We start from the raw sequence: 57,493 nt of genomic DNA, 5'->3' as shown, positions 1-57,493 counted from the left end.
GACGAGCCCTGTGCCCCGGTGGCCTTGAAGGTCACTTCCTGCGCTTTCGTGACCAGCTTGCGGCCCTCGCCCGGCAGGCGGATGAGGTCACTCATGCGATCGACTCCTTGCGTGAGCTGAGCAGTGCGGATGTAGCGATCGCAGACAGGCTATGACCCTTACCTTGAGGCTTGCTCGGGGCGGGGGCGGACGGCCGCAGGCGGGTGCTACTCGATCACCAGGTCCACCTGGAGGTTGCCGCGCGTCGCCTTCGAGTAGGGGCAGAACGCGTGCGTCTTCTTCAGGAGCTCCTCGCCCGCCGCGCCCTGGAGGTGGTCGGGGAGCTCCGCCCGCATGACCACGGACAGGGCGAAGCCGCCGTCCGTCTCGTCCTTGCCGATGCTGACCTCCGCCGTCACCGACACATCGGACACGTCGATCTTCTCCTGGCGCGCGATGTTGCCCATCGCACTGGCGAAGCACGCGGCGTACCCGGCGGCGAAGAGCTGCTCGGGGTTCGTGCCCTGGTCGTCGCCGCCCAGCGCCTTCGGGAAGCCGAGCGGCAGGTCGAGCTTGCCGTCGGAGCTGACGGCGCGGCCCTCGCGGCCGTTGGCGGTGGCTACTGCGGTGTACAGCGCGTCCATGGTGATCATCCCGTCCTTGTTGCGAGCGGCTGGCTCGGCTCGGCTGGCGTACGACAGTAAGAGTTGCATGCCATTTAGTTGTGCGCAACTTAATTGGGTTCATGGGGGTGCGCTGTAGCCTTGAACCATGGACGACGAGGATCTTCTCCGGCTCGATCAGCAGATCTGCTTCTCGCTGCACGCGGCCGCCCGCGCCTTCAACGGGGTCTACCGGACCCTGCTCAAGGACCTCGGCCTGACCTACCCGCAGTACCTCGTCATGCTCGTCCTCTGGGAGCACGACGAGCTGCCCGTCAAGAGGATCGGCGAGCGGCTGCGGCTCGACTCGGGCACCCTTTCGCCGCTGCTCAAGCGGCTCGAAGCGGCCGGGCACGTCGAGCGGCGGCGCAGCTCCGAGGACGAGCGCTCCGTCACCGTGCGGCTCACCGAGCAAGGGCGCGCCCTGCGCGAGAAGGCCCTCGCCGTGCCCCGCGCCCTCGCCGACTCCACCGAGCTGTCCCTCGACGACGTACGGGATCTGCGCGCCCGGCTCGATCAGCTCACGGCCGCCCTCGACCGGGGTCCGGGGAAGGGTGAAGGCAAGGGTGAGGGCGGCCGTGTAGGGGTGGGCTAGGCGGTGTCGCCGGGGAACACCTTCTCCGTCGTCGTCACCACCGCACACTTCCCCGCCGCCCACCGCAGCGCCATCGCGTGGTCGTCCGCCGAGAAGTCCGCCACCGCGTCGGCCACCACGAACGCCTGGATGTCCTGCATCCACGCGTCGCACGCCGTCATCAGGACACCGATGTGGGCGTAGACGCCGGTGATGACCAGCTGGTCTCGGCCCTGTTCGCGCAGGCGCTCCAGGAGGTCCGTGCGGACGAAACCGCTGTACTTCCACTTGGTCAGGACCGTCTCCGCGGGCGCCGGACCGATCTCCGGGGTGATCGCCGCCGCCTCCGTGTCGTCGGGCAGGCCCGGGCCCCAGAAGTCCTGCTGGAGGCCGCGTTCGGCGGGGGACTGGCCGCCGGGCTGTGCGGTGTGCACCACCGGGATGTCGAGGCGCCCGGCTCTTCTCTTCAACTCTGCTACGTGGGCCAGGAGTTCCGGTACGGGGGGCGCCGTGCGGTCGTACGCCGAGAGGAAGTAGTTCTGCAGGTCGTGCACGAGCAGCACGGCGCGGGACGGGTCGACCTTCCAGTCGACGCGGTTCGCGGGCAGCTCGTCGGGCGACGGCATCGGGTAGGGGGTGATGGCGGGGAGGGCCATGGTGCGGCGGTTCCGTTCAGGGTGCGGGGCGGGGCGGGTGGTCACAGGGCTGGTCAGGACGACGTCGACGCCGCCGCCCTCAGCGCCTTCTTCGAGATCTTTCCTACGCCCGTCTGCGGGAAGACCTCCACGAACTCGACGCGGTCGGGCACCTTGTACGAGGCGAGTCCCCGCTCCCGTACGAACTTCCTGATCGCGGCCGGCCGCATCGGCTCCGCGTCCGCGCGCAGGATCACGTACGCGCAGGTCCGCTCGCCCAGATACGCGTCGGGCTCGGCGATCACGTTGGCGTCGTGCACGGACGGGTGGGCGAGGATGTGGTTCTCGACCTCCTCGGCCGCGACCTTCTCGCCGCCCCGGTTGATCTGGTCCTTCGCCCTGCCCTCCACGACGAGGTGTCCGGTCCCGGTCAGGCGCACCACGTCGCCTGTGCGGTAGAAGCCGTCGGCCGTGAAGGAGCGGGCGTTGTGCTCGGGGGCCCGCCAGTAGCCGCGGATCGTGTACGGGCCGCGCGTCAGCAGGTGGCCCGTCTCGCCGGCCGGCAGGTCGTTGTCCTCGTCGTCCACGACGCGGATCTCGTCGTCCGGCGAGATCGGGCGGCCCTGCGTGGTGACGATCGTCTCCGGGTCGTCGTCCAGGCGCGTGTAGTTGACCAGGCCCTCCGCCATGCCGAAGACCTGCTGCAACGTGCAGCCGAGCGCCGGCTTCACGCGGCGCGCCGCCTCCTCGCTGAACTTCGCGCCGCCGACCAGGAGTACCTCCAGGCTGCTCAGGTCGTACGGGGTGGCCGGCGCCGCCTCCGTCCAGAGCAGGGCGAGCGGCGGGACGAGGCCGGTGATGGTGACACCCTCGGACTCGATGAGGGGGAAGGCGGCCTCGGGGCCGGGCTGCGGGCAGAGCACGACGCGCGCGCCCGCGTAGAGCGCGCCGAGCGAACCCGGGGAGGAGAGCGGGAAGTTGTGGGCCGCGGGGAGGGCGACCAGGTAGACGCTGTCCTCGTCGACCGCGCACAGCTCGTTCGAGCCGCGCAGGGAGTAGATGTAGTCGTCGTGGGTGCGCGGGATCAGCTTCGGTACGCCCGTACTGCCGCCGGAGAGCTGGAGGAACGCCAGGTCGGAGGGGGCGGGCGGGGAGGGGAGCGGCTCTGTCGTCTCATCCGTGGCCACGTCCGACAGCGCCTCGAACGGGCCCGCGTCGCCCTCCGCCACGAACACGTGCCGCAGCGTCGGGATCTCGTCGACCAGCTTCGCCGCGAGGCCGCGGTAGTCGAAGCCGCCGACCTGGTGCGGGATGACGTACGCGGCGGCCTCGGTGAACTCGCAGAAGTAGCGGATCTCCGTCTCGCGGTGCGCGGGCAGCGCGAAGACCGGCAGCGCGCCGATACGGAACAGCGCGAAGATCGTCTCGAAGAACTCGGCGATGTTCGGCAGCTGGACGACCACCTTGTCGCCCTTGCCGATCCCGCGCGCCACCAGGCCCGTGGCCAGGCGGTCGGCCCTGCGGTCCAGTTCCCCGTACGTCCAGCGGCGGGCCGGCGTGCCGCTGCCGCCCGGGTCCACGATCGCCACGCGGTCCGGGTGCTCGGCGGCTCTCTCGCGCAGCATCTCGCCGAACGTCTCGCCCCGCCACCAGCCCGCGGCGCGGTAGCGCTCCGCGAACTCCTCGGGCCACGAGGGTGCGTCCACCGTGCTCGTGTTCGTGTTCGTGTTCGTGTTCGAGAGGCTCTTCGTGGGGCTCACAGCTCCGCCCCCACCGCGTTCAGGAACGTACGGAACTTCGCGCCCGTCTCCGCGGTCTCCGCCGCCGGGTCCGACGCGGCGACCACGCCCGCGCCCGCGTACAGCCGCAGGCTGCGCTCCTCCGCCTCGGCGCAGCGGATCGTCACGACCCACTCGCCGTCGCCGTTCGCGTCGCCCCAGCCGACCACGCCGGTGAAGAACCCGCGGTCGAACGGTTCCGTCTCGCGGATCACCTCCCGCGCGGTCGCCGTGGGCGTGCCGCACACCGCGGGAGTGGGGTGGAGCGCGCAGGCCAGTTCGAGGGCCGAGGCGTCGGGCGAGGTGAGGGTGCCGGTCACCGTCGTGGACAGGTGCCACATGGTCGCGGTGCGGACGAGGGTGGGGCGGGCCGGGACGGTCAGGTCCGTGCAGAAGGACGCGAGGGCCTGGTGCACGCCGTCCACCACCACGGAGTGCTCGTGCAGGTCCTTGGCCGATTCCAGGAGCGCGGCGGCGCGGCGCACGTCCTCGGCGAGGTCGTCGCTGCGCGGCGTCGAACCGGCGAGGGGGTTCGCCACGACCTGGTTGCCGTGGCGTGAGACGAGCAGCTCGGGGCTCGCGCCGATGAGAGTGCGGCCGGGCGCCGTCGGCAGCGCGAAGGTGTAGCCGGAGGGGTCGCGGCGGGCCAGGCGCTGGAGCATCGCGGGGAGGTCCAGCGGGGCGGGCGCGGTGAGTTCGAGGGTGCGGGCGAGGACGACCTTGCTGAAGTCGCCGCGCCACATGCGGTCCACGGCGGCGGCCACGCCCGCGCCGTACTCCTCCGGGGAGGGCACCGGACGTATCCGCCAGCCGGTGGCGTCCGCCGTCTCGACGGGCAGCGCGATCAGCGGGTCCGCGGCCAGCGGGGGCGCGGTGCGCAGGGCCGCGGGGACGGTGAGCGCGGCGGGCGCGGTGTGGTCGAAGGGGACGGCGCCGACGACGTACGGCTCGGCGATCCCGGCGCGGCGTGCCTCGGCCAGGGCGGCGGCGACGCGCTGCGGCAACGGCCGGTCGTCGTGGGGCACTTCGGCGTGCACGCCCTCGGCGAGCAGGGTGCGGGTGGGCGTCGCGAGGAACCGTTCGCCCGGCGTGTAGGCGGCGAGGAGCGAAGTCGCCGCTCCGACGACGGGGTTGGCCCGCTCGGCGGTCGTGACGAGCGGGGCGGGGGCGGTGTGCGGGGCGCGCTCGTGCGGGGCGGGGGTGGTGTGCGGGGCGCGCTCGTGCGGGGCGGGAGCGGCGTGCTCGTCGTGTGGGACGGGAGTGGCGTGCGGGGCGTGCTCGTCGTGCGTGGCGACCTCGGGTGCCGTCGACACAGTGGCTCCAATTCTCGGGTGGGGCTCGGGTGTGTGCGGGGAGGGAGAGACGGGGAGGGCGGGGCAGGAGAGGAGGAAAGCGGTGCTCCCCGGCCAGTCCAGGGGTCAGCGCAGCGTCGCGCCGCCGTCCACGTACAGCTCCTGCAGCGTGATGTGGCGGGCGCGGTCCGAGGCGAGGAAGACCACCGCGTCGGCGATGTCGTGGGGGGTGGCGATACGGCCGAGGGGGATGCCCGTGCGGTACGTCTCCAGGTTGCCTTCGAGCACCCCGGCCGGTGCCTCCGCCGCCGAGTCGTCGGGCCAGAGCGCGCGCTGCATGGCCGTGTCCGTGGTGCCGGGCGCCACGACGTTGCAGCGCACGCCGCTGCGCGCGATCTCCAGGCCGAGGCACTTGGTGAACGCGGCGGCCGCCGCCTTCGACGCTGCGTACGCGGCCATGCCGGTGCGGGGGATCCCGGCGGCGTTGGAGCCGACCGTGACGATGCAGCCGGAGCCCCGCGCCGTCATGTGGGAGGCGGCGGCGCGGGAGGTGTGGAAGACGCCGGTGGCGTTCACGGCGAAGGTGTCGGCCCAGTCGGCGTCGGTCAGTTCGGCGACGGCGGAGCTGCGCAGAATGCCCGCGACGTTCACGAGGAGGTCGAGGGCGCCGTGGTCGCGGACGATGCCGTCGATCACCGAGGTCACCGCGGCGGCGTCGGTGACGTCCATGACGCGGGGCGTGACCGTGCCGGAGAGACCTCTCGACGCGGCCGCAAGCTCGTCGACGCCGTGCGCGTCGCGGTCCGTGGCGACGACGTGCGCGCAGCGGGCGGCGAGTGCGGCGGCCACCGCGGCACCGATGCCCTGGCCCGCGCCGGTCACCAGAGCCGTACGCCCGGCGAACTCGCCCTCGGCGTGCGACGCGTTCGGTGCGTCCTCCGGCATGTGTGAGCGCATGTGTGAGCGACCTCCCCCAACTCGTTAGGTAAGGCTAACCTAACGTACGACCTCTGGGGGGAGGTTTGCCGGGTCGATCATCGGCTTAGGTGAGGCTTACCTTATAGCTAGGGCGTGGCCGGGGCGTGGTGAGGACTCTGGGCCTGTCCCGGCCGACCGCCTCTGTGCTACCTTCCGAGTGGTACGTGTGTACGCCCCCCTCTCGGGGGTGCCCGTACTGTCACTCCCACTCCCGGATCGACCGGGGACGGGATCTTTCAGGCCGCCTTCTGTGTGTGGCCCGCTTCGTTCTCCGCACTGCTTGCGCTCTCGCGCAGCAGGTTCTTCCGCCCGTCGCACGGGACGTGGTCATTGCCGTCCCGCCGCCCCGCCGGGCCCTCTTCTCGCGTGTCGCGAAAGGACCCTCATCATGACTGCCACCATCATCGAGCAGCCTTCAGTGGCTGCCACCTCAACTGACCACTCCTGCACCGGAGTTCTCGACATCGTTCGCGAAGGGCGCGGTTTCCTCCGGGGGGCGGGCTGCCTGCCGGGCGACGGCGACGTGCAGGTGCCCGCCCCGCTCGTACGTCAACTCGGCCTGCGTTCCGGCGACTTCGTCGAAGGCGTCTGCGGGAGGCCCCGCGTGCTCGCCGGGGTCGAGCGCGTCAACGGGCGCGCCACCCATACCCTGCGCGGTCGGCCGCGGTTCGGGGACCTCACGCCGCTGCACCCCCGCGAAAGGCTCCGCCTGGAGACCGAGGGCGGGCCCGTCGCCGGCCGGCTCGTCGACCTGGTCGCACCCATCGGCAAGGGGCAGCGCGGACTGATCGTCGCCCCGCCGAAGACCGGCAAGACCGTGCTGCTCCAGCAGATCGCCGCCGCGGTCGCCCGCAACCACCCCGAGTGCCACCTCATGGTCGTCCTCCTCGACGAGCGGCCCGAGGAAGTCACCGACATGCGGCGCTCGGTCCGCGGCGAGGTGCTCGCCTCGACCTTCGACCGGCCCGCCAAGGAACACATCGCCCTCGCCGAACTCGCCGTCGAGCGCGCCAAGCGCATGGTCGAGGACGGGCGGGACGTCGTCATGCTCTTCGACTCCCTGACGCGGCTGTGCCGCGCGTACAACAACGCGGCGACCGGCAGCGGCCGCACCCTCAGCGGCGGTGTCGACGCGGCGGCCGTGCAGGGGCCGAAGCGGCTCTTCGGTGCCGCGCGCCTCGCCGAGGAGGGCGGCTCCCTGACGATGCTCGCGACCGTGCTCGTGGACACCGGGTCGCGCGCCGACGACTACTACTTCGAGGAGCTCAAGGGCACCGGCAACATGGAGCTCCGGCTCGACCGCACCCTCTCCGACCGGCGTGTCTTCCCCGCCATCGACATCACCCCTTCCGGTACGCGGCGGGATGAACTGCTCGTCGACAGCGCCGAGTTGAGTGCCGTACGCGGCCTTCGGCGCGCCCTGCACGGCAGGGACGGAACCGGCGGTCACGGGAGCGGTGGTCACGGGAACGGCGGTCACGGGAACGGCAGGGACGGGCAGAGCTCGTTCGAAGCGCTGCTCGACCGGATCCGCAGGACGCCCAGCAACGCCGCCTTCCTGCGGCAGGTGCGGCAGACCGTGCCCGGGGCCCTGCCCCGCGGCGACGACGCTACGGCCGCGTGACGTGCACGCGGTAGTCGCCGTCGTCCGTCACCCCGGCCACCGTGACCCGCACCCCCGTCTTGCGGTCGGTGAAGGTCTCGCCGACGCCGTACGTCGCGTCGGAGAGCTCCGCGTGGACGTTGGGGCGGCGCGTGCAGCCGCCGCTGTCGGGCGTCGCGTCGGAGACCGTGACCGGGCCGTGGCCGGTGTCGACCTCCGCGTCCACGCGGTAGACCAGGACGCCCGGCTTGCAGACCGCCTCGTCGTTGCCGCCGCGGGTACGGGCCTCGATCGCGTACCCCGTCTTCTCGCCCAGCGGGGCGAACGCCAGCTTCGTACCGCCGGAGCGGGCCAGCGGGGACAGGACGTGCTCGGTCGTGCCGGAGCGCACGGCGCAGCCGACCTGGTCGTCGTCGAGCCAGCCCAGCTTCCACTTGTGCCAGGCCAGCAGGTCGTTGTTGGCGCCCCAGTCCTCGCTCATGATGTCCCAGTGGCCGACCGCGCCGCCGCCGTCCTGCGTGTACAGGTCGGGCAGGCCGAAGACGTGGCCGTTCTCGTGCGGCAGGACGCGGTAGCCCGTCTCCCGGTAGCTGCCCGAGCCGTCGTCCTGTCGGCTGTAGACGAAGGACGCGTTGGAGACCGGGACGCCGTCCGCGACCGGCGCCTCGTGGTTGCCCGCGAAGGTCACCGACAGGACGGTGTCGAGGGCTGAGGGGCCCGCGTTCGGGGTGATCAGGATGTTCACGAGGTCGTACGCGCGGAAGTCCACGTCGGGGTCGGCGGCCGCCACGATGTCCTTGACCAGCGTGCGGTAGCCGGGGTCGAAGGGGGCGCCGCGCTCTATCCCGTACTCCTTGAACGACTTCGGCATCCGCAGCCAGTCCGGCAGGGGGGACTCGGGGCGGTAGTCGAGGCGCCCGTACGAACTGGTGCGGAACCACTCCGAGGTCTGCGGGAAGAACTCCGCGAGGCGGTCCATCGCGCTGCCCCGGCCGGGCGCGTCCGAGAAGTCCACCATGAGGTTCAGGGCCCGGACGGTGCCGGTGGAGCGGGAGTAGCCGGGCGGTGTGGGCACGCCCTCCGACATCTGTACGCCCATCGTGCCGCTGATCATGCAGGGCCCGAGGGTGGTGCCGCGGGCCAGGGCCACCGGTCCTGCGGCGCTCTGCGCGCCCTCCATCAGGCGTCCGGTGCTCGCCGACGTGGTGACCGCGAGGGCGAGCGCGGCGACGGACCCGAGGGCGATGCCACGGCGGGCGGGGGCGGTGCCACGGTGGGCGGGGCGTATCCGGCGCCAGGTCGGCTGCTGCATGCATGGGCCTTCCGCTCCGCGGCAGCCGCCGGTCATGGCTGCACCCTGTTCGATCACCCTCCGCCGGGGGGTGCGAGGGCGCTCGTTGGGTGCGACCGATCGTGGGTTTCTTGCCCGGATGGGGTGTGACCCGGCTCACATGCATTAAGTCGGCGTGCGGGAAATATCCGGGGACTCCCTCCCCGTTTAGCACTGTGTCCGCGCGAAACGGGGAGTCACTCCCCGCATCGCGGACCCGCAGACCGAAACGCCGGCACCAAGACCGACATCGACACCGACACACGAGGAGCAGCCGTGGACACCGCCACCGCCCCGCAGCGCCGAGCCCCGCGCCCGCGGGCCGACGCCCTGCGCAACCGGGAGCGGATCGTCGCCGCCGCACGCGAGATGTTCGTGGAGTACGGACCGGACGTACCCCTCGACGAGGTCGCGCGCAGGGCCGGCGTCGGCAACGCCACGGTCTACCGTCACTTCGCCGACCGCGCCGAGCTGGTGCGTCAGGTCGTCCTCTCCGTGACGGACCGCGTCGCGGCCCACGCCGAGCAGGGCATCGCCACGGCGGACGCCGACGCGAGCGCCTCGTTCGACGCGCTGCGCACCTTCGTGCACGCCGCGGCCGAGGAGCGCATCGGAGCCATGTGCCCGATCCTGTCGGCCGACTTCGACCCCTTCCACCCCGACCTGCTCGGCGCCCGCGAGCGCCTGGAGGGATCCATCGAAACCCTCATGGAGCGGGCCCGCCAGGCCGGTCAGCTGCGCACCGACATCGCCGTCGGTGACCTGATGGTCGCCCTCTCCCAGCTCACCCGCCCGCTGCCGGGCACGGCCTGTCCGGGCATGGACGGCTTCATCCACCGTCATCTCCAGCTGTTCCTGGACGGCCTGATGGCGCCCGCCCGGTCAGAGCTTCCGGGGGCGGCGGCGACGCTGGAGGACCTCCGGCAGAACTGACCGGCTCATATTTTTCGTACCTTTTTCACCACTCCGTACCGCTAGGTGGCTACTCCCATGTCTCAAACAGCCCTCAGGCCCGACACCGGGCCCGACGCCAACCGCTGGAAGGCGCTCGTCTTCATCGCGCTCGCCCAGCTGATGGTCGTCCTCGACGCGACCATCGTGAACATCGCGCTGCCCTCCGCGCAGCAGGACCTCGGCATATCCGACGGCAACCGCCAGTGGGTCATCACGGCCTACGCGCTCGCCTTCGGCGGTCTGCTGCTCTTCGGCGGCCGCATCGCCGACCTGTGGGGCCGCAAGCGCACCTTCGTGACCGGCCTGATCGGTTTCGCCGCGGCCTCCGCGCTCGGCGGCGCCGCGACCAGCGAGGCCATGATGCTGGGCGCCCGCGCCCTCCAGGGTGTGTTCGGCGCGCTGCTCGCGCCCGCCGCCCTCTCGCTGCTCGCGGTGATGTTCACCGACGCCAAGGAGCGCGCCAAGGCCTTCGGCATCTACGGCGCGATCGCCGGTGGCGGCGGCGCCGTCGGCCTGATCCTCGGCGGCTTCCTCACGGAGTACCTGAACTGGCGCTGGACCTTCTTCGTGAACATCCCGTTCGCGGTGATCGCCGCCCTGGGCGCGTACTTCGTCATCCGTGAGCCGGCCGGCGGCCGCAACCGTTCGCCGCTCGATGTCCCCGGCGTGATCCTGTCCACGCTCGGCCTGGTCGCGCTGGTCTACGGCTTCACGCGCGCCGAGTCCGCGGGCTGGTCCGACGCCGTGACGGTGACGATGTTCGTCGCGTCCGTCGTGCTGCTCGCCGCCTTCGTCCTCACCGAGGCCAAGGTCAAGTCGCCGCTGCTCCCGCTGCGCGTCCTGACCGAGCGCAACCGCGGCGGCGTCTACATGTCGCTCGGCCTCGCGATCATCGCGATGTTCGGCCTGTTCCTGTTCCTCACGTACTACCTGCAGATCGTGAAGGGCTACTCGCCGGTCAAGACCGGCTTCGCGTTCCTGCCGATGATCGTCGGCATGATCACGGGCTCCACGCAGATCGGCGCCCGCCTGATGACCCGCGTCCCGCCGCGCCTGCTCATGGCCCCGGGCTTCCTGCTCGCCGCGGTCGGCATGCTGCTCCTGACGCAGCTGGAGATCGGCACCTCGTACGCCGGTCTGATCCTGCCCGCGCAGCTGATGCTGGGCCTCGGCATGGGTACGGCGTTCATGCCCGCCATGTCCCTGGCCACGCACGGCGTCGAGGCCCGTGACGCCGGTGTCGCCTCCGCGATGGTCAACACCTCGCAGCAGGTGGGCGGCGCCATCGGCACGGCCCTCCTGAACACCATCGCGGCCTCGGCGACCACCGCGTACCTCACGGACCACGCGGCCGGCGCCACCAACCCGAAGCTCCTCCAGGCGCAGGCCATGGTCGAGGGCTACACCAGCGCCATCTGGTGGGCGGTCGGGATCCTGGCGGTCTCCGCGCTGATCGCGGCCACCTTCATCACCACCGGCCACCAGGGCGGCACGTCGGCTCCGGCCGACTCGTCGGACGGTGTCGAGGACGAGGTCAAGATTCCGGTGATGGCCCACTGACCCGGGCCCCGGGCGGCACCTAGCGGAGCCAGGGGAGGTCCGCCCCGGCCTCCTCGGGCTGAAGTCCCTCGGCGACGATCTTCATGATCTCGCCGAGGGACTTCTGCTGTTCCGGGGTGAGCCGGTCGAAGAGGGCCTGGCGCACGGCGGTGACATGGCCGGGCGCGGTCCTGCTCAACACCTCGAACCCGTCGTCGGTCAGGATCGCCAGCTGTCCGCGCTTGTCGGAGGGGCAGTCCTCGCGGCGCACCCAGCCGCTCTTCTCCAGACGCGCGATCGCGTGCGAGAGACGGGACCGGGTGATCTTCATCTTCTTGGCCAGCTCGGTCATCCGCAGCCGCCGCCGGGGGGCGTCGGACAACTGGACCAATAGGCCGTAGTACATGTGGGGCATGCCCGCGTCGCGCTGCAACTGCCGGTCGAGGAAGTCGTCGAGAAGAGTCGTCGCCTGAAGGTAGGCCCGCCAGACGCGCTGCTCATCGCCGTCCAGCCAGCGCGGCTCGCCGGCCGGGGGAGGGGTCGCTGCCGTATCCATGTACCCCACTGTACGAGGTCGTTCCTTGAAATTTGAACAAAACCAGTCGTATGGTGGGGCCCAGAACTTGATACTTCAAGTAATACGTTCCTGGTTCGCTCGCCGGAGGTGCGCGATGTCCCGCATGCCCGCCCTGTATCTCAGCCACGGCGCCCCGCCGCTCGCCGACGACCCGGTCTGGCCCGGCGAGCTGGCCTCCTGGTCCGCGGAGCTGCCGCGCCCGAAGGCGATCCTCATGGTCTCCGCCCACTGGGAGGAGGCCCCGCTCGCCCTGTCCGCCACCGAGACACTGCCCCTGGTGTACGACTTCTGGGGTTTCCCCGAGCACTACTACCAGGTGACGTACGCCGCGCCCGGCGCCCCCGAACTCGCCGCCTCCGTACGGAAACTGCTGCGCGCCCCCGGAACCCCCGTCCAGGACGTGCCCGACCGCGGGCTCGACCACGGCGCGTACGTGCCGCTCGTGGAGATGTACCCGGACGCCGACGTCCCCGTCCTCCAGATCTCCCTGCCGACCCTCGACCCGCGCCGCCTCATGGACATCGGCCGCAAGCTGGCGCCGCTGCGCGACGAGGGCGTCCTGATCGTCGGCAGCGGCTTCTTCACGCACAACCTGGCCGCGCTGCGGCAGGGCGGCATCCCGTCCTGGTCGGCGGAGTTCGACGCGTGGGGGCACGAGGCGCTGGAGGCGGGCGACGTGGACGCGCTGCTCGACTTCGGGCACACGTCCCCGGCGGGGCAGCTCGCCCACCCGCGCACCGAGCACTTCGCACCGCTCTTCGTGACGCTGGGCGCGGCGGACGCGACGGGGGACCTGGCCGGTCAGAGGAGCGTGATCGACGGCTTCTGGATGGGGCTTGCGAAGAGGTCGGTGCAGTTCGGGTGAGAGGCGTGAGGGGCGGGAGCGGCTTGAGGGGTGCGAGGGGCGCGAGAGGCGCCTGAAATGGGCCGTGGCGGCGCTTAGCCGAGCGGCACGCTCAGCTCGATCGCGCGCAACGCCGCCGCGAGGGCCCGCTCGTCGCCGACGTCCAGCGCCGTGTCCGTCAGCTTGATGACATGCTCGTCGCCGTGGGCCAGGGCCCGCTCGAAGACCTCCTCGGCGGTGATCGTGCCCGGCGGGGTGTACGCCACCGGCTCGTCCGGCGCGTACATGGCAGTGACCGCCGCCGACGCGGTCCACGCGGCGTGCAGGCTCGGCGCCCACAGTGAGCGGGGGAGCGCGGGCAGGGTGCGCAGCACGGCGTTGGGCGCGGTCGCCGCGTGCACCAGCATCGTCTCGTCGCCGTGGCCGTGCGTGACGTAGCGGTGCGTGGCCGCCCGCACGAGCTCGGTCAGCCCGCGCCGCGCCTCCTCCGGATCGTCCACGGCGGCGGCCCACTGCGGGAGCCTTTCGACCCGGGCGAGCCGCGCGGGGAAACCGCCGTCCGCGCGGTGGGCGATGGGCGGCACGGCGTCGAGGCTGTCGGCGGCCGTGCTGTGGATGCCCGGCAGCGCGGTCACTCCGGCGAGGGGGTGGTGGCGGGCGGCCCAGTAGCCGAGGCCGTGGGCGAGCTCCGAGAGACGGGGCTCGGCTGCCGGGCCGCCCGCCTCCAGCGTGCGCACGGCGTGGCCCACCCGGATCACGGGGTGCGTCGAACCCCCGTACAGACCGGGCAGCAGCCGGGGCCACCACTGGGCGAGCACATCGCGCCAGGGCCGCTCAGCGATCTGCCTCTCGAAGTGCGCGATCCAGTCCGCGGCGCGGCGCGGGTCACCCAGTGCCGCGGGCCAGTTCGCCTCGGTGACCGGCTCCACGAGCGCGGGAAACCCCTCCAGTTTCGGAGCGTAGAGATCGAGCCACCGGTGGACGGCGCCGGCCTGCCCGCGCGCGGCGAGCGCTTCGACGGCCATCGGGGCATGGTTGGTGAGCCGTCCGAGACGCTCGGGCCCGGTGCCGTGCAGCCGCTCCAGGGCTTCGTCGAGGATGCCCGTGGTGTCGCCCGTGCCGCTCGTGTCGCTCGTGCCGCTCGTGTCGTCCATGGAGGGACGGTAGGCCGCTGACCTGCTGCCGGGTAACGGCCCCGGGCCCTAGGTCCGGGGGCCGAGGACATAAGGGCCGAAGACTTCGGCCGATCGGACATGACTACTCGTCGCGTAACGGAGCACTCGATCAGGGCGGAGACCGGAAGACCGGAATCGCGCGCCCTGAGCAACCAACAGGGGGCGCGGGCCGTCTTCAGGAGGGAAGGGCGGCCAAGGGCGGCGCGCTCTTCCGGCAGGAAGGCGACGGTTCGAACGTGACGGTGTCGAAGGTGACGGCCGTCTCACGCGCGGCGGGGTCGCAGGGCCCGCGGGGGCTGCGGAACCAGCCCCGACGTCCGGCCTGACCTGCGTCTCCGAGCCTACCGGTGGCACGCGGGCGCCCGTGTGGCGCCACAGGGTACTGCACCGTCAGGAAAAAAGATGTGCGGCTTGGGAATTCTGTCCGGATTCCAGTCGTTGTTTCCAACGGATGCAGGGCACCCGAGGGTGTGCCATCCACCACAGAGGCCCCACGAGTGGGCCGACCAGGACAACCATCGCAAGGGAGCACGCATGGCAACCCGTGCCGTCGCCCGTCGTAAGTCCGCCTCCGGCGAGACCGACGCGGCACGCAGTGTTCGCGCCGTAGGCGGGGAGATCGCCGACCGCGACCTGGTCGGCATGTACCTCGACGAGATCGCGCGTACGCCGCTGCTGGACGCCGCCAAGGAAGTGGAGCTCTCCCAGGTCATCGAGGCGGGCGTCTATGCCCAGAAGATCCTGGACGGAGAGGTCGAGGACAGCAAGGTCACCGCGGGCCGCGAGGAGCTCGAAGCCCTCGTCGCCGACGGTGAGCGCGCCAAGGACGTCTTCATCCGGTCGAACCTCCGCCTGGTCGTCGCGGTCGCCCGCCGCTATCCGCGCAGCGGCCTCCCCCTCCTCGACCTGATCCAGGAGGGCAACGCGGGCCTGGTCCGCGCGGTCGAGAAGTTCGACTACGCCAAGGGCTTCAAGTTCTCCACGTACGCCACGTGGTGGATCCGCCAGGCCATCACCCGCTCCATAGCCGACCAGTCCCGCACCATCCGCCTTCCCGTCCACCTGGTGGAGGAGCTGGGCCGGATCCGCCGTGTGCAGCGCGAGTTCAACCGTGAGAACGGCCGCGACCCGGAGCCCGCGGAGATCGCCGCGGAGCTGTCCTCGACCCCCGAGCGCGTCACGGACGTCCTGGACTGGGCGCGCGACCCCGTCTCGCTGAACATGGGCGTGGACGACGAGGGCGACACGCAGTTCGGTGACCTCCTGGAGGACACGTCCGCGGTCTCGCCCGAGCAGTCCGTCCTCTCGCTGCTCCGCAGCGAGGAGCTCGACGGTCTGATCGGCCGTCTCGACCAGCGCACGGCCTCCATCATCAAGATGCGGTACGGCATCGACGACGGCCGCGAGCGCACGCTGACCGAGGTCGGCAAGGAGCACGGGCTCACGCGTGAGCGGATCCGCCAGATCGAGAAGCACGCCCTGCTGGAGCTGAAGAAGCTGGCGCGGGACACGGGCTTCGACGCGGCGGCCTAGGCGTCGGCCCGGGCGGCCGGCCTTGGGCGGATCACTCGCTGGGGTCCCGGTGTCGTTCCCCGGCACCGGGGGTCATCCCTCGGCGCCGCGCCCTTGATCGGTCGCGCTTCACGCGTCTTTCCCACCCGCCTCCGCCCGTGCGAGGCGGATCAGATGACGGAGCGGGTCAGGCGTGCGCCCATCTCCCGTACGCACTCCGCCAGCTCCCGCGGGCCCCGCACCCTGAAGTCGCAGTCCATGACCGCCAGGCGGACCGCCAGCCACTCGACGGAGTCCGAGGCCTCGCAGCGCAGACGGCAGTTGTGCTCGTCCACGGGCTGCACGGGACCGAGCGCCGAGGGCAGCCGCGCGGTGACGAACTCCGCGGGCGCCGCGAAGGTGACGTCCAGTGCGTACGAGCGCTGACGCCCGCGCCACACCGACTCGCGGATGAACGTCGCCGCGTCCCCCCGCGGCAGCTCCCGCGGCACGAACCGCGCCCCTGTCGCGAACGGCTCGGAGACCCGGTCGACCCGGAAGGTCCGCCAGTCCTCGCGGTCGATGTCGTACGCCACGAGGTACCAGCGGCGCCCCGTCGACACCAGCCGGTACGGCTCCGTGAGCCGCCGGGACTCCGTACCGTCCCCCGCGCGGTAGGCGAACCGCAGCCGCTCGTGCCCCGCCGCGGCCGACGCCATCACCGTCAGCGTCTCCGGCGCGATGCTCGCCCCGTCCCCGCTGGTCAGCGGCGTCGTCGCGATCTGCAGCGCGGAGACCCGGTGCCGCAGCCGCCCCGGAAGCACCTGCTCCAGCTTGGCGAGCGCACGCACCGACGCCTCCTCCACGCCCTCCACCGCGTGCCCCGCCCCGGCCCGCAGCCCGACCGCGATGGCCACCGCCTCCTCGTCGTCCAGGACCAGCGGCGGCATCGCCTTGCCCGCGACCAGGCGGTAGCCGCCGGCCGCGCCCTGGCTGGCCCGCACCGGATAGCCGAGGTCCCGCAGCCGGTCGATGTCCCGCCGCACCGTTCGCCTGCTGACCCCGAGCCGCTCCGACAGCTCGGCGCCCGGCCACTCGCGGGGCGTCTGAAGGAGGGAGAGGAGCTGGAAGAGCCGGGCCGGAGTGTCGGTGCCCGCCGCCGTCGTACCGTCCGCGTCCGTCGTCATGCCGACCAGGATGCCGGAGAACTAGGACACAGACTGACCTATATGGTCTCTAGCCTTGCGGCATGACTTCACCCAGCACCAGTTCCGCTCCCGGGACGCAGGCGGCCGCCGGTGACCGGCGGCGTTGGTTCGCCCTGGCCATCGTGATGACCGCCGCCTTCATGGACCTCGTCGACGTCACGATCGTCAACATCGCCATCCCGTCCATCCAGCGCGACGCGGGCGCCTCGTTCAGCCAGATCCAGTGGATCACCGCGGGCTACTCGCTCGCGTTCGCAGCGGGCCTCGTCACCGGCGGGCGGCTCGGCGACATCCACGGCCGCAAGCGGATCTTCCTCATAGGCATCACCGGGTTCACCGTCGCCTCCGCGCTCTGCGGTTTCGCGGCGAACCCGGAGATGCTGGTCGCGTCGCGCATCCTCCAGGGCGGCATGGCCGCGCTGATGGTGCCGCAGGTGCTGTCCATCGTGCACGCGACCTTCCCGGCCCACGAGCGCGGCAAGGTCTTCGGCCTCTTCGGCATGATCGTCGGGCTCGGCGCGGTCTCCGGGCCGCTGCTCGGCGCGCTGCTCACCGAGTGGAACATCTTCGGCCTCGAGTGGCGGCCGATCTTCCTCATCAACCTGCCGGTCGGCATCGCGGGCATCATCCTCGGCCGGAAGTTCATCAGCGAGTCCAAGGCGCCGCGCGCCCTCAAGCTGGACCTCGTCGGCGTCGTCCTGGTCACCGCCGGTCTGCTGATGCTGCTCTACCCGCTCACCCGCGGGCGCGAGCTCGGCTGGCCCACCTGGGGTTACGTGATGATGGCCGGGTCCCTCGTCGTCTTCGGCGCCCTCATCGCGTACGAGAGGCGGAAGGCGGCGAAGGACGGTTCGCCGCTCGTCGAGCTGTCGCTGTTCAAGGTGAAGAGCTTCGCCGCGGGCATCGCGGTGCAGACGGTCTTCGGCGTCACGCTCGGCATCTTCTTCCTGGTCTGGACGCTCTACATGCAGGTCGGCCTCGGCTGGAGCGCGCTGCGCGCCGGTCTGACGGGCGTGCCGTTCTCGATCGCCGTCTCGGCGGCGGCCGGTATCTCCGTGCAGAAGCTCGTGCCCCGCTTCGGCCGCAAGGTGCTGCAGACCGGCGCCCTCGCGATGGCCGCGGGCGTCCTGCTCTACATCTGGGAGGCCGGGCGGTACGGCGCGGACATCGCGCCCTGGCAGATGGCGCTCCCGCTGGTCGTGATGGGCGTCGGCATGGGCCTGATCGTGGCCCCGCTCACGGACGCGGTCCTCTCGGACGTACCGCAGGAGCACGCGGGTTCGGCCTCCGGCCTGATCAACACCGTGCAGCAGATGGGCACCGCGCTCGGCCTCGGCCTCGTGTCGGTGGTGTTCTTCGGAGTCATCGACGAGCACGTCGGCCCGGCCCGGATCCCGGCGGAGTTCGTGGACGGGTTCCAGAACGCGCTGTGGTGGGTGGCGGGCGTGCTCGCCGTCATCTTCCTGGTGATGTTCGCCCTGCCGGCGAAGCCGAAGCAGCATGTCGAGGGCGGCGGCGGCGAGGGCGCGGCGGACGCGGACGCCCCGGCGAAGGAAGCCGCGCTGACGTCGTGAGGCGTGTGCTGCGGTGATGTCGTGGGGCGTGTGCTGCGGTGATGTCGTGGGGCGTGTGCTGCGGTGACGTCGTGGGGCGTGCTGCGGTGATGTCGGTGGCCCGGCGCGGAACTCTGGAGTTACCGGAGTTCCGCCTGGGCCGCCGCCGTGTCCAGGGCCTCCAGGACCGCCTTCGGGCTGCCGCCCTTGACCACCGCCTCGCCGACGCGCCGACGCACCGTGCTCCGGACCTCGGGCCACGACCCGAGGTTCGTCGGCTGGAACTGCGCCTGCGGCATCTGGTCGATGAAGTCCCACATCGGGCGCTGCTTCGGGTCCTTGCGCAGGGCGTCCGACGCGGAGCTCGTCACGGGCAGGGCGGACTGGCTCCCGCCGTACGCGAGGGCGGACTTGCGCCCGTACAGGTAGCTCAGGAACGTGCCGCACTGCTCGCGCCGCCCGTTCTGCTTGAACGCCATCAGCCAGTCGTTGAGCCCCACGGGCGGCGCGGCGCCGCCCAGCTTCTGGGGGAACGGGGCGTGCGCGTAGGGGAACTCGGCCTGATCGGCGGCGCCCATCAGGACCGGGTGTGCGATCAGCATGCCGATCTTGCCGCGCAGGAACTGGGCGTACGCGTCCGTCCTCGTCAGCGACTTGGGGTCGGCGCCCGCCAGGCCGCGCGTGACGAGGTTGTCGCGCAGCCAGGCGAGGGTGTCGATGTTGCTGGGGTTGGCGAAGTCGTAGCCGGTGAGGCCCGCGTAGCCGCCGCCGTCCGCGAGCAGCCAGGCCAGCACCTCGTCCTCGGCGGCCTCCGGGCCGAGCTGCAGGCCGTACGGGGTGGGCACGCCGATCCCCTTCAACGCCACGGCCGCGTCGCGCAGTTCGGCCCAGGAGCGGGGCGCCTTGACGCGGGCCTGCCTGAACAGTGCCTTGTTGTAGAAGAGCCGGGGGGTGCTGGCCAGGAAGGGCAGGCCGTACTGGACGCGGTCGACCATGCCCGCCTCCGCGTAGGACCGGATGAAATCGCCCTCTGTACGCACGTCGAAGAGGTCGGACGCGCCGTACAGCTTGCCGTCCTCGGCGTAGGGCGCGAAGAGGTTGGACTGGGCGATGTCGGGGGCGTCGCCGTCCTTCACGCGCCGGGCCAGGGTCTGGTCGAGCTTGGCGAAGGGGACGCGTTCGAGGTCGACGTCGATGCCCGGGTGCGCCTTCTTGAAGGCGCCGATGAGGCTGCCCCACTGGTCGCCGATGGAGGAGCCCACGCTCTTGTCGTAGCTGGCCACGAGGAGCTTCAGAGGGGTGTCGGTCTCCGCGGAACAGGCGCTGAGTCCGGCGGCGCCGAGCGCGGTGGCGCCGGTGAGACCGGCCGTGTGGAGAAGGAACTGCCGACGACGCACCGCTGATTGCCACCCTCTGTTTGTCCCCGCGAATCCGGCGACGGCGGATGCGCACTTGCCCGCACCTGCCCGCGCATCTGCCCGCACCTACCCGCGCATCTGCTGCGCATCTGACGGTGGCAGATTCTGCCATATGGGCATCGTGTGCCTATGAGGCCGTGTCAGGGGGCTGGCATAACCTGCCTGGCATGCCTGACATGCCTCCCGTTTCGCTCACGGAGCGACGCAAGAACGAGACCCGCCTGGACATCGCCCGTACCGCGGCGGCGCTCTTCGTGGCGGACGGGCTGCGGGCCACCCGCGCCGAGGACATCGCGCGGGCGGCGGGCGTCGCGCCGCGCACGTTCTACCGCTACTTCCCGACCAAGGAGGAGTCCGTCGCCCCGCTCTTCGCGGCGGGCGCGCAGCAGTGGGCCGAGGCGGTGCGCGGGGCTCCGGCGGAGCTGTCCGTTCCGGACGCGCTGCGGCACGCGGTGAGGAGCGCGCTCGGGGCGGACACCGCCGGGGCGGTCGAGTCCCTGGACTGGGTGCGGTCGTTGCTGCGCATGTCGGTGGAGAGCGCGGCGCTGCGGGCGGTGTGGGCGGACGCGTGCCATGCGTCGGAGCAGACGTTGCTGACGGTCCTGGGGGAGCGGGCGGGCGCCGCGCGCTCCCTCGACCTGCGGCTCGCGGCGGCGGTGGCGAGTGCGGCGGTGCGGGTGGGGGTGGAGACCTGGGCGGTGGAGGACGTGCCGACGGGCTCCCCGGCGGACTCCCGGGCGGGCTCCCGGGCGGACTCATGGGAGGGCGGTGGTCCGGCCGCGCTGGCGGAGCGGTGCCTCGCGGCGCTGGACGCGTTTCCCTGGCCGTAGGCCCACGGCGACACAGGCCCACGGCGTCGTAGGCCCACGGCGTCGTAGGTCCAAAGCAACATCACCGTAGGACCGAAGTCCGTTTGTGTCCGAGTTGGGCCCGAGCCTGTTTACTTTCCCGAAATCCGGCCGTACTCTCCGAGTGAAACCACAAGCTCGGGCATGCGGCGGAGGCAAACGGACATGTACGCACCGGAGCGGCAGCAGGAGATCCTGCGGCTCGCGCGCGACGGCGGCCGCGTCGACGTGCTCTCGCTGGCCGAGGAGTTCCAGGTCACCGCGGAGACCATCAGGCGCGACCTGAAGGCGCTCGACCGGGCCGGACTCGTACGCCGCGTGCACGGCGGTGCCATCCCCGCAGGACGCCTCGACTTCGAGCCGGACCTCGCCGAGCGCGAGGGCACCGCCGCCGACGAGAAGGACCGCATCGCCCGCGCCGCGCTCGCCGAACTGCCCGCCGAGGGCAGCGTCGTCCTCGACGCCGGGTCGACCGTCGCGCGGCTCGCGGCGGCGCTCCCACTGGAGTCGACGCTCACCGTCGTCACGCACGGCCTGCCCACCGCCGCCCGCCTCGCCGACCACCCCGGCATCCAGCTCCACCTCATCGGCGGCCGGGTCAGGCAGCGTACGCGCGCGGCCGTCGACGCGTGGGCCCTGCGGGCGTATGGCGAGATCCGCGCCGACGTGCTCTTCCTCGCCGCCAACGGCTTCTCCGCCGAGGCCGGGCTCACCACCCCCGACCTCGCGGAGGCGGCCGTGAAGCGGGCGGCCATCGCCGCGGCCCGCCGGGTCGTGCTGCTCGCGGACTCCGCCAAGCACGGCCAGGAGCACTTCGCGCGCTTCGGCGACCTGGCCGACGTGGACCTGCTGATCACCGACACCGGCCTCACCGACGACGACGCCGCAGCGATCGAGCGCGGCGGCACGGAAGTAGTACGCGCATGAGCAAGGAAGCAGCGGCTTCGCACACGAGCAAGGAAGCAGCGGCTCCGCGCACGAGCAAGGAAGCAGCCGGTACGAGCATGATCCTCACCGTCACCCCCAACCCCTCCCTCGACCGCACCTACGAGGTGCCGGCGCTCGACCGGGGCGAGGTCGTCCGCGCCACCGGCGAGCGCGTGGACCCGGGAGGCAAGGGCGTCAACGTCTCGCGGGCCGTCGCGGCGGCGGGCGTGCAGACCGTCGCCGTACTGCCGCTCGGCGGGGCGCCCGGCGCGCTCGTCGCCCAACTCCTCGACGAGCAGGGCATCGAAGCCGCCCCGGTACCGGTGGCCGGGCAGACGCGTTCCAACATCGCCGTCGCGGAGCCCGACGGCACGCTCACGAAGATCAACGCGCCCGGCCCCGAACTCTCCGACGCGGAGCGGGAACTGCTGCTCGCCACCGTCGGCGAACGGTCGCGGGGCGCCGACTGGATCGCCTGCTGCGGAAGCCTGCCGCGCGGCCTGAAGCCCTCCTGGTACGCGGAGCTCGTGGCCCGCGCGCACGCGGCCGGCGCACGGATCGCCCTGGACACCTCGGGGCCCGCGCTGCTCGCCGCGCTCGCCGAACGCCCCGACGTCGTCAAGCCCAACGTCGAAGAGCTCGCCGAAGCGGTGGGCCGCCCCCTCGCCACGGTCGGCGACGCGGTCGAGGCCGCCGAAGAACTGCGGAAGGCGGGCGCCCACGCGGTCCTCGCCAGCCTCGGCGCCGACGGCCAGCTCCTGGTCGACGCGTCCGGCACGTACTTCGCGAGCGCCCCCGTCGCCGCCGTGCGCAGCAACGTCGGGGCCGGCGACTCCTCCCTCGCCGGATTCCTGATCGCCGGTGGCTCGGGACCCCGCGCCCTCGCCTCCGCCGTGGCCCACGGCGCGGCCGCGGTCCAGCTCCCCGGCAGCGCGATGCCGACCCCGGCGGACCTGGCACCGGACGCGGTGACGGTGACGGCGGAGGTCCCGCTGACCCGCGCCCTGACGGAGCCGGCGCCATGACCCGCCCCGCTTCCCCCGTCCCCACCACACCTTTCGCCCCTGCCGCACCCCCTGTCCCCGCAACACCCCCCGCCCACCGGGCGATACGCGTGCAAAGGAGCCCGCGATGAGCGAGATGATCACCGCGGATCTGGTCGACCTCGAGCTCGACCTGTCCGCCGAAACCAAGGAAGCCGCGGCCCGCTCCCTCGCCGCACGCATGGTGGCCCTCGGCCGGGTGACCGACCTCGACGGGTTCCTGGCCGACGTGGCCGCCCGCGAGGCACAGATGCCGACCGGGCTGGACGGCGGCATCGGCATCCCGCACTGCCGCAGCGCCCACGTCACCGAGCCGACCCTCGCCTTCGGCCGCTCGGCACGCGGCATCGACTTCGGCGCGCCGGACGGCCCCGCCGACCTGATCTTCCTGATCGCGGCCCCGGCGGGCGCGGACGACGCCCACCTGACGATCCTGTCGTCGCTGGCCCGGAAGCTGATGGACGCGGAGTTCACGGGGGCGCTGCGCTCGGCGGACGACGGGGCCGCGGCGGCGGCGCTGATCACCGGCACGGACGCGGACGCGCAGGACATGGAGGCTCCGGGCGCCGCCAAAACCTCAGCCACCTCCGACCCCGCCGGGCCCTCCGAACCCGCCGGACCCTCTTACCCCTCCGGCACCCCAAACACCTCTGACACCCCCGGCCCCACCACCGACACCGACGACCCCACCACCGACACCCCCGGCCCCGCAGCCGAGCCCTTCCGCGTCGTAGCCGTCACCTCCTGCCCCACCGGCATCGCCCACACCTACATGGCCGCCGAGTCGCTGGAGAACGCCGCGCGCGAGGCGGGCGTGGAGATCACCGTCGAGACGCAGGGCTCGGCGGGCTTCACCCGGCTCGACCCCGCGGTGATCGCCGCCGCGGACGGCGTCGTGTTCGCCCACGACGTCCCCGTACGCGACAAGGACCGTTTCGCCGGGAAACCCACCGTCGACGTGGGAGTGAAGGCGGGCATCAACCGGCCCGCGGAGCTCCTCGCCGAGGTGCGGGAGAAGGCGGCCCGCGGCGAGACGACCGCCCCCGCGGGCCCCACCCCCGTCGACAACGCCGGTGACACCGGCGACGGCTACGGCACCAAGCTCCGCAAGTGGCTCATGTCCGGCGTCAGGCACTTGCGTCAAGACACTTGCAGAAAGTGCAGGTCAGAGCCTTATGGACGAAATCCTGGAGCGTTGGGCAGCCAAGCAGGCCGCTGCTGCTCCCTCCATCCCCGACGAAGACCTTCGGGACCTTGCCGACATGCTAGGCATCGAACTCCCCTCCTGAGTACGCAGTGTGGGCCCCAACCCGGTCAACGGTTGGGGCCCACACTGCGTACTCAGGGACAGCTCTGGATCACGTGCAGCCCCAGAGGGAGATGGCAACGCCAAGGATGGTGACGCCTACGGGGCCGGTCGCAACGGCCGCCCCCAGCCCGGTCACGCCAAGCGAGGAAGCGCACTTCCATACCTGCTGCTGTTGCTTGGAGGTCAGTGAAGGCCCGCCTATGTAGCGGTAGTTCTTTCCCTTGTAGGTGAAACACCCGACGGAGGAAGAGCAGTACTGGTTCTTAGGGACTTCCCGAAAAACCTTCTTGCCGCACTTCGATCCCGGCGGGCAGTACTTCTTCGTGGTGACACACTTCTTGGACGGCGCGCAGACGCGCTTTGACGCCGCATGGGCGGGCGCCGTTGGCCCCACGGTGAGGAACAGCACGGCGAGAGCGGTAAAGGCTGCTGCGATCAGCAACCGGGCGGGCCGTCGACTGGTGTCCAAGGTTGGTGTAGCTGTACTGCTATTCATTGCAGCCTTCCCCGGTGAAACATCTATACGTGCACGACAGGCCGCAGTTGAAGATGTGGTCGTGCGGCCTGCCCAGGAATAACTTGCCACATAGGTGCAACCGGATAAAGAGGACTTAAGTCCTTGTCGGTGTGTGAACTCGTGAATCCTGGGGTCAGTGGCCTCTTCTGTGTCGCGACTTAGCGGGTCTAGAAGATGGAAAGTGCATGCGGGTCAACCCAACTGCTGAGCCCGCTACTTGGAAACCGGGTTGCCGCTCTCAACTCATCGACCTCACTGGAGTTGCTGCCCTCACCTCCTCGGGCGTCGATCCGCAGTACAGTCATCTCTCGTCAGGTTGACGCGAACGGGTCGAGCTCACGGCTGACGCTCAGCGCGTCTGCGATCCTGGAGACTGATCGAGAGGGGCCGCAGGTATGGAGTGGAAGACCCACGGGGAGCGCCAGGTCTACACCAACAAGTGGGTGAACCTGTGTCTGGTCGACGTCCAACAGCCAGATGGGCGCAGGTGGGAGTACCACGTCGTGCGCCTCCGGCACCTGGCCGTGGCTGCCGTGGTGAACGACCGCAAAGAGGTCCTGATGATGTGGCGGCATCGCTTCATCACGAAGTCCTGGGCCTGGGAGCTACCCATGGGCCTGGTGGAAGAGGGCGAGACTCCTGAAGAGGCGGCTGGACGAGAGGTGTTGGAAGAGACGGGCTACCAGCCTGGCCCCATCAAGCCCCTCGTCTACGGCGAGCCTGCCAACGGGATCACCGACTCGCAGCACCACGTCTTCCGCATCGACGGCGGAACCTATGCGGGCCCACCGACCGAGAAGAACGAGTCGGACCGCATCGAGTGGATTCCCCTCTCAGAGGTACGCGGGATGATCGACCGCAAGGAGATCGTGAGCAGTGGATCGCTCATCGGCCTCCTGTACCTCCTCATGGACGAATCGATCCGCTGACCGGCGGGAGGAGCGCCCGTAGCCTCGCCTCGAAGGCCAGGGCTACGGGCTCGTTCCTGTGCGGGGCGAGCTGGTCGTAGAACTCCCTGAGGTGGCCCGAAACCCGCTCGGACGCCACCGTCGAGGCTGACTCCAGGGCCTGCGTGGCGGTGTGGCAAGCCTGATCCAGCTTGCCCTGATCCAACTGCGTACGCGCAAGCCAGAAGGAATGGAACGCCCGGCCGCGCTGGTTGGCGCGGTCTTCTCGACGTAATGCGTCTGCGATCAGCGGCTCCGCGATCACGGCTTCACCCAACCGTCCGTGGGCAATGCCGGTGTCCACTACGAGCTTTGCCTCGTCGAAGTAGGACACCCACGACGGGTCCGGGTCGACTGCCTGGATCTGCTCGAACTGGCGGTGTGCCTCCCCCAGTGCCCGGTGAGTGGAGTCCCGGTTCCCGAGCGTGGCGTGCGCGAAAGCCTCGCGCATGGCCAGCATCGATAGGACACGCGGGGTCGTGCCCAGAGCTGTCCGGGCTTGGTCCTGGGCGGCGTTCACGTAGGCCAACGAGTCCGCAGGCTTGTCCTCATATGTGGCTTGCAAGCTCAGGCAGCTCAGGACGTTGGTCATGGCTTGCCGGTCGTCGCTCTCCCTGGCGAGCTGCAACGCCTGCGTGAAGTAGGCCGTGGCCTGGTGGTACTGGCGGGCGTCGAAGTAGGTCCACCCCACCATGCGTGCAAGTTCGGCGGCGACGCCGTACAGGCCGTTCTGGATGGCGGCGGGCCGGTTCTCCTTGAGCCGCCCAATCACATAACGCAGCTGCCCGACGATGGCCGGCCGTAATGCCTCGCCTCCGTGCTGGTCGTCCTGGCGCCAATAACCCTCGATGGACGACTGAAAGGCCGTGAGTGTCGCCGCGTTGAGGCTCGTCCTGGTGGTCAACGCCAAGATGCTGTCTACGTCAGTGCCTGGCAGCATCGACGGTCCAAGCGTCTCCGGACTCGGCTCCCGCGACCCCTCGGGTTGGCTGACTTCAAGTGGCCGCGGGGTTTCCCAGGGCCGTCGCGCGAGCCCCAGCATGTGCCCTGGAATGCGCAAACCGTCCGCGATCCGTTCGACCACATCCATGTGCAGCAACTGGCGTCGACCCGCGATGACTTCCCCGACTCTGCTCGGAGTCAGATCACACTGCCTGGCGATCATTGAGGGGTAGACGCCTGCCCTGATCTTCACCATCCGGAAGACCCGGGCGAAGTCCCGCACACGGCACGCTTCGATCATCTCGGGGTCAGTGAGCAGCCCCGCAGGCAGCTCCTGCGGTCGGGCCTGCTCGGTCATCGGGAAGCTCCTACGGACTACCTAACGTTGCTGCACGTCACCACGTGGTGATGTTACCCAAGTTGGGTAATCAGCTGGGCCTTTCTGCACAGACCCCGAACTCGCGAAGCTACGGGCATGGCGAACGAAAAGAAGCCATCCGCTCGCCCGGCGGTACGGCCCTCCGACTCGGAGCCGATTCGTTCCCCCGGCGAAGAGGAGGCGCAAGTGATCGACGAGGCGGTTCTACCTGCTGTCGGCACCCTCATGGTGGATGCGCGCAACGGCAGGTCGGGCATAGTCATGGGACACGAGGGCCCGTGTGTGCAACTCCGGCCGCCTCGTGGGGGTACCGAGTGGGACGTCCCTCTCGACGCGCTCCGAGAACCCACCCAGTCCGAAGTGCTGAGCTCCAAAGTGTCGGTTGCCAATGGGCGGTGGGGACTGTGAGCCCCCGGGCCATCCTGAGCTACGAGGCATGGACCCTCGAACCCGACGTCGAGCCCGACTCAGAGCCGGTCACCTACGCCATGCAGTGCGCTGTGGACGAGGAGACCTCACCGGTCAGTGAGGACTGGGTGACGCCTCAGGACTGGGTCCTGGAGCACTGCGGCAAGCATCCCTCCCACCACACCTACCGCGAGATCATCACGCGCCCCTGGCGAGCTTGGAGGAGGACTTGATGCGCAGAACCGTCGCGTGGCTGGGGCAGTTCACCGGCCCACTGATGATCATCATGATCTCTGGCTCCTGCGGCCTGGTCATCGGCTTCACGCTGGCGTCCGGCCCGCTGCCCCTCTGAATCCCCACCCGACAACGAAAGACCGGACCACCCCTCAGCCTGGACAGCATTCCGGGTGGTCCGGTCGAGGAATCCCTGTTCAGGACCCCGGTGCCGATGGTACCGGGGTGAACGGCGTGCCCGAACGCGGGTTCGGCTGCAACCTCGGCTTCCTACAGTCGAGTCGGAGAGGAAGCAGCATTGCGGCGCGGCCCGTGCATCCCCAGTTCTGACCTCAGCCACCGAAAGTCAGCCACGACGGCGGGGCGGCCGAACGAGCACCCGCCACGTATGCCTCCATCAACCCCGTGCCGGTCTCAGCCACGCTGCCTCAATGCGTCACGGCCCCTGCCGCCGACTGGCCTTGGCGTTTCGGACGCGGCCTCGGTTCGGTGCTCGTCGGCCTGGTCCTGGTGGTGCTCGAAGTGGTCGGGTTGCTTCCTGGTCCCATCGACCGTCTCGGCGTTGTTGCGCGCTGAGTGGCGGGGGCCGCCGGAGCGGTGGCGGAGACAGGGAGCGGCGGCGGCCCCGGCCGCCAGCGCGCGCGGCACGCCGCAGGCGGGCCGCCTTGATGAGCCCGCCCCGACCGCCGAACCGGCCATGGACGCCACGCCTGTTGCAGCCGTCGACGCACCGGTAACAACACCCGTTCCGGTGACCTCACAACCGGCCCCGGACTCCTCCGTACTGGCTTCCCCGCCCGTGGTGCCTGCGGTAAAGGTCCCCGCACCGTTGTTGGCCGAAGCGCGGTCCATCGCCGCTTCGCACCACTCCGAGCACGGCGAAACCATCACCGCGGCTCAGCTCAAGATGCGACTTGGTATCGGCCTGCCGATGGCTACCGCCCTCCACGCCGCTCTGTAAGCCGCTTCTCCGCCGGCCCCCGGCACGCCCTCCTCTCGCCCCCTGGGCTCGCCCTGTCATGCCTGCGGGCGGCAGCACGCCCCACCGCTCGTTGCTGCCCGCAGGCTCCACCTCTCATGCCAGATGGGAGACCACGCCCCTCATGCGCCGCCCCCTCGACCTGCGCCACGTGCTCAGCCCCGGCCTGCGGGACCTGATCGACCTGGCCAACACCAGCGACTTCGGCCGCGTCACCGAGCAAGTCCGCGACCTGCGCGGCTGCACGAACCCCGTCAACCTCCACGGCTGGACAGTCACTACCGACCAGGCCACCAAGGAAGTCGTTCGCTCCTACCGCTCCGAAGACGAACCGACCGGACGCCTGCTCACCACCTGCGGCAACCGCCGTTCCTCCCGCTGCCCCGCCTGCTCACGTGTCTACGCCGCCGACACCTACCACCTGATCAAAGCCGGACTCTCCGGCGGCAAGAACGTTTCCGAGAGCGTTCGCGACCACCCCCGCGCGTTCGTCACCCTCACTGCCCCCTCCTTCGGACCCGTCCACAACCGCAAGACCGACTCGGCAGGCAATCCCCGCCCCTGCGCCTGCGGCGCCCACCACCATGAAGACGCAGACGAGTTGGGCACCCCGCTCAACCCAGCCACCTATGACTACACGGGTGCAGTGCTGTGGAACGCCCACGCCGGGCAGCTCTGGGCACGCTTCACCACCTACCTCCGCCGCGCCCTGGCTGCGCACCTCGGCATGACCCAGAAGGAGCTGAACGGCGCCGTGCGCATCTCCTTTGCCAAGGTCGCCGAATACCAGAAGCGTGGGCTCGTCCACTTCCACGCCGTGATCCGTTTCGACGGCCCCGACGGTCACACCAGTGCGCCCCCGCCCTGGGCCACCTTGGACGCCCTTAACGTCGCCGTGGGCCTGGCAGTCACACGTGCCCGGCTCACCATCGAGTCCGACGCCATCGGGGAACGCGTCATCGCATGGGGCGACCGGTTCAAGGTGGACCCCATCTCAGCCCTGGGCAACGGTGAACTGACGGACGCCAAAGTCGCCGGATACGTCGCCAAGTACGCCACCAAGAACGCTGAAGGCGCGGGCACCGTAGACCGCACCCTCATGTGCCGCCCTTGCGCCGGTCACGGCCACGTTCGCGGCCCTGACGGCTTCCGCGACCTCTGCGCCGACTGCGACGGCACCGGCCAAGCCGAACCGCTCACATGTCTGCCCCTTCAGCGGCACGTACGCCAGATGATCCGCACAGCTTGGGACCTTGGGGGGCTCCCGGAGTTCGCAGACCTCAAACTCTGGAAGTGGGCTCACATGCTCGGCTTCCGTGGCCACTTCTCCAGCAAGTCCCGCGCCTACTCAACCACCCTCGGCGCACTCCGAGACGTACGCCGGTCCTGGCGCCTCGCGCAAGCCGATGCTGCTCGCGCTCGCCTCGGTCTTCCTACTGAGGACGAGAACACCACCCTCGTCACCATTTCCTCGTGGACCTACCTCAGCAGCGGATACCGCCCTGGTGAGGAGCTGCTCGCCGCTCAGGTCCGTTACGACAGAGCCTGTGATGAACGGGCTAAGGCGGAGGGCCTGCCGTGGCTCTGACCAGCCCGGCCCTCAAGGACAACAGCACCGGCGGCAACGTAGAAGACCCGATCACGAGCCGCCTGGCGGCCTGGGCCGCACAACATGCAGAAGCTGCCCCACGCTTGGGCGAGGGGCAGCTAGAGATCCTGCGAGATCTGATTCAGTAGGGAGCCCGGAAGACCGGCTCCAACAAATCAGGGTCGAACTCGGCGCTACGTGAGCGCCCGGCGGGAATCGGGTGGACGATCACCGCCTGTAGGACGGTCGCAGCTGCCTGGCGACGCTGGCGCATATCGAAGTCCTTCCACTTCTCTCGCGTGAATCCGGCCAGGAAGTTCTTAGCCGCCTGCTCGGCATAGAAGTCGTCCCGATCCTTCTGGGACTCGCTGATCTGGCGCTCGTTCTCGTCCCGGAACTCCAGGTACTCGGCAACGCTGAGTGTGCCGTCCTTGTGAAGCCGCTTGTACTCATCGCGCTTGGCGAGTAGCGCCGTCAAGGTCTCCTCGCCATACCACGTGCACTCGTCCGGGACCAGTTCGGAGAACTGGCGCTCAAGGACCAGGATGACCAGTTCCTCTATAGCCTTGTCCACGTAGTCGGCCCGTCGACTCACCTTGTTGCAACGGGGGTCGCCGCATCGGTACCTGTCCTGCTTGTTCGTCCCACTGGGCGGGTTGCCCTTCATCTTCGCGTAGCACCTGTTGCCCTCGTCATCCACGTAGCCGCAGCGAGCCAGGTTGGTCAGGAAGAACCGTCGCGTTGCCTCGGCTAGTGCGCGGTAGTCCTTCTTGCCCTCGCGCCTGACCTTTTCCCGGTAGCGGGTGCTGGCCGTGTCGCCGTCGAGGTTGAACCACACAGGACAGCGGCTGATCATCTTCAGCCACTCCGCAGGCGTGCAGACGGTTTCCCACTCGCCCACGACCGGTTCCCCGGTTGTGGAGTCACGGACCAACTCGCCACTGATGACGCGGTATCCGCAAAGAGCCGGGTTGGTCAGCATGTACTGCACGGGCGTGGTCGACCAACGGTTCCCCCGGTTTGTGAGGAATCCACTTCCGTCCAGGAACTCGACGATGCTTGACCAGTGCTTGCCCGCGAGACCCATTTCCAGGGCCTTCCGCAAGACCGGCGACTCCTTTGGGTCCAACTTCTCGTTGACGCGGCGGCCGGACTTCTTGTCTGCCCCCAACCACCCAAACCTTCGGGGGCCCGTCGGGGCCCCTTCTACCGCCTGGTCACGAACGTTGCGCCTGACTCGACGCTTGACCTTCACGACCTCTCGTTCACCCATGGCTGAGTTGAGAAGCCCTCGGATCATCTCTCCGTCGCTGTGTACGTCGAGGACGGTCTTCGTGTCCGTCACCGCATACAAGCCGCGGTTGTCCACAGTGAGCGCGCGATGCAGCTTCAGGTAGTCCTCTGGGAGCCGCACCACCCGCTCTTCCTCCACCACGAAGAGTCCATGCACGGGGTGTCCCTCCTCGACCTTGCGGGCTCGGAGGTCGCGCACCATGCGCAGGAAGGCTGGCCGCTCAATGTCCGGGTCGGCTGCCGTGATGTGGTTGTCGGTGTAGCGGTAGACCACGGCGCATCCGTGCTGTGCGGCGAACTCGTCGCAGTTGCGATGCTGACGGCCCACGCCGACTTCGTTGCGTCGGTCCTGCGTGATGCGGGCGTACGAGCAGCATGGGCGCCGATCTCCTAGCCACTCTTCGAAGGTTCCGCCGTCGGCAAGTGCCCGTTGTAGATCCGGGTGCAACTGCCACTTGGAAGACGCTTTGGCCACTGCTAGCCTTCCCTCTCCAGGTCAAGTGTCTGAGTAAAAGTACACCGTCAGTTACATGGTCCCCTTCGTCGCCGCGGGCGGCCTCCTCATCGCCCTCGGCTTCGCCATCGGCGGCTGGAAGATCGACAAGGCGCCGTCGGTCGCCGAGCACTTCATCTGGACGGACCACACCAGCTGGGCCGCGCTGCTCTTCCAGATCGGCGGCCTCGCCTTCGCGTTCCTCGTACCGGTCCTCGCGGGCTACATCGCGTACGGCATGGCTGACCGGCCCGGCCTGGTCCCCGGCTTCGTCGGCGGTTCGGTGGCCGTCACCATCAACGCGGGCTTCCTCGGCGGTCTCGCCGCCGGCCTGCTCGCGGGCGCCGTCGTCATGGGCATCCAACGGGTCCGCATCCCCGCCGTGTTGCGCGGCATCATGCCGGTCGTGGTGATCCCGCTGATCTCATCGGCGGTGGTCGGCTTCCTGATGTTCCTCGTCGTCGGCAAGCCCATCGCCTCGCTGCAGAGCGCGTTGACCGACTGGCTGGAGGGTCTCTCCGGGGCCAACGCGATCATCCTGGGCGTCATCCTCGGCCTGATGATGTGCTTCGACCTCGGCGGCCCGCTGAACAAGGTGGCCTACGCCTTCGCGGTCGGCGGCCTCGCCCACCCGACGGACGGCAGCCTCAAGGTGATGGCCGCGGCGATGGCGGCCGGCATGGTCCCGCCGCTCGCCATGGCGCTCGCCACGACGGTCCGCGGCCGCCTCTTCACCAAGACCGAGCGCGAGAACGGCAAGGCGGCCTGGTTCCTCGGCGCCTCGTTCATCACGGAGGGCGCGATTCCGTTCGCCGCGGCCGATCCGCTGCGCGTCATCCCCGCGTCGATGGCGGGGGGTGCGGTGACCGGCGCCCTCTCGATGGCGTTCGGCTGCACGCTGCGCGCCCCGCACGGCGGTGTCTTCGTGGTCCCGCTGATCGGCCAGCCCCTGCTCTACCTGGTCGCGATCGCCGCCGGCGTCTGTGTGTCGACGGCCGTGGTGGTCCTGCTCAAGGGTGCCAGGAAGACGCCGCCTTCGAGTCCGGCCGACGAGACGGCGCCCGCGGAGGCGCGGGTGGCGGCCACGGTCTGAACGTCCTGACAGGGCAACGGGTCCCGGAGTGTGCGACTTGCGTCACTTCGGGACCTAAGTCCTATTGCCCCCTGTCGGAAGACCCCACCCCTGTTGTCTACTGGGCCGCATGCTCCAGGATGTCTCGATCGTTCAGCAGATAGGCGTGGCCGTGCTCGCCGTGGCGACCGGCGTCTGGGCCGTCGGCCTGGTGCGGATGATGCGCAAGGACCGATTCGAGGGCCCCTTGGACGCCGAGACGTGGGGGCAGGCGCCGTCACTCCGCGCGCTGCCCGCCCAGCAGGGCCCGCCGCGCACGGAGACCGTGGAGCTCACGGCGGACGAGCGCGCCGCGTTCGCCGGTCTCGTACGCCGGTTCGGCGAGGGCCGCTCCTAGGCCTGGGGTCCGACGCGGGCCCTAGCTCCGCGCCCGGCGTTCCCGGGTCCACACGCGGGCCCTGCGCTCCATCGCGGCGCGGGCCGCCTCCTCCGTCTCGTACACCTCGCACATGTGCCGCCCGTCGGGCGTGAGCGTGTGCTCGACCTCCCAGAGGCTGGTCTCGCCACCGTCGAAGAGCAGGAACGCGTGCTCGTAGAGCGAGAAGCACATGCGCACTTCACCGGCGAGCTGCGGGCGTCCGAAGGCCTGGGTGATCTGGTGCGCGAACGCGGCACGGAGCAGCCGCGCGACGCTCTTGCCGGGCCGGTCGCCGTCCGGGTTCTCCGCGCGGCGCAGGAGCCGGCGCGCGTGGTCCGCGGAGTCGTCCGGAACGTACACATGGCGGGGCTCGGAGTCGGGCGGGAGTTCGAGCAGCACGGGCCGGCCGCACGTGGGCGGGTCGGGCGGCAGCGGCAGCCGCGACGTGGCGACGCCCGCCTCCTCCTCGTCGACGTAGAGCTCGTGCGTCGGGGCGCTGCCCGGCGTGGTGTTGTGGACGAGCTCCCAGAGCGTGAGCACGGACGCGTCGGCGAGCAGCCAAGTGTGTCTGAACGTCTCGCGGTGCAGTCCTGAGCTGTGGTGCGCGGAGTGCAGCGCGCTGTCGTGGGCGAGCGCGGTGCCGAGCCGGACCAGCACCTCGTCCGGCAGGTCGAAGGAGTTCAGTGCGCGGCCGAGGAGTCGCTCGAGATGCTCCTCCGGGGAGTGTGGCTCGGGCGACTCGGGTGGCTCGTACGCAGTGTCGTACGGAACGCTCAAGGTTTCTCCCGGCGTTGCTACATGTCACCTGGTGAGTGCATACCGTAGCCCCTGGGTCCGACATCATGCCCGGGAACCGGAAAACGCGCGAGTACAAAGCCCGGGAATCGGAAAACGCGCGAGCCACGCGGGAAGTTCCCACGTGGCTCGCTCAGTTGGTGCGCGGCGCGCAGGCGGCCGGAGGGGCCGCAGGCGGTCGCAGGGGGCGCGTGCGCAGGCCCGCGCTGCCCGTGCGTCAGCTCGCGCTGCCCGCCGTCCACTCGCTCCAGGACATGTTCCAGCCGTTGAGGCCGTTGTCCGGGGCGATGGTCTTGTCGGGGGAGCCCTTGACCGTCACGATGTCGCCGACCATGGAGTTGTTGAAGAACCAGGCGCCCTGCGTGTTGGGGTCGCCCGCGCCGCGCGCGTCCTGGAGGCCGACGCAGCCGTGGCTGGTGTTGGCGCTGCCGAAGATCGAGGGCGAGCCCCAGTAGTTGCCGTGGATGAAGGTGCCCGACGTGGACAGCCGCATGGCGTGCGGCACGTCCTTGATGTCGTACTCACCGCCGAAGCCGACCGTGTCACCGTTCATCCGGGTCTGGGTGAACTTCTCCGAGATGACCATCTTGCCGTTGTACGTCGGGTTCGACGGGCTGCCCGCCGAGATCGGGACGGTCTTGATGACCTTGCCGTCCCGCTCGACCGTCATCTTCTTGGCCTGCACGTCGACCGTGGAGACCTGCGCGCGGCCGACGGTGAAGGTGACCGTCTTGTTCTGCACGCCGGTGACGCCGTCCGCGCCCTTCACGCCCTCCAGGTTGATCTTCATGGTGACCTTGGAGCCGGCCTTCCAGTAGTCCTGGGGACGGAAGTCCAGGCGCTGGTTGCCGAACCAGTGGCCGACGACCTTCTGGCCGCTGTCGGACGTCACCGTGATGTGCGACTGGACGTCCTTCTTCTCCGTGATCGCCTTGTCGAAGTTGAAGGAGACCGGCATGCCGACGCCGACCTTGGCGCCGCCGTCGGGCGCGTAGGTGCCGATGAAGCTGTTGGCGGAGGAGATCGTGGTGAACGTGGCGTTCTCGGTCGCCGCGTTGCCCTTGGGGTCCTTGGCGTTCGCGGTCACCTTGTACTTCGTGCCGCGCTCCAGCTGGCCCTTCGGCTTCCAGGAGGACCCGTCGCCGGAGATGGTGCCCTCGACCGCGGCGCCGGATGTCACCGACGTCATCTTCACGTCGGTCAGCTTGCCGTTCTTGACCTTGACGCCGGTGGCGTTGATCGAGGCGTCGGTGGCGCCGTCCTTGGACGAGATCGTGATGTCGGCGCCCTTGGCGGCCGCCGAGTTGCCGCCCTTCTTGTCGTCCTTGGCGTCGGCGTCGCCGCCGCAGGCCGTGAGGGTCAGCGCGCCCACGGCAGCGAGCGCGGTGGCGGCCATCAGGGCACGGCGCCGGGGGTTGACTATGACCGACCTTGTCACGGGCTGCTCCAAGTACGTGTTCTGACTCAGTACGAGCTAAGAGCGGCCTGTGCCCGAAGTGGTTCCGCCTGGGCGGTGTGAGTGTGAGCACACTCGGAGGCCCCAACGCGCTTGCGGCTGAGGCGATTTGGGTGGCTTGTCCCCTTCATTCTCTCGTGCCGACCGTCCTGCTGCTTGCCGTACGGGTCTACTGCTTGCCGTACGGGTCCGCTGTTTGCCGTACAGGTCTACTGCTTGCCGTACAGGCTGAGGTACGAGGGGAAGATCCCGCCCGGCGTCTCCACCGAGTCCGCCGCCAGCATGGCCCGCGTGATCGCCTCCGTCACCAGGTCCGCGCCCGCGGCGAGGATCTCGTTGAGGGCGAGCGGGTCGCCGGCGGCCAGGGCGCGGTCCCCGGTCGCGAGGGCGAACACCGTGTCGCCGTCGTTGAGGAGATGGACGGGCCGCACCGCGCGCGCCATGCCGTCGTGCGACGTGCCCGCCAGCTTCTGCGCCTGCGCCTTGGTGAGTTCGGCGTCCGTGGCGACCACGGCGAGGGTGGTGTTCAGCGGCGGCGGCCCGTTCTGGGCGGCGGTCTCGGCGAGCCGCCGGGTGGCCTCCTCGTGTACCTCGGGCGCGGGGAAACTCACCCGCTGCCCCTGGAAGTACTGCCCGTACAACACCCCCGTCCCCGGATCCACCGCCGACCCGGCGGCGTTCGCGACGGCCAGCGCGGCGACCGTGATCCCCGAGTCCAGACGCACGCTCGCGCTGCCGACGCCACCCTTGAACCTGCCGACCAGCGCACCCGTGCCGGCCCCCACGTTGCCCTCCACGACCGGCGTGAACGGCTCCGTGCGCGCGGCGTCCTCGACGGCGGCCCGGCCCGTCGCCGCGTCGGGGCGCGCCCGGAAGTCGCCGCCGCGGCCCAGGTCGAAGACGCAGGCGGCCGGGACGACCGGCACGACGTGGGTGGGGTCGGGACCCACCCGCACGCCCCGCCCCTGCTCCTCCAGCCACGCCACGACACCGGACGCGGAGTCCAGCCCGTACGCACTGCCGCCCGTGAGGACGACCGCCTCGACGCGCTGCACCAGATTGCGCGGATCGAGGGCGTCCGTCTCGCGCGTGCCGGGCCCGCCGCCGCGCACGTCCACGGCGGCGACGGCCCCGCCCTCGGGGGCGAGGACCACGGTGGTGCCGGTGAGCCGGCCGTCGCCGGTCCGCGTGGCGTGGCCGACCCGCAGGCCCGCGACATCGGTCAGGGAGTCGGACCTCGGCCGGAACGCGGCTCCTGCCGGACCGGTGGAAGCAGATGTCATGAAGCAGGCGTACCACGCTCCGTCCTCATGAGCGCCGCGCCATCCGGGTGGTGAGCGTCACCCCCGTCGCGACGGTCGCCGCGGTGACGAGTCCCGCCACCAGCACCGCCCAGCGGCCCGCGAACGTACTCGCAAGGACCGCGCAGGCGCTCACCGGCAGCACCAGCTGCTGCGCCACCCCCTCCTTGTAGTAACGGGAGTGCAGCGCCCACACCGTGATCAGGTAGAGCGCCGTCGGCACGGTCACCGCGGCGGACGCCGCCACCGTCGAGATGTGCGCCTTGCCCACGGCCTGTTCGACCGCCACCTCGATCCCGGCCCCGATCGCCGCCGCCGCGCCCAGGATCACGTAGTGGCCGTAACCCCACAGGAACGCCTGGCGGTTGCTCCGCAGGCGGCCGTGGATGGGCACGACGAAGTAGATCCACCACGCGGCGAACACGATGAGCAGGCCGCCCGCCGCGATCGGCAGCAGCTCGTCCAGCGCGTCGTTCTCCTCGATGCCCGACTTCACGGCGACGGTCGCCGCCGCGATGGTCTCGCCGAGCACGATGATGGTGAACAGGCCGTACCGCTCCGAGATGTGATGCGGGTGCCAGGCCGTCGTGTACGCGCGCTCCGCGATCACCGGCACGCTCATCTCCGCGACCGCCATCACGAGGAACAGCCAGGGCCTGCCGCCCTCCGGCAGGAACAGCAGCCCCGACCAGCCGACCTGACAGATCAGCACGCCCGCCGCGTACCGCAGGGCCGTCCCGCGTTCGGCGCCCGTCGCCGCCCGCGCGACGCGCAGCCACTGCGAGGTGAGGGCGATCCGCATGATCAGGTAGCCGAGCCAGACCAGCAGGAAGTCGTGGTCCTCGAAGGCCCGCGAGACCCCGGCGGCGAAGACGAGGACACCGGCGATCTGGATCAGCGTCACCACGCGGTACAGCGCGTCGTCGTTGTCGTACGCCGACGCGAACCACGAGAAGTTGACCCACGCCCAGAACATCGCGAAGAAGACCATCGCGTAGTTGAGGACGCCCTCGCCCGCGTGCCCCTCGGCGACGGCGTGCACCAGCTCGGCACCGGCCTGTGCGACCGCCACGACGAAGCACAGGTCGAAGAAGAGCTCCAGCGGAGTCGCCGCGCGATGCTCCTCGTCGCGCCCCCGGGCCAGCAGCGGCCGCAGCGGTTTGGTGAAGGGGGAGGCGGGTGAGGAGGGGGAAACCGGTGGACTGGATGAGTCGGATGAGCCTGTCATGCCCCCTAGGACAGCAGAGGGCGTACGCCGAGTCAGGCCGCGGCGCCGAAGCGTACGGCAGGGCCACCCGGGCGATGCAAGGCGCTCTCGTACCGGCGCAGGACCAGCCTCGCGATCTCGGGGTGATCGGCGATCGGGTCCGCCACCGCGTCGGCCCCGGCCTCGGCGAGCGCCGTCGCGAACCGCCCCGGCGCCAGCAGATGCGCGGCCACCGCCACCGTCCGGTACCCGGCGCCCCGCAGCCGCGCCACCGCTTCGGGCACGGTGGGCCCGGCCGATGAGCAGTACGCCCCGCACACCGGCGCCCCGCGCAGCAGCTGCCGCAACTGCCGGACGGCGACCCGCGCCCCGCCGTTGCCCCCGGGCCGCGACGAGCCCGCCGCCGCGAGGACCACGGCGTCGGCCCGCACGCCCGCGCGCCGCTCCGCCTCGTGCAGCCGGTCGCGCAGTGCGAGCGCCACGGCACGGTCACCGCTGAGCCCGTCGGTGAGCACGCAGCGCCCTTCGCGGCTGTGGACGACGGCGGGAAGGTCGACCGTGCGGTGGTATCCGTCGCCGAGGAGGAGGGGCACGACGACGGCGCCGTCCCGCAGCACTTCGGCCAGGGAGGGGGCCTGGTGGTCGAGGTGCCCGAGGGCGGGCCGAACCCCGCAGAGCTCCTCGACCCGGTCGCAGAGCCGCCCCAGGGTGCCCGCGGCGGCGGGCACCGGACTGCCGTGCACAGCCAGCACCAGCGGTCGTTCCGTCTCGAGCCGCTCTGTCTCAGGTCGCACGTTCCACCCCACCCGGAGCCGGAGAACTCAGGACCACGGCGAGCAGGCCCGGGGCGGGACAGAGGTGTCGCCGCATTCCCGCCCCGGAAACCGCATCGCGCCGGGCCGCGGTGGTGGTCGGGAGGCAGCCCGTCGCCCACGACGCTATGCCCGCGCCCAATGGCCCGACACCGCCAAAAGCCCCTTCCACAGGGGCCGTTCGGCCCAACCGGTCGGGACCTTGGCGGTACGGTGCCGTGCCGTCCCCGGCCTACCGTCGGAGGGAAGATCCCCTCCCCGGGGCCGCCCGGCAGGGGATTCCCTCTGCGTGACGGAGTGTGACTCCCATGACCCAGAACCTGGTGCTCATCGGCCACGGAATGGTGGGGCACCGTTTCCTGGAGACACTCGCGGAGCGTGGCGCGCTTGCCGACCCCGCGGTCCCGGACGGCCCCGGCCTGCGGGTGACCGTGCTTGCCGAGGAGGACAGGCCCGCGTACGACCGGGTCCACCTCTCCTCCGCGTTCACCGGCGCCACCGACGCGGAACTCGCCCTGTGCGACACCGGGTTCCTCGCCCGCCACGGCATCGACCTGCGGCTCGGCGACCCCGCCGAGCACATCGACACCGCGGCCCGCACGGTCACCACGACATCCGGCGCCACCGTCCCCTACGACATCCTGGTCATCGCCACCGGCTCCTACCCCTTCGTGCCGCCCATCCAGGGCGCCGACGCGACCGGCTGCTTCACCTACCGCACCCTGTACGACGTGGAGACCCTCTCCGCATACGCCTCCGCGGAGCGCCGGACCACCGGCGTCGTCATCGGCGGCGGACTCCTCGGCCTGGAGGCCGCCGGCGCCCTGCGCACCCTCGGACTCCGCACCCACGTCGTCGAGTTCGCGCCCCGGCTCATGCCGCTCCAGATCGACGACGGAGGCGCCGCGGCCCTGCGGTCCACCATCGAGTCGATGGGCGTGTCCGTGCACACCGGCGTCGGGGCGAGCCGGGTCGACACGGACGACGAGGGAGCCGTGCGCGCGCTGTGCCTGAGTGACGGCCGCACCCTCGACGCGGACGTCGTCGTCTTCTCCGCCGGCGTACGTCCCCGGGACCGCTTCGCCCGTGAGGCGGGCCTTGTCGTGGGGGACCGGGGCGGCATCGTCGTCGACGAGCACTGCCGCACCACCGACCCCCGCGTCTACGCGATCGGCGAGTGCGCCCAGGGCGCCGACGGCCGCGTCTACGGCCTGGTCGCCCCCGGCTACCGGATGGCCGAGGCGGCCGCCGACGCCCTCGCGGGGGACGGCACCACCGTCTTCACCGGAGCCGACACCTCCACCAAGCTGAAGCTGATGGGCGCCGACGTCGCCTCCTTCGGCGACCCGTTCGCACCCGAGGGCGCGGAGGGCGGCGCCGTATCCGTCGTCTTCTCCGACACCCGCGAGGGCGTGTACAAGAAGCTGCTGCTCGGGCCGGAGGGACAGCTGCTCGGCGGCATCCTCGTCGGCGACGCCGAGGCCTACGGCACTCTGGTGCCGCACGCCGGCCGCGCTCTGCCCGCACCTCCCGAGGCGTACGTCCTGCCTGCCACGGGCGCCGAACTCCCGGGCGCCGACGCCCTGCCCGACGACGCCGTCGTCTGCAGCTGTCACAACGTCACCAAGGGGGCCGTCCGCGCGGCCGTCGCCGAGAACTCCCTCACCGACATCGGTGGCATCAAGCGGTGCACCAAGGCCGGCACGGGCTGTGGCGGCTGCCTCGCCACCCTGCAGTCCGTGCTCGACGCGGAGCTCGCCGCCTCCGGGGTCGAGCGGCCGAAGGGACTGTGCGAACACTTCGCGCTGACCCGCGCCGAGATCTACGAGACGGTCCGCACCGAACACATCCGTTCGTTCGGGGAGCTGATGCGCACGCACGGCCTGGGCGGCGAGGGCTGCGCCGTCTGCAAGCCCGTCGTCGGGAACATCCTCGGCGCCCTCGCCCCCGAACTGGGCCTCGGCCACGTCCTGGACGGTGAGCAGGCCGCACTCCAGGACTCCAATGACGTCTTCCTCGCCAACCTCCAGAAGGACGGCACCTACTCGGTCGTCCCGCGCGTCCCCGGCGGCGAGATCACCCCCGGCCAGCTCATCGCGATCGGCGAGGTCGCCCGCGACTACGGCCTCTATACGAAGATCACCGGAGGTCAGCGCATCGACCTCTTCGGCGCCCGCGCGGACCAGCTCCCCGCGATCTGGCGCCGCCTGGTCGCCGTCGGCCTGGAGTCCGGCCACGCCTACGGCAAGTCCCTGCGTACGGTGAAGTCCTGTGTCGGCGCCAAGTTCTGCCGGTTCGGGCAGGGCGACTCCGTGCAGCTGGCGATCGACCTGGAGCTGCGCTACCGCGGCCTGCGCACCCCCCACAAGATCAAGGGCGGCGTCTCCGGATGCCTGCGCGAGTGCGCCGAGGCCCGCGGCAAGGACATCGGCGTCATCGCCACGGCCAACGGCTGGAACCTCTACGTCGGCGGCAACGGCGGCGCCCGGCCGCGCCACGCCGACCTCCTCGCCGCCGACCTGTCGACCGCCGAACTCCTCCGCCTCGTCGACCGCTTCCTCATGTACTACCTGCGCACCGGCGAGCGTCTGGAGCGCACCGCTCCGTGGTTCGAGCGCGTCGGCGGCCTCGACCACCTGAAGGCCGTCCTGATCGACGACTCCCTCGGCATCTGCGGCGAACTGGAGGCCCAGATGGACCGCCACGCGGCGGCCTACCGCGACGAGTGGCAGGCGGTCCTCGCGGACCCGCAGGCGCTTGCCCGCTTCGAGCAGCACCTGGCGCAGCCGTCTCCCGAGTTCCTGGAGCCGGGCCGCGGCCGGGCGGCGGTGCTGCCCGACGGCACCGAGGCCGCCCTCTTCAAGGACGGCGAAGGGCGGGTGTACGCCGTCGGCAACCGCGACCCGTTCTCCGGGGCCGACGTGATCGCCCACGGCATCCTCGGCAGCCGCGGTGGCCGCACCGTCGTGACCTCCCCGATGTACAAGCAGGAGTTCGACCTGCGGACCGGGGAGTGCCTGGACGATCCGTCCGTCCGGCTGCCGGTCCACGAGGTCTGAGGTCCCCCCGTTCTCCCGGACTTCGGCCCGGCCGGGAGGTGTCCTCCGCCTCTGCCCCCGGCCGCCCGCACGCCAGAAGGTGGACATATCAGGCCCCGAAGCAAGATCGTGACCCTGAGCGAACTGGAAACCCACATGAGATCGCCTGCCGCCCAAGCCGCGCCCACCGCGCCCACGACCACGTCGTACGACCCCGGGCAGTACCGCCCCGGCAAGACCATCACCGACTGGGAGCCGGAGAACGACCTCTTCTGGAAGTCCACCGGCAGGAAGGTCGCCGCCCGCAACCTGTGGATCGCGGTCCCCGCCCTGCTGGTGGCGTTCGTGGTCTGGCAGGTGTGGTCGGTGACGGCGACCAACCTGAAGGACGTCGGCTTCGGGTTCTCCACCTCCCAGCTGTTCTGGCTGACGGCGGTCCCGGGCCTGACGGGCGGCACGGCCCGGATCCTCTACACCTTCCTCGGCCCGATGATCGGCCAGCGCCGCTTCACCGCGCTCTCCACGGTCGTCCTTGTCGTCCCGCTGATCTGGCTCGGCATCGCGGTCCAGAACCCCGACACCTCGTACGGCGTGATGATCGCCATCGCGGCCCTGTGCGGCATCGGCGGCGCCAACTTCGCCTCCTCGCTCGCCAACATCGGCTTCTTCTTCCCGAAGAAGGACAAGGGCAACGCGACCGGCATCAACGGCGGCCTGGGCAACCTCGGCGTCTCCGTCGTGCAGCTGCTCACCCCGATCGTCATCACGAGCTCGGTCGTCGCGGTCGGCTCGGCCCAGCACAAGGCCGACGGCACAGCGGTCTGGCTGCAGAACGCCGCGTTCCTGTGGGTGCCGGTCCTGGTGATCCTGGCCACCGTCGCTTGGTTCGGCCAGAACGACCTCAAGGTCGCGTCGACCCCCTTCAGCCAGCAGAAGATCATCTTCAAGCGCAAGCACAACTGGCTGATGACCTGGCTCTACGTCGGTACGTTCGGCTCCTTCATCGGCTTCGCCGCGGCCCTGCCGATGCTCATCAAGACCACGTTCACCCCGATCGACGCGGCCTACTCCGCGGCCACCTACGCCTGGATGGGCCCGGCCGTGGGCGCGCTCGCCCGCTGGGCCGGCGGCTGGATCGCCGACAAGATCGGCGGCGCGAGGGTCACCATCATCTCCTTCGTCGGCATGGCGCTCTCGATCATCGGAGTCATCAACTTCCTCCCTTCCGGCGGCGACAACGGCAACTTCTGGGGCTTCTTCGCCTGCTTCCTGCTCGCGTTCTTCTTCTCGGGCATCGGCAACGGCTCCACGTTCCGGCAGATCCCGGTGATCTTCCGCAACCAGCACCTGAAGGGCCTGTCCGAGGGCACGCCCGAGTACGCGAAGGCGCTCAAGCAGTCGGAGATGGAGGCGGGCGCCGTCACCGGATTCACCTCCGCCATCGCCGCGTACGGGTTCTTCTTCATCCCGGCGATGTTCGCCAACTTCGCGGTCACCAGCGCGATGTGGGGCTTCGTGGCCTTCTACGTCAGCTGCATCGTGGTCGCCTGGTGGTTCTACGCCCGCAAGGGCGCCGAGTCGCCGAGCTGACACCTCGCACCCACCCCCCTTCCCGGCCGTTCCGTACCACGGAGCGGTCGGGAATTTCTTGTGAATGGGTTCACAAGCGAACTTGGGTCCAAAGTCCCACAAGAAATCGCAGGTCAGGTTGGGTGTGCTGGGTGCTGATCGGAGGAAACGGGGACCATCGGTCCCTGATCGAGGACCATTGCCGACCCTCTGATCGACCACACAGGAGTGGAATGGAGGTGTACCGAAGAAGCGAAACGGAAGGTGCGGGTCATGACTGCCACTCCTGCGGAAGCGACTGTGAACGGCGGGGCCTGGGACGGCTTCAAGGGCGGTCTGTGGCGGGACGCCATCGACGTCCGCGACTTCGTGCAGCAGAACTACACCCCGTACGAGGGCGACGGCTCCTTCCTGGCCGGACCGACCGAACGCACCACCGAGGTCTGGCAGAAGCTCCTCTCGATGTTCCCCGCGGAGATCGAGCGCGGCATCCACGACGTCGACGTGAAGACCCCCTCCCGTATCGACGCCTTCCGGCCCGGTTACGTCGACGGCACCGCCGCCGACCACAAGGACCTCATCGTCGGCCTGCAGACCGACGCTCCGCTCCGCCGCGCGATCATGCCCAACGGCGGCTGGCGCATGGTCGAGGGCGCCCTCAACGCCTACGGCTACGAGGCCGACCCCGAGGTCCGGGACATCTACACGCACCTGCGCAAGACCCACAACGAAGGCGTCTTCGACGCCTACACGCCCGAGATCCGCGCCTGCCGCTCGTCCGGCATCATCACCGGCCTGCCCGACGCCTACGGCCGCGGCCGCATCATCGGCGACTACCGCCGCGTCGCCCTCTACGGAGTCGACCACCTGATCGCCGCGAAGGAGGCCGACAAGGCCGCACTCGGCGAAAAGTGGGCGACCGAGGACGTCATCCGGGGCCGCGAGGAGGTCTCCGAGCAGATCAAGGCGCTCAAGGAACTCAAGGCCATGGCGATGTCGTACGGCTACGACATCTCGAAGCCCGCCACCACCGGCCGCGAGGCTGTCCAGTGGCTGTACTTCGCCTACCTCGCCGCGGTGAAGGAGCAGAACGGCGCGGCCATGTCGATCGGCCGCATCGACAACTTCCTCGACATCTACCTGCAGCGCGACATCGACGCCGGCCGCATCACCGAGGCCGAGGCCCAGGAGTTCATCGACGACTTCGTCATCAAGCTCCGCATCGTCCGCTTCCTGCGCACCCCCGAGTACAACGAGGGCTTCTCCGGCGACCCGACCTGGGTCACCTGGTCGATGGCCGGCATCGGGGAGGACGGCCGCCCGCTCGTCTCGCGCACCACCTTCCGCGCCCTGCAGACCCTCTACAACCTCGGCCCCGCCCCCGAGCCGAACCTCACGGTCTTCTGGTCGCAGCGGCTGCCCCGGGGCTTCAAGGAGTTCGCGTCCCGGGTCGCCATCGACACGTCGGCCATCCAGTTCGAGTCCGACGAGCTGATGCGCCCCAAGTACGGCGATGACACCGCGATCGCCTGCTGCGTCTCCGCGATGGCCGTCGGCAAGCAGATGCAGTTCTTCGGCGCCCGCGTGAACGTCGCCAAGGCACTCCTCTACGCGATCAACGGCGGCCGCGACGAGAAGTCCGGCAAGACCGTCGTGCAGGGCTTCACGCCCATCGAGGGCGAGTACCTGGACTACGCGACCGTCGTGAAGCAGTACGACGCCATGCTCGACTGGCTGGCCAAGACGTACGTCCACGCGCTCAACGTCATCCACTACATGCACGACAAGTACGCCTACGAGCGCCTCGAGATGGCGCTGCACGACCAGGAGATCCTGCGCACCATGGCGTGCGGCATCGCGGGCCTCTCGGTCGCCGCCGACTCGCTCTCGGCGATCAAGCACGCCAAGGTCAAGGTGATCCGCGACGAGACGGGCCTCGCCGTCGACTACGAGATCGAGGGCGACTACCCGGCCTACGGCAACAACGACGACCGTGCCGACGACCTCGCGCGGCGCATCGTGCACGACTTCATGCAGAAGGTCCGCAAGCACCCCACCTACCGCGACGCGGTGCACACCCAGTCGGTGCTGACCATCACCTCGAACGTCGTCTACGGCAAGAAGACCGGCAACACCCCCGACGGCCGCCGCGCGGGCATGCCGTTCGCCCCGGGCGCCAACCCGATGAACGGCCGCGACGAGCACGGCTACATCGCCTCGGCCATGTCGGTCGCCAAGCTGCCCTACGACGACGCCGAGGACGGCATCTCGCTGACCAACACCATCACTCCGGACGCCCTCGGCCGCACCCCCGAGGAGCGGGTCGCGAACCTCGCCGGAGTCCTGGACGGCTTCATGGCAGGCAACGGCTTCCACATGAACGTCAACGTGCTGAACAAGGCGACCCTGGAGGACGCCATGGAGCACCCGGAGAACTACCCGCAGCTGACCATCCGGGTCTCCGGATACGCGGTCAACTTCATCCGGCTCACCCGCGACCAGCAGCTCGACGTCATCAACCGCACCTTCCACGGCTCCCTCTGAGCCGCCGGCTCTCCCCGAGCCACCGGCTCCCTGCGGGGAGCCGCCCCCGAACCGCGGCCCCGGGGCCCGGCCCTCACCCGGGCCCCGGGTGCCGCGCACTCCGCTTCCTGCCAGTAGTCCAGGAGTCACGCCATGGCTGTCCTGCTCGGAACCGACATCCCCGTACGCTCCCTCACCACCGACGACGACGCGGTCACGCCCGCCGCGGCAGCCACCCACCGCCCCGTCACCGGCTCGATCCACTCCTGGGACCTGTCCACCGGCGTCGACGGCCCGGGGTCGCGCTTCGTCACGTTCCTCGCCGGCTGCCCCCTCAGCTGCCTGTACTGCCACAACCCCGACACCTGGCGGATGCGGGACGGCAAGCGGACCACGGCGGACGACATGATCGCGGAAGCCGCCAAGTACACGAAGTTCATCTCCGCGGCCGGAGGTGGCGCCACCGTCAGCGGCGGCGAGCCCCTGCTGCAGCCCGTCTTCACCGGCGAGCTGCTCCACCGCCTCAAGCACGAGCTGGGCCTGCACACCGCACTCGACACGTCCGGCTTCCTCGGCACACGCGCCACCGACGCCCTGCTGCGCGACGTCGACCTGGTCCTGCTCGACATCAAGTCCTGGGACCCCGAGACGTACCGCACGGTCACCGGCCGCCCCCTGCGGCCCACCCTCGACTTCGCCCGCCGCCTCGCGGGCCTCGGCCAGGAGACCTGGATCCGCTTCGTCCTCGTCCCTGGCCTGACCGACGACCCGGCGAACATCGAGGGCGTCGCCCGGTTCGCCGCCTCGCTCGGCAACATCTCGCGCGTCGACGTGCTGCCCTTCCACAAGCTGGGGGAGGCGAAGTGGGACGCGCTCGGCAAGGACTTCACGCTGCGCGGCACTCCGTCGCCCACCCCGGAGCAGGTGACCGTCGCCAAGGAGATCTTCGCAGCTCAGGGCCTCAAAGCCGTATGAATCGAGGGGGCAGCCGCGCCCGACGTACCCTAGAGGCATGAGTACCGCCCCCGCCCCCGAACCGCGCGATCCGGACGAGCCGACGCCCAAGCCGAAGAACGCGCTGGTCTTTGGAGACCCGCTGGCGCAGCAGTCATCGGACGACACGGACCGTGGGTGGGGCGAGCGGGCCGACACCCGCGGCGACAGCGCTGCCGACCTCGCGCGCTTCCTCGACGAGAAGCCGCCCCACCACATCTGAGCCCGGGCTACTCCTCGCGCCGCGCGTCGCGCTGCGCCACCAGCTCGTCGCGGATCTCCTTGAGCACCTCCAGCTCGGACACCTCGATGACCTCCTGCGTGCCCTCCTTCTCGGCCCTCTTGGCCGCCACCCGTGCCAGGTACTTGGCCATGGGCAGCACCATCAGGAAGTACACGACGGCCGCGGTGATCACGAAGCTGAGGACCGCGCTGAGCACGGTGCCCCACATGATCGGGATGCCCTTGACGACCTCGCCCGCGTCGTTCATCTCGCACGGGGACTTCAGGCACGAGCTGTAGTGATCGAGGTCCTTCGTGCCGAAGGCGCCGACGAGCGGGTTGATGACGCCCTTCACCACCGAGTTCACGATGTTCGTGAAGGCGGCTCCGATGACCACCGCGACCGCCAGGTCGACGACATTGCCGCGCATCAGGAAGGCCTTGAAGCCCTCCCAGACGCCCGGTTCCTTCTTCGCGCTCACCACGAGGCCTTTCGTTGCATGTGCGGGTTGCTGAACAAACAACTTCGCAACCTACGTGAGCCCTGGGCCGACCTGTCCAATTGGCTCCCACGAACCAGCGACTTGACAGGTCTTGAGTGCGATCGTGAACGTTCCACCTCATCGGAGGGTCACCGCCAGACGCGCGCTCGTTCCGGCACCGGCGAGCCGTGCCGCCGCGTCCCTCGGGACGGACAGCACGACCAACGCGCCGCTCTCGGCGGGGCCTTCCCCCGGTTCGGGCACGGCGGTCACCCGGGCCCCGGACGCCACCACGTGCGGCCCGGCCCCGCCTGCGGGCGATTCGGCGGAGGCGATCACGTCGATCCGGTCGCCGGGGCGCAGCAGTCGCACGGTGTCCGCGTCCGCGATGCGCACGGGAGCGGTCACCGTGGCCGTCCCGGGAGTCCTGCCCGCCGCCCTCTCCGCCGCAGCGGCGATCCCGTGCGGCGCGGGCGCCTCCCGTGGAACCGCCTCACGCGGGACCGTGCCGGCGAGGGCCGCCGCGGTCATCGCGAGCCCCACCGCCATCGCCCGGCGTCTGTGCCGCAGCAGCCGGCCGAGCCGCGGATGCCCGCCGCGCACCCGCACGGGCGGGAAGGGAGGGACCCGGCGGCCCTCGGGACATGCGTGATCTTCCGGTCGGGCCTGAGGAGGGACGTGCGTCACGACAACCACCGCCTGCGATGCGAGGAGCTCGGCTTCCGCTCTCACGATGCAGGCCCGCGCCGATCCCCGCTGAGCCCCGTGGACTACCCGCCGGTTGTGGACAACTCCCTCACCCGAAGGGGAGCTTCCGCCTGCTCACGGGCCTGGCGCACCCCAGGGCGCGCGACTGCTCACGGCAGCCGGATCCCCGTGTCCACGCCGCCCAACGCTCCCGCGCACAGGCACGCCCGACGGCCCTCGTCCCCTTCCGGCAACCCTGCCACCGCGTCGAACAGCACGCCGCGCAGCCGGTCCACGTTGGCGGCGAAGACCCGCAGGACCTCGTCGTGCGAGACGCCCTCGCCGGTCTCGGCACCCGCGTCCAGATCGGTGACCAGCGCCAAGGACGTGTAGCAGAGCTCCAGTTCGCGGGCGAGCGCCGCCTCGGGGTGGCCGGTCATGCCCACCACGGACCAGCCCTGCGCCGCGTACCAGCGCGACTCCGCCCGGGTCGAGAAGCGCGGCCCCTCGACCACGACGAGCGTCCCGCCGTCGACCGGCTCCCAGTCACGGGCGCGGGCGGCCCGCACGGCGGCGTCGCGGCCCACCGGGCAGTAGGGGTCGGCGAGCGAGACGTGGACGACGTTCGGCACGCTGCCGTCCGGCAGCGGGGCCCCGTCGAAGTACGTCTGGGCGCGCGTCTGCGTGCGGTCCACGAGCTGGTCGGGCACCAGCAGCGTGCCGGGTCCGTACTCGGCCCGCAGCCCGCCGACCGCGCAGGGGCCGAGGACCTGGCGCACGCCCACGGAGCGCAACGCCCACAGGTTGGCGCGGTAGTTGATGCGGTGCGGCGGCAGATGGTGGCCGCGACCGTGCCGGGGCAGGAAGGCGACCCGGCGTCCCGCGATCTCCCCGAGGAAGAGCGAGTCGCTCGGAGCTCCGTAAGGGGTGTCGACCCGGACCTCGGTCACGTCGTCGAGGAAGGAGTAGAAGCCGGAGCCGCCTATGACGCCGATTTCGGGCCGCGTGGCGTTCGCCGTGTTCACCATGGCCCGCACAGTAGCCGGGCCGTCCGGGGAGGCACACGCCGACGCGACGTTTCCCGCACGCGCCGACGACCCCGCCGTCGCAAGGACGGCGGGGTCGGGCGGAACGGTCTGCGGGAAGTCCTAGGCTGCCGAGCTCGACGACGCGGACGTCGAGGAGGAGCCGGACGACTTGGAGTCCGAGGACGAGGAGGACGAAGCAGCCTTCGAGTCCGACGTGGACGAGGAGGACGACGACGAGCCGGATCCCGACTTCGACGAGGCGTTCGCCGGCGTGCTGCTCGACGACGAGCCGCGGCTGTCGTTGCGGTAGAAACCGGAGCCCTTGAAGACGATGCCGACCGCCGAGAACACCTTCTTGAGGCGTCCGTCGCAGTTGGGGCATACCGTCAGGGCGTCATCGGTGAACTTCTGCACCGCCTCGAGGCCCTCGCCGCACTCGGTGCACTGGTACTGGTACGTCGGCACTTGCTTCCTCCTGGCACTCTCACTCGATGAGTGCTAACGACGGTCCATAGTGACGTATTCCGCGGGATCAGTCCACCGTCACCGGCACGCGGTGACCGACGCCACGCGCCACCGTGCGCCCCGGGGCCTTGGGGACGAGCCGCGAGCGGAGCGTCACGAGGACCACGAGAGCCAGTGCCGTGCCGCCCAGCGGGACCAGGAACCCGGCCCCGTCCCAGAAGCGGTCCTCCAGCTGTCCCGCGACCGTCACGGCCGCCGCCTGGCCGAGCGCGACCGCGCCGGTCAGCCAGGTGAAGGCCTCCGTGCGGCCGGTCGGCGCGACCAGCTTGTCGACCAGCGTGTAGCCGGTGATCAGGGCGGGCGCGATGCAGATGCCGACCAGCAGGCCGAGCCCGGCGAGGAGCAGCACGGAGTGCGCCGCCCACAGGCCGGAGGCCATCAGGGTCAGTGCCGTGTAGCCGACCAGGAGCCGCCGCTGCGGGGAGACCTTCCAGGCGATGGCGCCGCAGACGACGCCGGAGAGCATGTTGCCCGCCGCGAACGTGCCGTACAGGACACCGTTCAGGCCGGGCTCGCCGATCGACTCGGTGAACGCGGCCAGCGAGACCTGCATGCCGCCGAAGACGGCGCCGATGCCGAGGAACGTGACGATGAGGACCCGCACGCCGGGGACGCGCAGTGCAGAGACGTGCTCCACGCGTGCGTGGTCGTCGTCGGCGGACGGCTTGGGCTGGGTGCTCTTCTGCGCGGCGAACAGGAGACCGCCGACCAGCGTGAGTCCGGCCTCGGCGAGGAGTCCGGCGGAGGGGTCGATGGTGGTGCACAGCGCGGTCGCGAGGAGCGGGCCGAGGACGAAGGTCAGCTCGTCGGTGACCGACTCGAAGGCGGCCGCGGTGGTGGCCAGGGGGGTGTCCTGGAGCATGACGCCCCAGCGGGCGCGCACCATGGGGCCGATCTGCGGCGTGGAGGCGCCCGCGGGCACGGCGGCCACGAACAGCGTCCACAGAGGGGCGTCGGAGAGCGCGAGCACCGTCAAGGTGACGACGGAGGCGGAGTGGACCAGGACGCCGGGCAGCAGCACGGCGCGCTGGCCGAACCGGTCGGCGAGCTTGCCGCTGAAGGGGGCGAACAGCGCCATGGAGACGCCGGTGGCGGCCGAGACGGCGCCCGCGGCACCGTACGAGCCGGTGGTGTGCTGCACCAGCAGGACGATGGAGATCGTCAGCATCGCGAACGGCTGTCGCGCCGCGAAGCCGGGGAGCAGGAACGTCCAGGCGCGAGGGGTGCGCAGGAGCTGTCCGTAGCCCGGGCGGGATTCGGTGACCGTGGATGCCACGGCCCGTGCCTTTCTGCCGCCTGGTAGCGCCCGTGCGGGGGCGCCGAGAGCTGTCCTCTTGCGCGGAACTGCGGTAGATGCCGGGCGCCACTGCGGGGGGAGCCTCGACCGCCATACGGTCGCGCCAGCTCTGCTTCAGGCAGAGTTGGTTCGATCAGATGCCTTTATCGTACAGGGGGGAGTCCCATTAGCCCCTGTGATTACAGCCGATGAGACCCCCGCCACCTACGATTGGTGCTTTTCTCCGTCGGTTCCCAGCCAGCTGGCCAGCTTTCCGCCGTTGCCGACCGCGCGCAGCCGCTTCTCGGCGGCGTCCCGGACCGGGTCGGTCGCCACCACCAGGAGCTCGTCGCCGCGCCGCAGGACCGTCGTCGGCAGCGGCACGAACGATTCGCCGTCGCGGACGACCAGCGTGACCGCGGAGCCCGTGGGCAGCCGCAGCTCGGCCACCTCGACGCCGTGCATGCGCGATTCCTTGGGGATGGCCACCGACAGCAGATGGCCCTGGAGCCGCTCCAGCGGCGCCGATTCGATGCCGAGGTCGGCGGCCTCCGAGGAGTCGCCCAGGCGCAGCTTCCTGGCCAGCCAGGGCAGCGTGGGGCCCTGGATGAGGGTGTAGACGACGACCAGGACGAAGACGATGTTGAAGATCCGCTGGCTGTCGTCGACGCCGCTCACCATGGGGATCGTCGCCAGGATGATGGGCACGGCGCCGCGCAGGCCGGCCCAGGACAGCAGGGCCTTCTCCGGCCAGGGCACGCGGAACGGCAGCAGGCTGAGGATGACTTCCAGGGGTCGTGCCACCACCGTCAGGACCAGGCCGATGACGATCGCGGGCCAGGTGTCGTCGAGCAGGTCGTGCGGTGTGACCAGCAGGCCGAGCAGGACGAACATGCCGATCTGGGCGAGCCAGCCGAGGCCCTCGGCGAAGCCGCGGGTGGCCGGCCAGTGCGGCAGTCTGGCGTTGCCGAGCACCATCGAGGCGAGATAGACGGCGAGGAATCCGCTGCCGTGTGCCATCGCGCCCGCGGCGTACGCGGCGACGGCGATGGCCATGACGGCGATGGGGTACAGGCCGGAGGCGGGCAGTGCCACGTGCCGCAGGCCGAAGGCGCCGAGCCAGCCGACGGCGAGGCCTATCGCGGCGCCGATCGCCAGCTCCAGGGCGATCTCGCCGAGCAGTACGTACCAGTCGTCCACCGGTCCCGCCGTGGAGAACGCCACGACGAGGATCACCACAGGGGCGTCGTTGAACCCCGACTCCGCTTCCAGTACACCCGTCACGCGCGAGGGGAGGGGCACCTTGCGCAGCACCGAGAAGACCGCGGCCGCGTCCGTGGACGAGACCACCGCGCCGATGATCAGTGCCTGCCGCCACTCGAGGCCCACGAGGTAGTGGGCGCCCGCCGCGGTGACGCCGACGCTCACCGCGACGCCGACGGTCGACAGTACGGCCGCCGCGGGCAACGCGGGTTTGATCTCTTTCCACTTCGTCCCGAGGCCGCCCTCCGCGAGGATCACGACCAGGGCTGCGTAGCCGATGACCTGCGTCAGTTCGGCGTTGTCGAAGTGGACGTCGCCGATGCCGTCCTGGCCCATGGCGATGCCGATGCCCAGGTACAGCAGCAGGCTGGGGAGCCCGCTGCGCGACGAGATGCGGACCGCCGCGACGGCGACGAGCAGAACGAGCGAGCAGACGAGCAGGAGCTGGTTCAGGTGGTGGACAGTCAGGGGCCGTTCCTTCCTCCGTGAGCTGAGTACTACGTAGGGGGTCCTCCGCGAAGCCGAGTACTACGTAGGAGTACTTCGTTACCTTACCTAATTGTTAACGCTTTCTTGACGCCGTCGAATGACTATTCGATCTCAAGGGGGCTTGGTTCCTGACTCCGCGTCCGGAGCCGCAACGCCCTGCGCCTATGGTTGCTCCTGCGCTCCCAGAGCCGCCCAAGTCGACAGCACAGCCCGCCCTGCCGCTCGCGTAAGGACAGCAAGGACAGCGATGCCCTCCAACACCAACGCCTCTTCCGGTCATAAGTCCGGCAAGAAGAAGGGGCGCCGAGCCCGACTCGTCGTGATCGTCCTGGTCCTGGCCATCGTCGGAGGCATCGGCTTCGGCGCGTACTGGAGCGTCAGCACCGTGCGCGCCTCCTTCCCGCAGACCAAGGGAACGATCAAGCTCGACGGCCTCGCCGGTCCCGTCGACGTGAAGCGCGACGGGAACGGAATCCCGCAGATCTACGCCGAGTCGGACGCGGATCTCTTCATGGCCCAGGGCTTCGTCCAGGCGCAGGACCGCTTCTGGGAGATGGACGTCCGCCGTCATATGACCTCCGGGCGGCTCTCCGAGATGTTCGGGAAGAGCCAGGTCAAGACCGATGAATTCCTGCGCACGCTCGGCTGGCACCGGGTGGCGAAGAAGGAGTACGACTCCAAGCTCTCGCCGGAGACGAAGAAGTACCTCCAGGCGTACGCCAAGGGAGTCAACGCCTACCTCGCGGGCAAGGACGGCAAGGACATCTCCGTCGAGTACGCGGCGCTCGGCTTCGAGAACGACTACAAGCCGCAGGAGTGGACCCCCGTCGACTCCGTGGCGTGGCTCAAGGCCATGGCCTGGGACCTGCGCGGCAACATGAAGGACGAGATCGACCGCTCGCTGATGACGAGCCGTCTCGGCCCGTCGCAGATCAAGGACCTGTACCCCGAGTACCCGTACAAGCGGAACAAGCCCGTCGTGCGGGAGGGCGCCTACAGCAGCGTCACCGGGAAGTACGACCCCGAGGCCAAGGCCACCGGGACCCAGTCCGGAGCCGGCGGCACGGGCACGGGTACGTCCGGAACCGGAACCGGAACCGGAACTGGAACAGGCGGTACGGGGACCGGTGGCACGGGGACCGGTGGCACGGGGACCGGCACCGGCACCGGTACCGGTACCGGTACCGGTACCGGCGGCGCTGCCGGTACGGGCCTCGCGGGCGGCAGCGAGGCGCCCAACGGGTTGCAGTCGCAGCTCAACGGCGTCTCCAGTGCCCTGGACGAGGTCCCTGCCATCCTGGGCCCGAACGGCAACGGCATCGGCTCGAACTCCTGGGTCGTCTCCGGCAAGCACACCATCACCGGCAAGCCGCTCCTCGCGAACGACCCGCACCTGGCGCCGCAGCTGCCGTCCGTCTGGTACCAGATGGGCCTGCACTGCCGCTCGGTCTCGGAGAAGTGCCAGTACGACGTCTCGGGCTACACGTTCTCCGGCATGCCGGGCGTGGTCATCGGCCACAACCAGGACATCGCCTGGGGCATGACGAACCTCGGCGCCGACGTCACGGACCTGTACCTGGAGAAGTTCACCGGGGACGGCTACCAGTACGACGGCAAGGTGAAGCCCTTCACCTCCCGCGAGGAGACCATCAAGGTCGCCGGCGGCAAGGACAAGAAGATCACGGTCCGCGAGACCAACAACGGACCGCTGATCTCCGACCGCGACGACGAGCTGGTGAAGGTCGGCAAGAAGGCCGGCGTGGACACCGCGGCCCCCGACCGGGGCGACGGCTACGGAGTGGCGCTGCGCTGGACCGCGCTGAATCCGGGCAAGTCCATGGACGCCGTCTTCGAGCTCGACAAGGCGAAGAACTTCACGGAGTTCCGCAAGGCGGCCGCTTCTTTTGAAGTGCCGTCCCAGAACCTGATCTACGCCGACACCGAGGGCAACATCGGCTACCAGGCGCCGGGCCGGATCCCCAAGCGCGGCAAGGGCGACGGTTCGCTCCCCGCGCCGGGCTGGGACCGCGCGTACCGCTGGACCGGCTACATCCCGCAGGACGCGCTGCCCTACGAGTACAACCCGAAGCGCGGCTACATCGTCACCGCCAACCAGGCCGTGATCGACGACCGCGACCAGGCCGACTACCCGTACAAGCTCACCTCGGACTGGGGCTACGGAGCGCGCAGCCAGCGGATCGACGACCTCATCCAGTCGAAGATCAAGAACGGCGGCAAGGTCTCCACCGAGGACATGCGCCTCATGCAGATGGACAACAGCAGCGAGATCGCCAAGCTGCTCGTGCCCAAGCTGCTGAAGATCGACGTCAAGGACAAGTACGTCCGCGAGGCGCAGAAGCTCCTGGAGGGCTGGGACTACACCCAGGACGCCGACTCCGCGGCCGCCGCGTACTTCAACTCGGTCTGGCGCAACATCCTCAAGCTGGCCATCGGCAACAAGCTCCCCAAGGAGCTGCGCGTCAAGGGGCAGTGCCTGAGCGTCGAGCCGGCCGGCAACACCGGTCCGGCCGACGAGGGCAAGAAGGTCCGCGAGTGCGGTGAGCGCGACGCCGACTCGGCCCAGCCGGACGGCGGCGACCGCTACTACGAAGTGATCCGCAAGATCATCGACGACGAGACCAACGACTGGTGGAAGTCGCCGAAGACCCGCACCGACGAGGAGACCAAGACCCGCGACCAGCTGTTCAAGCGGGCCCTTGAGGACGCGCGCTGGGACCTGACGGCCAAGCTCGGCAAGGATGTCGACTCCTGGAGCTGGGGCCGTCTGCACCGGCTCGAACTGAAGAACCAGACGCTCGGCACCGACGGTCCCGGCTGGCTGCAGTGGGTCCTGAACCGCGGCCCGTGGAGCCTCGGCGGCGGCGAGGCGGCGGTCAACGCGACCGGCTGGAACGCGGCGGGTGGCTACGGAGTGCTCTGGGTGCCCTCCATGCGCATGGTGGTGAACCTCAAGGACCTCGACAAGTCCAAGTGGATCAACCTCACCGGCGCGTCGGGACACGCCTACAACGACCACTACACCGACCAGACGGAGAAGTGGACCAAGGGCGAACTGCTGCCGTGGGCGTTCTCGGACAAGGCGGTCGAGGGCAGCACGAGCGACAAGCTGGTCCTGCGCCCCTGAGGGCCGGGTACGGCACATCCCGAGAGGGCCCCCCACGCACGCGTGGGGGGCCCTCTCTGCATACCGGGGCAGCGGGGCTTCAGCGGAACCGGCGCGCCCCCGCAGGCGACACGACGGCGTGCACCGGCCGGTCGTGCTCCTCGTCGGGGAGGTGCGCGACGACTTCGGAGTCGTACAGGAGCACCACGAGCGCGGGATCGGCGGCCGCGCGCTCCAGCCGGGTGAGGACGCGGTCGTACGATCCGCCGCCCCGCCCGAGCCGCATCCCGCGCGCGTCCACGGCGAGCCCCGGCAGCAGCACGGCGTCCGCCTCCAGGACAGCGTCCGGCCCGAGCCGCGGCCCGGACGGCTCCAAAAGGTCGATCTTTCCGGGGTGTTGTACGCGGGTCAGGGAGCCCGCCCCGTCGTACGCGCCCCAGTCCAGGTCGTTGTCCGGGAGCAGCACCGGCAGCAGGACACGCGTCCCGCGCGCGTGGAGGGCGTCGAGCAGGGGGCCGGTGCCGGGTTCGCCGCCCATGGACACGTAGGCCGCGACGGTCCGCGCGTCGGCGAGCTCCGGCAGGCCGAGCGCGCGGTCGGCGAGAACCGCGGCCGCCTTCCGTGCGTCATCCTCAGTCAACCCGCTCCTCACCGCGAGGAAGCCTTGCCGCAACGTGCGCTTGGTTGGCTGGCCCTCGGTCTCGGTACCGCTGGTTCCGTTCATGGAGATCACGCAATTCCTTCCTGGTCGGCGCATATGCCGATGAATAATCCGGACCCACAGATTCCACACATACGCACCGGATATGGTGGCGGCATGACTGAGTCGCAACCCCCCCACGGCCGGATCACCAAGGCGGTCATCCCCGCCGCAGGTCTCGGCACGCGCTTCCTGCCGGCCACCAAGGCCACGCCCAAGGAGATGCTGCCGGTCGTCGACAAGCCGGCGATCCAGTACGTGGTCGAGGAGGCCGTGTCCGCGGGTCTCGACGACGTCCTCATGATCACGGGTCGCAACAAGCGCCCCCTGGAGGACCACTTCGACCGCAACTACGAACTGGAGTCGGCCCTCCTGAAGAAGGGCGACGAGGCGCGCCTCGCCAAGGTCCAGGAGTCCAGCGACCTCGCGACGATGCACTACGTCCGCCAGGGCGACCCCAAGGGGCTCGGTCACGCCGTCCTGTGCGCCGCTCCGCACGTCGGACACGAGCCGTTCGCCGTGCTCCTCGGCGACGACCTGATCGACCCGCGTGACCCCCTCCTCGCCCGCATGGTCGAGGTCCAGGAGAGGCACGGCGGCAGCGTCATCGCCCTCATGGAGGTCGCCCCCGAGCAGATCCACCTCTACGGCTGCGCCGCCGTCGACGCCACCGAGGACAGCGACGTCGTCAAGGTCACCGACCTGGTCGAGAAGCCCGACGTCGCCGACGCCCCGTCGAACTACGCGATCATCGGGCGCTACGTCCTCGACCCCAACATCTTCGACATACTGCGCAAGACCGAGCCGGGCCGCGGCGGCGAGATCCAGCTCACCGACGCCCTGCAGCAGCTCGCGGCGGACGAGAAGGTCGGCGGCCCGGTGCACGGCGTCGTCTTCAAGGGCCGCCGCTATGACACCGGCGACCGCGGCGACTATCTGCGTGCCATTGTCAGACTCGCGTGCGAACGTGAAGATCTGGGGCCGGACTTCCGGTCCTGGCTTCGCAGTTACGTCAC

47 protein-coding genes and 2 pseudogenes (2 of these 49 only partly in view) are annotated in these 57,493 nt (G+C 70.3%); 23 read left to right on the top strand and 26 right to left on the bottom strand.

Annotated elements, in window-relative coordinates; all coding sequences use genetic code 11:
* Positions 1-95 carry the start of a cupin domain-containing protein gene (locus tag AC07DO_RS19395; RefSeq protein WP_479061067.1) on the bottom strand. It extends 442 nt beyond the left edge of the window, so the window shows 95 of its 537 coding nt (coding positions 1-95); its start codon is at positions 93-95; its stop codon lies off the left edge, out of view.
* A gap of 111 nt (positions 96-206) precedes the next feature.
* Positions 207-623, bottom strand: a complete 417-nt coding sequence (locus AC07DO_RS19390; protein ID WP_479061608.1) for an organic hydroperoxide resistance protein — start codon at positions 621-623, stop codon at positions 207-209.
* A 127-nt stretch (positions 624-750) separates the two neighbouring features.
* On the opposite strand from AC07DO_RS19390, the gene AC07DO_RS19385 reads away from it, so the two are divergent.
* Positions 751-1,236, top strand: coding sequence for a MarR family winged helix-turn-helix transcriptional regulator (locus AC07DO_RS19385; RefSeq protein ID WP_479061066.1), 486 nt, complete (start codon positions 751-753; stop codon positions 1,234-1,236).
* On the opposite strand, the gene AC07DO_RS19380 is transcribed toward AC07DO_RS19385, so the two are convergent.
* The 4 genes from AC07DO_RS19380 to AC07DO_RS19365 form a co-directional block, all read right to left on the bottom strand.
* Positions 1,233-1,871: an isochorismatase family protein gene (locus AC07DO_RS19380; RefSeq protein ID WP_479061065.1), complete on the bottom strand. Its 639-nt coding sequence runs from the start codon at positions 1,869-1,871 to the stop codon at positions 1,233-1,235. The genes AC07DO_RS19385 and AC07DO_RS19380 overlap by 4 nt on opposite strands.
* A 53-nt stretch (positions 1,872-1,924) precedes the next feature.
* Positions 1,925-3,610 (bottom strand): (2,3-dihydroxybenzoyl)adenylate synthase, encoded by a 1,686-nt coding sequence (locus AC07DO_RS19375; RefSeq protein ID WP_479061064.1) that lies wholly within the window; start codon positions 3,608-3,610, stop codon positions 1,925-1,927.
* Positions 3,607-4,941, bottom strand: coding sequence for an isochorismate synthase DhbC (gene dhbC / locus AC07DO_RS19370; protein WP_479061062.1), 1,335 nt, complete (start codon positions 4,939-4,941; stop codon positions 3,607-3,609). Before dhbC ends, AC07DO_RS19375 begins: the two co-directional genes overlap by 4 nt.
* 105 nt (positions 4,942-5,046) lie before the next feature.
* A complete protein-coding gene (locus AC07DO_RS19365; RefSeq protein ID WP_479061607.1) occupies positions 5,047-5,865 on the bottom strand; it encodes a 2,3-dihydro-2,3-dihydroxybenzoate dehydrogenase in 819 nt (272 codons plus the stop codon).
* Between the two features lie 421 nt (positions 5,866-6,286).
* On the opposite strand from AC07DO_RS19365, the gene rho reads away from it, so the two are divergent.
* On the top strand, positions 6,287-7,522 hold the full coding sequence (gene rho, locus AC07DO_RS19360) for a transcription termination factor Rho (RefSeq protein ID WP_479061060.1): 1,236 nt from the start codon (positions 6,287-6,289) through the stop codon (positions 7,520-7,522).
* Here the strand turns inward: rho and AC07DO_RS19355 are convergent.
* Positions 7,509-8,813, bottom strand: a complete 1,305-nt coding sequence (locus AC07DO_RS19355; RefSeq protein WP_479061058.1) for a M6 family metalloprotease domain-containing protein — start codon at positions 8,811-8,813, stop codon at positions 7,509-7,511. The two genes, rho and AC07DO_RS19355, sit on opposite strands and share 14 nt — an antisense overlap.
* Positions 8,814-9,107: 294 nt before the next feature.
* Between AC07DO_RS19355 and AC07DO_RS19350 the strand changes: the two genes are divergently transcribed.
* Both AC07DO_RS19350 and AC07DO_RS19345 read left to right on the top strand, forming a co-directional pair.
* Positions 9,108-9,764: a TetR/AcrR family transcriptional regulator gene (locus AC07DO_RS19350; RefSeq protein ID WP_479061056.1), complete on the top strand. Its 657-nt coding sequence runs from the start codon at positions 9,108-9,110 to the stop codon at positions 9,762-9,764.
* 57 nt (positions 9,765-9,821) lie between these two features.
* The gene (locus AC07DO_RS19345) at positions 9,822-11,345 is read left to right on the top strand and encodes an MFS transporter (protein ID WP_479061055.1); all 1,524 of its coding nucleotides are present in this window, start codon (positions 9,822-9,824) and stop codon (positions 11,343-11,345) included.
* A gap of 19 nt (positions 11,346-11,364) precedes the next feature.
* Here the strand turns inward: AC07DO_RS19345 and AC07DO_RS19340 are convergent, their stop codons facing one another.
* Positions 11,365-11,880 (bottom strand): MarR family winged helix-turn-helix transcriptional regulator, encoded by a 516-nt coding sequence (locus AC07DO_RS19340; RefSeq protein WP_479061053.1) that lies wholly within the window; start codon positions 11,878-11,880, stop codon positions 11,365-11,367.
* Between the two features lie 115 nt (positions 11,881-11,995).
* On the opposite strand from AC07DO_RS19340, the gene AC07DO_RS19335 reads away from it, so the two are divergent.
* A complete protein-coding gene (locus AC07DO_RS19335; RefSeq protein ID WP_479061051.1) occupies positions 11,996-12,766 on the top strand; it encodes a dioxygenase family protein in 771 nt (256 codons plus the stop codon).
* A 74-nt stretch (positions 12,767-12,840) separates the two neighbouring features.
* On the opposite strand, the gene AC07DO_RS19330 is transcribed toward AC07DO_RS19335, so the two are convergent.
* Positions 12,841-13,899, bottom strand: coding sequence for a questin oxidase family protein (locus AC07DO_RS19330; protein WP_479061050.1), 1,059 nt, complete (start codon positions 13,897-13,899; stop codon positions 12,841-12,843).
* A 555-nt stretch (positions 13,900-14,454) separates the two neighbouring features.
* On the opposite strand from AC07DO_RS19330, the gene AC07DO_RS19325 reads away from it, so the two are divergent.
* The gene (locus AC07DO_RS19325; RefSeq protein WP_479061049.1) at positions 14,455-15,453 is read left to right on the top strand and encodes a sigma-70 family RNA polymerase sigma factor; all 999 of its coding nucleotides are present in this window, start codon (positions 14,455-14,457) and stop codon (positions 15,451-15,453) included.
* A gap of 149 nt (positions 15,454-15,602) precedes the next feature.
* On the opposite strand, the gene AC07DO_RS19320 is transcribed toward AC07DO_RS19325, so the two are convergent.
* Positions 15,603-16,598 (bottom strand): helix-turn-helix transcriptional regulator, encoded by a 996-nt coding sequence (locus AC07DO_RS19320; protein ID WP_479061047.1) that lies wholly within the window; start codon positions 16,596-16,598, stop codon positions 15,603-15,605.
* Between the two features lie 62 nt (positions 16,599-16,660).
* Between AC07DO_RS19320 and AC07DO_RS19315 the strand changes: the two genes are divergently transcribed.
* Complete coding sequence (locus AC07DO_RS19315; RefSeq protein WP_479061046.1) at positions 16,661-18,193, top strand: MFS transporter; 1,533 nt, start codon at positions 16,661-16,663, stop codon at positions 18,191-18,193.
* A gap of 119 nt (positions 18,194-18,312) precedes the next feature.
* Here AC07DO_RS19315 and AC07DO_RS19310 read toward each other — a convergent pair whose 3' ends face one another.
* A complete protein-coding gene (locus tag AC07DO_RS19310; RefSeq protein ID WP_479061045.1) occupies positions 18,313-19,569 on the bottom strand; it encodes an extracellular solute-binding protein in 1,257 nt (418 codons plus the stop codon).
* A gap of 188 nt (positions 19,570-19,757) precedes the next feature.
* On the opposite strand from AC07DO_RS19310, the gene AC07DO_RS19305 reads away from it, so the two are divergent.
* From AC07DO_RS19305 to AC07DO_RS19290, 4 genes and pseudogenes are all read left to right on the top strand, one after another.
* Entirely contained in the window at positions 19,758-20,420 is a 663-nt protein-coding gene (locus AC07DO_RS19305; protein WP_479061043.1) for a TetR/AcrR family transcriptional regulator, read from the top strand.
* 183 nt (positions 20,421-20,603) lie between these two features.
* Positions 20,604-21,365: a DeoR/GlpR family DNA-binding transcription regulator gene (locus AC07DO_RS19300; protein ID WP_409236662.1), complete on the top strand. Its 762-nt coding sequence runs from the start codon at positions 20,604-20,606 to the stop codon at positions 21,363-21,365.
* A gap of 77 nt (positions 21,366-21,442) precedes the next feature.
* Positions 21,443-22,390, top strand: coding sequence for a 1-phosphofructokinase (pfkB, locus tag AC07DO_RS19295; protein WP_479061606.1), 948 nt, complete (start codon positions 21,443-21,445; stop codon positions 22,388-22,390).
* A 106-nt stretch (positions 22,391-22,496) separates the two neighbouring features.
* Positions 22,497-23,546: pseudogene (locus tag AC07DO_RS19290) on the top strand (fructose PTS transporter subunit IIB); the annotation flags it as partial.
* 220 nt (positions 23,547-23,766) lie between these two features.
* Here the strand turns inward: AC07DO_RS19290 and AC07DO_RS19285 are convergent.
* Positions 23,767-24,126, bottom strand: coding sequence for a hypothetical protein (locus AC07DO_RS19285; RefSeq protein WP_479061041.1), 360 nt, complete (start codon positions 24,124-24,126; stop codon positions 23,767-23,769).
* Between the two features lie 503 nt (positions 24,127-24,629).
* Between AC07DO_RS19285 and AC07DO_RS19280 the strand changes: the two genes are divergently transcribed.
* On the top strand, positions 24,630-25,163 hold the full coding sequence (locus AC07DO_RS19280) for an NUDIX hydrolase (protein WP_479061040.1): 534 nt from the start codon (positions 24,630-24,632) through the stop codon (positions 25,161-25,163).
* On the opposite strand, the gene AC07DO_RS19275 is transcribed toward AC07DO_RS19280, so the two are convergent.
* Positions 25,141-26,481, bottom strand: coding sequence for a helix-turn-helix domain-containing protein (locus AC07DO_RS19275; protein ID WP_479061038.1), 1,341 nt, complete (start codon positions 26,479-26,481; stop codon positions 25,141-25,143). The genes AC07DO_RS19280 and AC07DO_RS19275 overlap by 23 nt on opposite strands.
* Before the next feature lie 416 nt (positions 26,482-26,897).
* Between AC07DO_RS19275 and AC07DO_RS19270 the strand changes: the two genes are divergently transcribed.
* Together AC07DO_RS19270 and AC07DO_RS19265 are read left to right on the top strand one after the other, a co-directional pair.
* The gene (locus AC07DO_RS19270) at positions 26,898-27,143 is read left to right on the top strand and encodes a DUF7848 domain-containing protein (RefSeq protein ID WP_479061036.1); all 246 of its coding nucleotides are present in this window, start codon (positions 26,898-26,900) and stop codon (positions 27,141-27,143) included.
* Positions 27,144-28,247: 1,104 nt separating this feature from the next.
* Complete coding sequence (locus AC07DO_RS19265; RefSeq protein ID WP_479061034.1) at positions 28,248-29,711, top strand: replication initiator; 1,464 nt, start codon at positions 28,248-28,250, stop codon at positions 29,709-29,711.
* A gap of 142 nt (positions 29,712-29,853) precedes the next feature.
* On the opposite strand, the gene AC07DO_RS19260 is transcribed toward AC07DO_RS19265, so the two are convergent.
* Positions 29,854-31,479 (bottom strand): recombinase family protein, encoded by a 1,626-nt coding sequence (locus AC07DO_RS19260; RefSeq protein ID WP_479061033.1) that lies wholly within the window; start codon positions 31,477-31,479, stop codon positions 29,854-29,856.
* A gap of 46 nt (positions 31,480-31,525) precedes the next feature.
* Here AC07DO_RS19260 and AC07DO_RS19255 point away from each other — a divergent pair.
* A pseudogene (locus AC07DO_RS19255) lies at positions 31,526-32,590 on the top strand (PTS fructose transporter subunit IIC); the annotation flags it as partial.
* Positions 32,591-32,699: 109 nt separating this feature from the next.
* Positions 32,700-32,966, top strand: a complete 267-nt coding sequence (locus tag AC07DO_RS19250; RefSeq protein WP_479061032.1) for a hypothetical protein — start codon at positions 32,700-32,702, stop codon at positions 32,964-32,966.
* 21 nt (positions 32,967-32,987) lie between these two features.
* Here AC07DO_RS19250 and AC07DO_RS19245 read toward each other — a convergent pair whose 3' ends face one another.
* From AC07DO_RS19245 to AC07DO_RS19225, 5 genes are all read right to left on the bottom strand, one after another.
* Entirely contained in the window at positions 32,988-33,764 is a 777-nt protein-coding gene (locus AC07DO_RS19245; protein ID WP_479061031.1) for a DUF6227 family protein, read from the bottom strand.
* Positions 33,765-33,999: 235 nt separating this feature from the next.
* Positions 34,000-35,178, bottom strand: a complete 1,179-nt coding sequence (locus AC07DO_RS19240) for a L,D-transpeptidase (RefSeq protein ID WP_479061604.1) — start codon at positions 35,176-35,178, stop codon at positions 34,000-34,002.
* A 269-nt stretch (positions 35,179-35,447) separates the two neighbouring features.
* On the bottom strand, positions 35,448-36,521 hold the full coding sequence (locus AC07DO_RS19235) for a P1 family peptidase (RefSeq protein ID WP_479061030.1): 1,074 nt from the start codon (positions 36,519-36,521) through the stop codon (positions 35,448-35,450).
* Between the two features lie 25 nt (positions 36,522-36,546).
* Positions 36,547-37,767 carry a low temperature requirement protein A gene (locus AC07DO_RS19230; protein WP_479061029.1) on the bottom strand — a complete coding sequence of 407 codons (1,221 nt, stop codon included), beginning with the start codon at positions 37,765-37,767 and terminating at the stop codon, positions 36,547-36,549.
* Between the two features lie 32 nt (positions 37,768-37,799).
* The gene (locus AC07DO_RS19225) at positions 37,800-38,540 is read right to left on the bottom strand and encodes a sirohydrochlorin chelatase (protein WP_479061028.1); all 741 of its coding nucleotides are present in this window, start codon (positions 38,538-38,540) and stop codon (positions 37,800-37,802) included.
* A 326-nt stretch (positions 38,541-38,866) separates the two neighbouring features.
* On the opposite strand from AC07DO_RS19225, the gene nirB reads away from it, so the two are divergent.
* The 5 genes from nirB (at position 38,867) to AC07DO_RS19200 (ending at position 46,904) form a co-directional block, all read left to right on the top strand.
* Positions 38,867-41,617: a nitrite reductase large subunit NirB gene (gene nirB, locus AC07DO_RS19220; protein ID WP_479061027.1), complete on the top strand. Its 2,751-nt coding sequence runs from the start codon at positions 38,867-38,869 to the stop codon at positions 41,615-41,617.
* Between the two features lie 135 nt (positions 41,618-41,752).
* On the top strand, positions 41,753-43,186 hold the full coding sequence (locus AC07DO_RS19215; RefSeq protein WP_479061026.1) for a NarK family nitrate/nitrite MFS transporter: 1,434 nt from the start codon (positions 41,753-41,755) through the stop codon (positions 43,184-43,186).
* Positions 43,187-43,438: 252 nt separating this feature from the next.
* A complete protein-coding gene (pflB, locus tag AC07DO_RS19210) occupies positions 43,439-45,709 on the top strand; it encodes a formate C-acetyltransferase (RefSeq protein ID WP_479061025.1) in 2,271 nt (756 codons plus the stop codon).
* 132 nt (positions 45,710-45,841) lie between these two features.
* Positions 45,842-46,663 carry a pyruvate formate-lyase-activating protein gene (pflA, locus tag AC07DO_RS19205; protein WP_479061024.1) on the top strand — a complete coding sequence of 274 codons (822 nt, stop codon included), beginning with the start codon at positions 45,842-45,844 and terminating at the stop codon, positions 46,661-46,663.
* 37 nt (positions 46,664-46,700) lie between these two features.
* On the top strand, positions 46,701-46,904 hold the full coding sequence (locus tag AC07DO_RS19200; RefSeq protein WP_479061022.1) for a hypothetical protein: 204 nt from the start codon (positions 46,701-46,703) through the stop codon (positions 46,902-46,904).
* Between the two features lie 7 nt (positions 46,905-46,911).
* Here the strand turns inward: AC07DO_RS19200 and mscL are convergent, their stop codons facing one another.
* From mscL to AC07DO_RS19170, 6 genes are all read right to left on the bottom strand, one after another.
* Complete coding sequence (gene mscL, locus AC07DO_RS19195) at positions 46,912-47,388, bottom strand: large conductance mechanosensitive channel protein MscL (RefSeq protein ID WP_479061021.1); 477 nt, start codon at positions 47,386-47,388, stop codon at positions 46,912-46,914.
* 135 nt (positions 47,389-47,523) lie between these two features.
* Positions 47,524-48,072 carry a hypothetical protein gene (locus AC07DO_RS19190; RefSeq protein WP_479061020.1) on the bottom strand — a complete coding sequence of 183 codons (549 nt, stop codon included), beginning with the start codon at positions 48,070-48,072 and terminating at the stop codon, positions 47,524-47,526.
* Between the two features lie 170 nt (positions 48,073-48,242).
* Positions 48,243-49,100 carry an S-methyl-5'-thioadenosine phosphorylase gene (locus AC07DO_RS19185; protein ID WP_479061019.1) on the bottom strand — a complete coding sequence of 286 codons (858 nt, stop codon included), beginning with the start codon at positions 49,098-49,100 and terminating at the stop codon, positions 48,243-48,245.
* 120 nt (positions 49,101-49,220) lie between these two features.
* The gene (locus tag AC07DO_RS19180; protein ID WP_479061018.1) at positions 49,221-49,565 is read right to left on the bottom strand and encodes an FmdB family zinc ribbon protein; all 345 of its coding nucleotides are present in this window, start codon (positions 49,563-49,565) and stop codon (positions 49,221-49,223) included.
* Positions 49,566-49,632: 67 nt separating this feature from the next.
* Positions 49,633-50,901, bottom strand: a complete 1,269-nt coding sequence (locus AC07DO_RS19175; RefSeq protein WP_479061017.1) for an MFS transporter — start codon at positions 50,899-50,901, stop codon at positions 49,633-49,635.
* A gap of 225 nt (positions 50,902-51,126) precedes the next feature.
* Positions 51,127-52,632, bottom strand: coding sequence for a potassium/proton antiporter (locus AC07DO_RS19170; RefSeq protein ID WP_479061602.1), 1,506 nt, complete (start codon positions 52,630-52,632; stop codon positions 51,127-51,129).
* Positions 52,633-52,900: 268 nt separating this feature from the next.
* Between AC07DO_RS19170 and AC07DO_RS19165 the strand changes: the two genes are divergently transcribed.
* Positions 52,901-55,798, top strand: coding sequence for a penicillin acylase family protein (locus tag AC07DO_RS19165; RefSeq protein ID WP_479061016.1), 2,898 nt, complete (start codon positions 52,901-52,903; stop codon positions 55,796-55,798).
* Positions 55,799-55,877: 79 nt separating this feature from the next.
* Here the strand turns inward: AC07DO_RS19165 and AC07DO_RS19160 are convergent, their stop codons facing one another.
* Positions 55,878-56,501 (bottom strand): 5-formyltetrahydrofolate cyclo-ligase, encoded by a 624-nt coding sequence (locus AC07DO_RS19160; RefSeq protein WP_479061015.1) that lies wholly within the window; start codon positions 56,499-56,501, stop codon positions 55,878-55,880.
* Positions 56,502-56,594: 93 nt separating this feature from the next.
* Between AC07DO_RS19160 and galU the strand changes: the two genes are divergently transcribed.
* Positions 56,595-57,493, top strand: partial view of a UTP--glucose-1-phosphate uridylyltransferase GalU gene (galU, locus tag AC07DO_RS19155; RefSeq protein WP_479061014.1) — the 5' portion only. 13 nt of this gene lie beyond the right edge of the window; the window shows 899 of its 912 coding nt (coding positions 1-899); the start codon lies at positions 56,595-56,597; its stop codon lies beyond the right edge, outside the window.

It is taken from the genome of Streptomyces sp. NPDC045678, from assembly GCF_056432085.1.
This window is presented reverse-complemented; position numbering and strand designations above follow the sequence as displayed.

Bases quoted from the DNA above. Each gene is read 5' to 3' on its own strand.
- AC07DO_RS19355 (WP_479061058.1), bottom strand. From the start codon at position 8,813: ATGCAGCAGCCGACCTGGCGCCGGATACGCCCCGCCCACCGTGGCACC.
- AC07DO_RS19345 (WP_479061055.1), top strand. From the start codon at position 9,822: ATGTCTCAAACAGCCCTCAGGCCCGACACCGGGCCCGACGCCAACCGC.
- AC07DO_RS19235 (WP_479061030.1), bottom strand. From the start codon at position 36,521: ATGACATCTGCTTCCACCGGTCCGGCAGGAGCCGCGTTCCGGCCGAGG.
- AC07DO_RS19365 (WP_479061607.1), bottom strand. From the start codon at position 5,865: ATGCCGGAGGACGCACCGAACGCGTCGCACGCCGAGGGCGAGTTCGCC.
- AC07DO_RS19265 (WP_479061034.1), top strand. From the start codon at position 28,248: ATGCGCCGCCCCCTCGACCTGCGCCACGTGCTCAGCCCCGGCCTGCGG.
- nirB (WP_479061027.1), top strand. From the start codon at position 38,867: ATGACCCAGAACCTGGTGCTCATCGGCCACGGAATGGTGGGGCACCGT.
- AC07DO_RS19390 (WP_479061608.1), bottom strand. From the start codon at position 623: ATGGACGCGCTGTACACCGCAGTAGCCACCGCCAACGGCCGCGAGGGC.
- pflB (WP_479061025.1), top strand. From the start codon at position 43,439: ATGACTGCCACTCCTGCGGAAGCGACTGTGAACGGCGGGGCCTGGGAC.
- AC07DO_RS19320 (WP_479061047.1), bottom strand. From the start codon at position 16,598: ATGACGACGGACGCGGACGGTACGACGGCGGCGGGCACCGACACTCCG.
- AC07DO_RS19215 (WP_479061026.1), top strand. From the start codon at position 41,753: ATGAGATCGCCTGCCGCCCAAGCCGCGCCCACCGCGCCCACGACCACG.
- AC07DO_RS19250 (WP_479061032.1), top strand. From the start codon at position 32,700: ATGCTCCAGGATGTCTCGATCGTTCAGCAGATAGGCGTGGCCGTGCTC.
- AC07DO_RS19165 (WP_479061016.1), top strand. From the start codon at position 52,901: ATGCCCTCCAACACCAACGCCTCTTCCGGTCATAAGTCCGGCAAGAAG.
- AC07DO_RS19300 (WP_409236662.1), top strand. From the start codon at position 20,604: ATGTACGCACCGGAGCGGCAGCAGGAGATCCTGCGGCTCGCGCGCGAC.
- AC07DO_RS19240 (WP_479061604.1), bottom strand. From the start codon at position 35,178: ATGGCCGCCACCGCGCTCGCTGCCGTGGGCGCGCTGACCCTCACGGCC.
- AC07DO_RS19275 (WP_479061038.1), bottom strand. From the start codon at position 26,481: ATGACCGAGCAGGCCCGACCGCAGGAGCTGCCTGCGGGGCTGCTCACT.
- AC07DO_RS19340 (WP_479061053.1), bottom strand. From the start codon at position 11,880: ATGGATACGGCAGCGACCCCTCCCCCGGCCGGCGAGCCGCGCTGGCTG.
- AC07DO_RS19325 (WP_479061049.1), top strand. From the start codon at position 14,455: ATGGCAACCCGTGCCGTCGCCCGTCGTAAGTCCGCCTCCGGCGAGACC.
- AC07DO_RS19385 (WP_479061066.1), top strand. From the start codon at position 751: ATGGACGACGAGGATCTTCTCCGGCTCGATCAGCAGATCTGCTTCTCG.
- AC07DO_RS19200 (WP_479061022.1), top strand. From the start codon at position 46,701: ATGAGTACCGCCCCCGCCCCCGAACCGCGCGATCCGGACGAGCCGACG.
- AC07DO_RS19335 (WP_479061051.1), top strand. From the start codon at position 11,996: ATGTCCCGCATGCCCGCCCTGTATCTCAGCCACGGCGCCCCGCCGCTC.
- pfkB (WP_479061606.1), top strand. From the start codon at position 21,443: ATGATCCTCACCGTCACCCCCAACCCCTCCCTCGACCGCACCTACGAG.
- AC07DO_RS19230 (WP_479061029.1), bottom strand. From the start codon at position 37,767: ATGACAGGCTCATCCGACTCATCCAGTCCACCGGTTTCCCCCTCCTCA.
- rho (WP_479061060.1), top strand. From the start codon at position 6,287: ATGACTGCCACCATCATCGAGCAGCCTTCAGTGGCTGCCACCTCAACT.
- pflA (WP_479061024.1), top strand. From the start codon at position 45,842: ATGGCTGTCCTGCTCGGAACCGACATCCCCGTACGCTCCCTCACCACC.
- AC07DO_RS19380 (WP_479061065.1), bottom strand. From the start codon at position 1,871: ATGGCCCTCCCCGCCATCACCCCCTACCCGATGCCGTCGCCCGACGAG.
- AC07DO_RS19315 (WP_479061046.1), top strand. From the start codon at position 16,661: ATGACTTCACCCAGCACCAGTTCCGCTCCCGGGACGCAGGCGGCCGCC.
- AC07DO_RS19330 (WP_479061050.1), bottom strand. From the start codon at position 13,899: ATGGACGACACGAGCGGCACGAGCGACACGAGCGGCACGGGCGACACC.
- AC07DO_RS19305 (WP_479061043.1), top strand. From the start codon at position 19,758: ATGCCTGACATGCCTCCCGTTTCGCTCACGGAGCGACGCAAGAACGAG.
- AC07DO_RS19280 (WP_479061040.1), top strand. From the start codon at position 24,630: ATGGAGTGGAAGACCCACGGGGAGCGCCAGGTCTACACCAACAAGTGG.
- AC07DO_RS19185 (WP_479061019.1), bottom strand. From the start codon at position 49,100: ATGGTGAACACGGCGAACGCCACGCGGCCCGAAATCGGCGTCATAGGC.
- AC07DO_RS19160 (WP_479061015.1), bottom strand. From the start codon at position 56,501: ATGAACGGAACCAGCGGTACCGAGACCGAGGGCCAGCCAACCAAGCGC.